Origin of the sequence: Lentzea roselyniae, assembly GCF_039537795.1 — a bacterium.
Lineage (GTDB): Bacteria > Actinomycetota > Actinomycetes > Mycobacteriales > Pseudonocardiaceae > Lentzea > Lentzea atacamensis.
On the sequence record NZ_BAABBE010000006.1, the window covers coordinates 1 to 54153 of the forward strand.

Here is a 54153-nt window from a genome sequence, read left to right on the forward strand (position 1 = left end):
GACCAGCACGTACAGTGCGGTAAGGAGGGTGTTCAGGTCTTTCGTCACACATTGATCTTGAACACCCTCCTCCCATGCCCCGGCACCGGGCCGACTTCACCCGAACTTCACGGAATCAGTCATCTAGAGCGTGCCGAGTAGTTCCTCGACCTCGGCGGCGATGCGTTCCAGTGCCTGGTCGTTGTCGTGAGCGGCGATCACCCGGTCGATCCAGTCCGCGATCAACGGCATCTGCTCCGGCTTGAGGCCGCGCGTGGTGATCCCTGCCGTGCCGAGCCGGATGCCCGACGGGTCGAAGGGCTTGCGCGGGTCGAACGGCACCGCGTTGTAGTTCAGCTCGATGTTCGCGCGGTCCAGCGCCTGCGCCGCGGGCTTGCCGGCGATCGCCTTCGACGTGAGGTCGATCAGGATCAGGTGGTTGTCCGTGCCGCCGGACACCAGGTCGAAACCGCGCTCCAGCAACGCGTCCGCCAGCGCTTTCGCGTTCGCGACGACGGTGTGCGCGTACTCGCGGAACTCCGGCTGGGCGGCCTCGTGCAGCGCCACGGCGATCGCGGCGGTCGTGTGGTCGTGCGGACCGCCCTGCAGGCCGGGGAACACTGCCCTGTCGATCACCTTCGCGTACTCGGCGTCGCAAAGGATCATGGCGCCGCGCGGGCCGCGCAGGGTCTTGTGCGTGGTCGTGGTGATCACCTGGGCGTGGCCTGCCGGGGACGGATGCGCGCCACCGGCCACCAGACCGGCGATGTGGGCGATGTCGGCCACCAGGACCGCGTCGATCTCCCTGGCGATCGCGGCGAAGGCCGGGAAGTCGATCGTGCGCGGGATCGCCGTGCCACCGCAGAAGATGACCTTCGGGCGTTCGGCCAGTGCCAGCGAGCGGACCTCGTCCATGTCCACCACGCCGGTGTCCTTGCGGACGTCGTACTGGACCGCGCGGAACCACTTGCCGGTGGCGGAGACGCTCCAGCCGTGGGTGAGGTGGCCGCCCATGGGGAGCGACATGCCCATCACGGTGTCGCCCGGCTGCAGGAACGCCAGGTACACGGCGAGGTTCGCCGGGGCGCCGGACAGCGGCTGCACGTTGGCGTGGTCCACGCCGAACAGGGCGCGGGCGCGGTCGATCGCCAGCTGCTCGACCTGGTCGATGATCTGCTGGCCCTCGTAGTACCGCTTGCCGGGGTAGCCCTCGGAGTACTTGTTCGTCAGCACCGAGCCTGTTGCTTCAAGCACGGCAGCCGAGACGTCGTTCTCGGACGCGATCATGCGCAGCTTGCGGGACTGCCGCGTGGCTTCTGCCTGGATCAGGGCGGCGATTTCGGGATCAACGTTAGAGAGCACGGCGCATCTCCGTGCCGGGCACCCAGGCGTTCGGTGCGCTCGGCCGTCGCTTCCCGGTGGTCAGTTCCACCCTCGGCACGCCAGTCGCTTCGACGTGCCGAGCTTAGTCCAGGGTGAACGGGTCGTACTTGATCCGGTCGAGCGGTGTTCCGGCGACCAGCATGCGGGACACGGTCGACCTGATCATGGCCGGGCTGCCGCAGACCAGGACGTCGCGGTCCTCCCACGCGCCGTAGCGGGTGACCACGTCGGCAAGGGTGCCCTGCTCGACACCGCGGAGGCCGGGGTCCGACTCGAGCACCGGCACGACCGTGAGCCACGGGTTCGTGGTCGCGATGCGCTGCAGGTTGTCGAGGTCGTAGAGGTCCTCGCGGGTGCGGCCGCCGTAGAACAGGTGGACGCGGGGGTTGTCGCCCCACTGCGCCATCTCGTCGATGATCGCGTGCATCGGCGCCACGCCCGTGCCGCCGGCGACCATGAGGATGTCCGACCCGGCCGTGCGGTCGACCTGCAGACGTCCCATGGGCGGTCCGATGCGCCACGTGTCACCGGCTTGGGTGTGACCGACCACCGAGCGTGACACCCAGCCGCCGTCGACGGACCGGATGTGGAACTCGATGACGCCGTCCTCGCGCGGTGCGTTCGCCGGCGAGTAGTACCGCCACAGGCGCTTGCGCTGCGGCGTCTCCACGCTGACGTACTGACCGGCGCGGTAGTTGACCGGGTGGTCTGGTTGCAGCCGGACGACGGCCAGGTCCCACGAGACGCGCTGGTGCTCCAGCACCGTGGCGTGCCAGTAGGCGGGGCCGTTGTCGGCGTCGGCGGCCTCCTGCATGGCCCGCGCCATCAACGTGTAGGCCTCTGCCCACGCCATCTCGACCTTCGGCGTCCACGCAGCGCCCGCGAACTTCTTCACCGCGGACAGCAGCGCCGTGCCGACAGCCTCGTAGTGGACGTTGATGACACCGAACTTGCGGTGGTCACGGCCCAGCTGGCGGAGGAAGGGGATGAGGTCGTCCGGGCGGTCGACCATCTGCACCACGTGCACGAGGGCGCGCAGCAGACGGCTCCGCTGCACCTCCATGTTCGCGGGGAACATCTCGCGTGTGGCAGGCGAGAGCGAGAAGAGCATGCCGTAGAAGAACTTCGCCACTTCTTCGGCGTGCGGCTCCACCACCGCGAAGCTCTCCCGGATCATCCGCACCATCGCGGTGACGCCGGGCGGGGGTTCTCGGTGGGGCGGGGTAGGGATGGGGCTCAGCACAGCGTTCGCAGTCATGGTCCGCGCGCAGTCTCCACGTTCTCATTGGCGCCAGCAAGGCGCGGTAGTCCTCGTCAAGCATCCGTCCCCCGACAGGGTGGACAGTAACCCCTGATTGGTGGGTTTGGTTCCTTGATGCCACCTTCGAGCGAAGTGTGATTACCGTACGCAACTAGTTGTTACCGCAACAGTGTGAATCTGGGCATCCGTCTGTACCGGCTTGCTCGCTTGCGTGCAACGGTGTGGCACGTGTCCCCGCCTGAGTTGACTGAAACCACCTCACCCGACCGTGTTGAGCTACCCGGCTCCCGTGGAGAGCACTTCCTCCAATGTGCCCTGGAGACCTCGGACCGCGCCACACGCTTCTACTCGGACCAGGTCCTGGACCACCTCAACCCCGCGATGGCCGAGTTCGTCGGCCGGATGGAGATGGCCTTCATCTCGACCGCTGATGCCGACGGGGAGTGCGACTCCACCCTGCGGGCCGGGCCGGCGGGGTTCATCCAGGTGATCGACTCCCGGACGGTCGCGTACCCCGAGTACCGCGGCAACGGCGTGATGGCGTCCCTGGGCAACATCATGGAGAACCCGCACGTCGGGATGCTGATGGTGGACTTCACCGACGACCTGATCGGGCTGCACGTGAACGGCCGCGCCCGGATCGCGCCGCGCGAGGAGATCCCCACCGAGGACAAGAAGGTGGAGCGGTGGGTGGTGGTCGAGGTGCAGGAGGCCTACATCCACTGCCGCAAGCACATCCCGCGGATGATCCCGGTCGACCGGGTGCGTGACTGGGGCACCGACGACGTGAAGCGCAAGGGCGGCGACTACTTCGGGGTCAAGGCGGGCAAGACCGCGGAGTGACCCGCTGATCTGGTCACATGGCGGCATGCCCTGTGTCTTCTGCTCGATCATGTCCGGCGACCTGTCCGCCCGGTGGGTGGCGCGGGCGCCGGACGCCGTCGCGTTCCTGCCGTTCCCCACCCGCGCTCTAGCTCCCGGTCACACGCTGGTGGTGCCGCGTGAGCACTCGGTGGGGGTGCACGACGCGACTCCGGCGGCCTTCACGGCGGCCGGCTGATGGTCCAGCGTGTGGCGCGGGCGATGAAGGCCGCGCTCGGTGCGTCCGGGGTGTGCGTGCTCGACGCGAGTGGGCCCGGTTCCGGACAGAGCGTCGCTCACCTGCACTTTCACGTCGTGCCGCACTGGGAGGACGACGAGTACTTCGCCTGGCCGGAGCCCTCGGGAAGGCAGCTCGAAGGTGATCTGGCCCGGGCGTTGCGTGACGCAGTAGACGGCCGAACTAGTTGTTCTAGCTAACTATCTCCAGATATAGTTGCGTAGCATCAACTAATTACTGGAGGTGTGCTTGAACCGGCCCTCGTCGCATCGGGAGATCCTCGAAGCCCTGTCCGGCATCTGGGTGGCGCTGCTCGTCGCGATCCTCAGCTCCACCATCGTCTCGAACGCTCTCCCGACGATCCTGGCCGAGCTCAAGGGCACCCAGACCCAGTACACCTGGGTCATCACGTCGATGCTGCTCGCCTCCACGGCCAGTACACCGCTGTGGGGCAAGCTCTCGGACCTCTTCGACAAGAAGATGCTGCTGCAGACGAGCATCGTGCTGTTCGTCGTCGGCTCGGTCCTGTCGGGGCTGAGCCAGAACATGGAGCAGCTCATCGCGTTCCGGGTCGTCCAGGGCCTGGGCATGGGTGGCGTGCAGGCGCTCGGCCAGGTCGTGGTCGGTGCGTTGCTGAGCCCGCGGGAACGCGGCCGCTACAGCGGCTACACCGGCATGGTGATCTCCGCGGGCACGGTCGGCGGGCCGCTCGTCGGCGGGTTCCTCGTCGACTGGCCCGGCTGGCGCTGGTGCTTCTTCGTCTGCGTGCCGCTGGCGCTCGTGGCGCTGGCCGTGCTGCACAAGACGCTGCACCTGCCCGGCGAGAGGCGGCACGTCAAGATCGACTACCTGGGAGCCACGCTGATCACCGGTGGCGTGAGCCTGGTGCTGATGTGGGTGTCCTTCGCCGGCAAGGACTTCGCCTGGCTGAGCAGGGAGAGCGCGCTCTTCGCAGGTGGTGCCCTGCTCGCCCTCGTCACCGCCTACTTCGTCGAGCGCCGGGCGAGCTCCCCGGTCATCCCGTTGCACCTGTTCAGGAACCGGACGGTGGTGCTGGCGATGCTCGGTGGCATCGCGGTCGGTACTGCGATGTTCGGCGCATCGGTGTTCATGGGGCAGTACTTCCAGATCGCGCGCGGGTTCTCGCCCACGAAGGCAGGGCTGCTCACGGTGCCGTTGGTTCTCGGCCTGAGCATCTCGTCCACTGTCAGCGGGCAGCTCATCGCCAGGAGCGGCAAGTGGAAGGGTTACCTGGTCTGGGGCGCGTTCTCGCTGGTCATCGGGCTGGCGTTGCTGGGCACGATCGACCACACCACGAACCTGACCCTGATGAGCGCGTACCTGCTGCTCGTCGGCGTCGGGGTGGGGCTGACCATGCAGAACCTGGTCCTGGCCGTCCAGAACGGTGTGGGCATGGCCGACCTGGGCGCCGCGAGTTCGACCGCCACCTTCCTGCGGTCGCTGGGAGGGACGGCCGGCGTCTCGGTGCTGGGCGCGGTCCTCGCCGCCCACGTGAGCACCAAGACACTCGACCGCGGCTCCCTCTCCCCAGTCGTGCGGGACTCCTACGGCGATGCGATGGGTGAGCTGTTCCTGATCGCCGCCGGTCTCGCGGTCTTCACGGTGATCGCGGTTCTGCTGATCAAGGAGCAACCGCTGCGTGACTCGGTGGATGTCACCCCAACGGGTTCTGGTGCACAGACGGTCGCCACTGAACCTGATTCACCTGTGGATACTGAACAGCGGATTGTGGATAACTCGACCTCCGCTGTGGACAAGCTGTTGGTGCTTTCGAGTGACGTCGATCAGGAGGTCGCGGCGCGTTCGGCTGCGCTGCGTTCCACACAGAACTCGTTGCCCTCGGGGTCGTGCATGGTGACCCAGCCGGTGCCGTCCGGCTTGCGGTGATCCTCGTAGATCGTCGCGCCGATGCCGAGCAGGCGTTCGACCTCCTCGTCGCGGGTGCCGTCCGTCGGTTGCAGGCAGATGTGGACGCGGTTCTTGACCGTCTTGGGCTCGGGCACCTCGATGAAGAGGTACTGGATGCCGCTCGGCAGCGTGACCAGGCACTCCGGGTCGCCGGGGTTGTCGTCGGGATGGATCGGCAGACCGAGCACCCGGCTCCACCACGAGGCCTGCTCGTAGGCGTTCCTGGCGTCGACGGTGACGTTGTGGATGGTTGAGGTCATGGTGCTGATCTTCGCTCAACGGGCTCGGATCGCCGTGCGTTTTCGGGACGACCGTCACGTTCTCGTAGTTGAGCGGAACAGACTCAACTTTTCTGACGTTGTGCGGGATGATGGTCCATGCTGGAGGCTGACCACGAGGTGGAGGAATGGACGCTTTCAACCCGACGACGAAGACTCAGCAGGCTGTTTCCGCAGCTGTGCAGGCAGCCACCCTCAACGGCAACCCGGACGTGGGGTCGGCGCACCTGCTCGGCGCCCTGCTGGCGCAGACGGACGGGTTGACCGCGCCGTTGCTCTCAGCGGTGGGCGCCGACCCGACGCTGGTGCGCAAGGAGCTCGAGCAGCTCTCCCGCTCGCTGCCCAGCGCCTCCGGCTCGACCGTCTCCGCGCCGCAGTTCTCGCGCGACGCCGTGCGGGTGCTCGGCAAGGCGCAGGAGCTCGCCACCGAGATGGGCGACGAGTACGTGTCCACCGAGCACCTGCTCGTCGGGCTGGCGCAGCACGGCGGCCAGGTCGCCGACCTGCTCCGCCGGCACGGTGCCACGCCGGACGCGTTGAAGGACGCGTTCGAGAAGGTGCGCGGGTCTGCCCGCGTCACCTCGCCCGACCCCGAGGGCACGTACAAGGCGCTCGAGAAGTACGGCGTCGACCTGACCGAACGCGCCCGCAAGGGCGAGCTCGACCCGGTGATCGGCCGTGACGCCGAGATCCGCCGGGTCGTCCAGGTGCTGTCGCGGCGCACCAAGAACAACCCCGTGCTGATCGGCGAGCCCGGCGTCGGCAAGACGGCGATCGTCGAGGGCCTGGCGCAGCGAGTGGTGGCCGGTGACGTGCCGGAGTCGCTGCGCGGCAAGCGCGTCGTGGCGCTCGACCTCGGCTCGATGGTCGCGGGCGCCAAGTACCGCGGTGAGTTCGAGGAGCGGCTCAAGGCCGTCCTGAAGGAGATCACCGACTCGGCCGGCCAGGTCATCACGTTCATCGACGAGCTGCACACGATCGTCGGCGCCGGCGCGACCGGCGAGTCCGCCATGGACGCAGGCAACATGATCAAGCCGATGCTGGCCCGCGGCGAACTGCGCATGGTCGGTGCCACGACCCTGGACGAGTACCGCGAGCACATCGAGAAGGACGCCGCCCTGGAACGCCGCTTCCAGCAGGTGCTGGTCGGCGAGCCGTCGGTGGAGGACACGGTCGGCATCCTGCGCGGCCTCAAGGAGCGGTACGAGGTGCACCACGGCGTGCGCATCACCGACGCCGCCCTCGTCGCCGCGGCCACGTTGTCGGACCGCTACATCACCGCGCGCTTCCTGCCGGACAAGGCGATCGACCTCGTCGACGAGGCCGCGTCCCGGCTCCGCATGGAGATCGACTCGCGCCCCGTCGAGATCGACACGGTGGAGCGTGCCGTCCGCCGTCTCGAGATCGAGGAGATGGCGCTGTCCAAGGAGTCGGACGTGGCCTCGCTGGAACGGCTCTCCGCCCTGCGCGCCGAGCTGGCGGAGAAGCGCGAGGAGCTGTCCGTGCTGACCGCGAGGTGGCAGAACGAGAAGGGCTCGATCGACAAGGTCCGGACGCTGAAGGAACAGCTGGAGTCGTTGCGCGGCGAGTCCGAACGCGCCGAGCGCGACGGCGACCTGGGTCGTGCGGCCGAGCTCCGGTACGGCCGGATTCCCGCGCTGGAGAAGGAACTCGAGGCGGCCTCCGAAGCGTCCACTCAGGACGCCGCGATGCTCAAGGAGGAAGTCGGCCCGGACGACGTCGCCGACGTCGTGTCGGCGTGGACCGGCATTCCGGCCGGTCGCCTGCTGGAGGGCGAGACCGCCAAGCTGCTGCGGATGGAGGACGAGCTCAGCCGCCGCGTCGTCGGCCAGGCCGAGGCCGTGCGGGTCGTCTCGGACGCCGTGCGCCGCACCCGTGCCGGCGTCGCCGACCCGGACCGCCCGACGGGTTCGTTCCTGTTCCTCGGCCCCACCGGCGTCGGCAAGACCGAGCTGGCGAAGGCGTTGGCCGCGTTCCTGTTCGACGACGAGCGGGCGATGATCCGCATCGACATGAGCGAGTACTCCGAGAAGCACTCGGTGGCCCGCCTGGTCGGAGCGCCTCCCGGCTACATCGGCTACGACCAGGGCGGCCAGCTGACCGAGTCGGTGCGCCGCCGCCCGTACTCCGTGGTGCTGCTGGACGAGGTCGAGAAGGCGCACCCGGACGTGTTCGACGTGCTGCTGCAAGTGCTGGACGACGGCCGCCTGACCGACGGCCAGGGCCGGACCGTGGACTTCCGCAACACGATCCTGGTGCTGACCTCGAACCTGGGGTCCACCGCGATCGCCAACCCGTCGCTGACGGAGGTGGAGCGCCGCGACGCCGTCATGGCGGTGGTGCAGCGGCACTTCAAGCCGGAGTTCCTGAACCGGCTCGACGACGTCGTGGTGTTCCACGCGCTGGCGACCGAGGAGCTGACGTCCATTGTGGACATCCAGATCGCCAGGCTGGCGGACCGGCTCGCTGCCCGGCGGTTGAGCCTGGACGTCACGGCCTCCGCTCGCGACTGGCTGGCGTTGAACGGCTTCGACCCGGTGTACGGGGCCCGGCCGCTGCGGCGGCTGGTGCAGTCGGCGATCGGTGACCAGCTGGCGAAGGAGTTGCTGGCCGGTGAGGTGCGGGACGGCGACACGGTCAGGGTCGACGTGCTGGACGACAACACCGGCCTGATTGTGGGCCGCGAAGTCTGAGGGATACATCAAGCTGGATTGATGTATTGTCCTGGGTGTGTCCAGCGACGCACCCAGGACGTTGCCGCTGTTCCTGCGGCTGATGACGGACCCGCTGCGCTGGCGGCTGGCGTGTGAGCTGGCCGCCGGTGACCGCCGGGTGCGCGAGCTGGTGTCCGCGGTGGGAGAACCGCAGAACCTGGTCTCCTACCACCTCAAACAGCTGCGCGACGCGGGTCTCGTGACGGCCAGGCGCAGCAACTTCGACGGCCGCGACACCTACTACCACCTCGACCTGGCGCGGTGTGCCGAAGCGTGGGCGGACACGGGCACGGCCCTGCATCCGGCCATCGCGGCGGGCACGCCAACGCCGAGCGCGACGAAGGTGCTGTTCGTCTGCACGGGAAACAGCGGCCGCTCGCCCATGGCCGAGGCCCTGCTGCGGCACCGGTCCGGGAACCGCGTCGAGGTGGCGAGCGCCGGCAGCCACCCGAAGGCCCTGCATCCCGACGCCGTCAGGGCCGTTGCGGAGTACGGCGCCGCCCTGGCGCACGAACCCACTCACCTGGACGTCGTGCGTCGTGGCCGGTTCGACCTCGTGATCAGCCTGTGCGACCGGGTTCGCGAGGTTCTGCCGAGCTTTCCCGGCCGTCCGCGGCTGATCCACTGGAGCCTCGCCGACCCCGCGGCCGAAGGCGGGTTCGACGCCTTCCGGCGCACCGCCGCCGAGCTCGACGGCCGGATCCGATTCCTGCCAGTCCCTCTGGAGGTCTGACATGACCACCGATCTCGTGAGCGTGCGTTACCTCGTCGACGACGTGGACGCTTCGCTCGCCTTCTACACCGAGAACCTCGGGTTCGAGGTGCGAACGAACTTCGCCCCGGCGTTCGCCGACGTCGTCCGCGGCAACCTGCGCCTGCTGCTCAGCGGCCCCGCCAGTTCGGCGGGACGGGAGATGCCGGACGGCACCAAGCCCGGCCCCGGTGGCTGGAACCGCATCCACCTGATCGTCCCGGACATCGACGCCGAGGTGGCGAGGCTGCGGGAGCGGGGGATCCGGTTCCGCAGCGACGTCGTGAAGGGGCCGGGAGGACAGCAGATCGTCCTCGACGACCCGTCCGGCAACCCCGTGGAGCTGTTCCAACCGGCCTGAATCGGCGGACGAGGTGCGCGACGCGCGGAAGTGATCTTCGTTCCTCGGGCCCGACCCACTACGCTTCAGCTGTGGGCATACCGGCGTGGGTCTGGTTCACCGTCGCCGCGGTGGCGGGCGTGGCGGGGTTTGCCCTGCTCGCGACCGACCGGGCGCAACGAACCGCGCGTAATCGTGAACGGCGCCGTTGGGCTGCACTGCGCGGCTGGCAGTTCGAGGAAACAGACCACGTGCTGCCGACTCGCTGGGAGGCGGGCGCCATCGCGTACTACGGCACCGGGCTTGCCCGTGACGTGGTCGCGGGCTCGACCTTCACCGCCGACGGCAGGCGCCAGGTCTACGTGCTCGACCACGAGACCGGCGGCAAGGTCAACTCGGTGCTGGTCGGCGTGCGCTGCCGCAGGGTGTTGTCGGTGGTGATCGAACTCTGGCTGTCGACGGTCCCGTTCCAGCGCGACAACGACAAGATGCCGATGCCGGACCTCCTCGGCCCGGTCGGCTCGCGCTACGCCTTCGTCACCGACGTCCCGGCCGCCCGCAAGATCATCACGCCTGACCTGATCGACGCCGCCGAGGAGATCGGTGGCGACGTCACCGTGGTCTGGCTGGAGAACGACTGGGTGCTGGCCGCGGCGCCGCCGAACTCGTCGCCCGCGCGCCTGGAGCGTCTGCTGCGCGACATCGGCGAGCTAGCGGACGTGATCGACCCGTTCGACCCGGACCCCTCGGAGCGCGAAGAGCCGGTGGCGGAGGACGACGAGGGTGGCGAGGTCTACCGCCCCTCGTTCGGCCGCAAGCAGCCGTAACTCTGGGTGAGCCGGTAGTCGGCCTACCGTGCGTCATTGATCACTAACCAGCGGTATCCCGCGCCGTAACCAAAGTGGTGTGAGCTACGTCACACTTCACTCTGTGTAAAACATCGGAAGCCGATTCAGATACTCCGTGTGTAAGGCGTCGTGTCCCCGAACCCCCCGGAGGGAATCACGATGTACGGAGGAAAGGTAGTTCCGCCCGCAGCTGTGGCGGGTACAGCGTCCGTGGTGACGCTTGCCAACACGGGTGCATCGGTCGGTTGGATGCTGTTCGGCGGAGTCGCTCTGGTCGTTTCGGGCCTCGCACTGCGTCTGTTCGTTCTTCGTCGTCCGGCGAAGAACGGAGCGTGATCATCGGCGCGCTTCCGACCCCGGCCCAGCTCCGACTACCGTGCGATGGCATGCCAACCGCACTGGTGACCGGATCGACCGTCGGGATCGGGGCCGCCTTCGCCCGCAGGCTCGCGGCAGAGGGGTACGACCTCGTACTGGTCGCGCGCACCGCGTCCGCCCTCGAGGAGCTCGCCCAGCAACTGCACGAGCGGCACGGTGTGCACGTCGACGTGCTGCCCGCGGACCTCAGCGACCACGGCGAGCGTGCCAAGGTCGAGGCCCGGCTGGCCGAGTCGCCCGTCGACCTGCTCGTCAACAACGCGGGCTTCGCCAACACCGGCGAGTTCTTCGCCGCCGACGTCGAGAAGCTGCAGGCTCAGCTGGACGTCAACGTCGCCACGGTGCTGCGGCTCTGCAGGGCCGCGATCCCCGGCATGATGGCGCGCGGCAAGGGCGACGTGATCAACGTGTCCAGCGTGGCCAGCTTCCTGCCCGGCCGCGGCACGAGCTACAGCGCCGACAAGGCGTGGGTGACGTCGTTCTCCGAGGGCATGTCCCTCGCGGTCGGACACTCCGGCGTGCGGATCATGGCGCTGTGCCCCGGTTTCGTGAAGACCGAGTTCCACCAGCGCGCCAAGATCGACATGTCCAAGACGCCGGACTGGCTCTACGTCGACGCCGACCGGCTGGTCCACGAGGCGCTGCGCGACCTGCGCCGTGGCAAGGTGCTGTCGATCCCCGGCGCCCAGTACAAGGCGATCGTGAGCGTCACGAAGGTGCTGCCGCGGGCCTTGGTGCGCAGGATGGCGTCCCGCTTCGCCGGCGGCCGCGGCCGCACGTGAGCGGAACCGTCCAGGTGGATCGAGCGTCGGAGTCCTCGTGAGTGAACAGTTCCGTGTCGTGCCGGACGAGCTGCGCGGGTACAGCGAGCTGCTGGACCGCAACGCCCAGCACTTCCTGACCATCAAGGATCACGCGATTTCCAAGGGCGGCGACACCAGCGGGTTCACCGGCCTGCTGACGTTGCTGCACCCCGTCGTGACGGGCGTCGCGAACCTCTACGGGGAGACGTTGGACTTCGCGAACAAGATGATGGTCAAGGACTCCGCCGCGCTCAAGAAGACCGCTGAAACCTACGAGAAGGCCGACCAGTACGGCGTCAAGCTGGTGCAGCAGGCCGGAGGTGGCCGATGACCGCGTACGCGGACGTCCAGGACCCGTCGGTCGCGCTCAACGCGGCCGCCGAGAACCGTCCCGGCCGGCAGACCACCAAGGAACTGATCGAAGCCGCCGGCTGGAAGCTGCAGGGCGTCAACTGGATCTACGAGAAGGTCACCGGCGAGAACCTGATCGAGGCGCTGATCAACCCGTTGGTCGGCGACTTCGAGAAGATCGACGCCAACGCCAACGCGTGGGACCAGGTCGCCAAGGCGCTGGACGCCGTGCGGCACAACGTCGGCGACGGCGTCGGTCAGCTCAACCCGCACTGGAACGGTGACGCCGCGCAGGCGTTCGAGCGCCGCATGGACACCATGTGGGTCATCGCGATCGAGGCGGACTCCCAGGTCGCCCGGATCATCGGCAACAAGTTCCAGTCCATGGCGAACGCGTGCCGTTCGGCCACGAAGGTCGCCCTGTTCCTGCTCGACAAGCTCTGCACGATGCTGCTCGAGGCCGCGATGACCGCGGTGATCCCGGTCGTCGGCTGGGGCCGCGCGGTGTGGATGGTCTACGACGCGATCCAGATCGTCGACGCGATCCGCAAGATCATCCAGTCGATCATGACGCTGATCGAGGGCGTCAAGGGCATGGTCGACGGCATCGTCGCGATGGGCACGGCGCTGATGAAGCTCAAGGACGTCAAGGACGTCAACGACTTCCTCGACGTGGTCGACGGCGTGCAGGACGGCAAGCAGAAGTACGACAACGGCGTGTCCGCGGCGAAGTCCGGTGCGATCGGCGTCGGCCTCGGCGCCTACAGTCTCGGCAAGGCCGGTTCCGCGGCCTCGGGCCGGTACGGCTCCGGCACCGGCGGCTCCGGCTCGGGTGGTGGCTCCGGTGCCCCCGCTCCCGCCCCGGCTCCGAGCAGTGGTGGTCAGCAGTGACGTTTCCGTACGACCAGGCGCGGCTGCAGGCGTTGTTCTCCGAGGTGGACTCCCGGATCGACGACCTCGGGAAGGTCGCGACGGCCGCCTCGCAGGTGCAGCGCCGTTCGCGAGGGCTCTCCGAGCAGGACTTCGCCGAGATCGAGCGGTTCGCGAAGTCGCCGGGCGCGCCGAAGGAGCTCAAGGACCTCCAGCGGCGCGTCGAGGCCGGCGAGATGTCGTGGGCCGATGTCGCCGCGGGCCGCGCGTTGGACGACGAGGGTGTGCAGAAGGCACTAGCCGTCGGCGTTCCGGACCTCCAACGCGCCTACCGCGCGATCGAAGAGGGCCAGGACATCGACGACATCATCGCCTCGGGCACCCCGACGCCTCAGCGGCCGCGCCGTGATGACGACGACGAGGACGACGGTCCGAGCCAGTTCCGCGAGGACGCCTGGTAGCTAGTGCTGTGACCGCCGACCTTCACCGCGTCTTCCGGCGCTCAGCAGGGCACCTCGCGGCACCGGCCCCCGCCCCCCCATATGCCCGATATGAGGGGCGGGGGCCGGCACCGCGATGCACCCGTCTGACCGTCGAAATACGGGGCAAAGGCCGACGGTCACAGCACTAGGCAGACCAGTCCACACCGCCACTGCTGACGTGGCTGGTCCCGGTTCCCCGGACGACGTCGAAGGCGACCGCGCAGGCGGTCGCCAGTGAGCGCAGCGGCTCGGCCACACCGGGGTTGATCCGCACGACGTCCCGGCGGACGCGCCTGCCGTTGCGCTTGGCGCGCCCGCCGGTCTCGATGCGAGCGATGTCACCGAAGAAGCAGATCTGCTGACCGTTCGCGTCGTGCAACGACTGCTTCCACGCGCTGTGCGTCTTGATCGTCCCGATCAACTGCCCCTGCGGCGTGCTGACGCTCACGTGGGGCCGCCGCCCGAACCGCTTGCCGATGTGCATGATCGGCTGGCCGTGCGGCGCCACGACGTCGAGGTCGAACGTCGTCCAGCCGGAGAACCCCGTGTACCGCAGCGGCCGCTGCAGCCCGGGTCCGCCGCGCTCCCTGACGACCGCGATCGGCGTGTCGCGCTCGTCGAACACGTCCACCCGGTACTGCGGCCGGAACAACAGGCTCATCGCGGTCCACGGCTGTTCGACGAAGAGGGTGCTCACGGTGATGCAGGGTATGCGGCACCGAACGCCCGCGTGTGCGAAGCTAGCGACCTGTGCGAACTGAAACGGTCTTGGACGCGAACGCGAAGTCGGAACTCGCTCGTCTGGTGAGCGAATTGGCCGTGGTGCACGGCAAGGTGACCCTCTCCAGCGGCAAGGAAGCCGACTACTACGTCGACCTGCGGCGCGCGACGCTGCACCACGCGGCGGCGCCGTTGATCGGCAAGCTGCTGCGGCAGCTCACCAGCGACTGGGACTTCGTCGCTGTGGGTGGTCTCACGCTCGGTGCCGACCCCGTCGCCTACGCGATGATGCACTCCGCCGCGGCGGCCGGTGACGTGCTCGACGCCTTCGTCGTGCGCAAGGCCAGCAAGGCTCACGGAATGCAGCGGCAGATCGAAGGCATCGACGTGCGCGGCCAGCGCGTGCTCGCCGTCGAGGACACCTCCACCACCGGTGGTTCGGTCCTCACGGCCGTCACGGCGCTGCGCGAGCACGGTGCCGAGGTGGTCGGTGTCGCCACGGTCGTCGACCGCGGCACGGGTGCCAAGGAGGCCATCGAGGCGGAGGGGCTGCAGTACCGGTACCTGCTGGATCTGAACGATCTCGGGCTCGCCTGACGTTCACTCGTTTTATCGAGAGCGATTCGAGCTACCCCGTCCTAGTCTGGAGGACGGGGTGGTGCGAATGGCCAGGGTGCTCGTCGAAGCGGTCGTGGTTCTGCACTTCGCCTTTCTGGCGTTCATCGCGCTGGGAGGGTTCCTCGCGTGGCGCTGGCGGGGTGTCATCTACGCGCATCTGGTCGCCGGTGTGTGGGCGATCCTCAGCGTGACGATCGACCTCACCTGCCCGCTGACCGTGCTGGAGAACGACCTCCGCGGGCTCGCGGGCATGCCGTTGCTGGAGACCGGGTTCATCGACCACTACATCGACGGCGTCTGGTACCCGCAGAGCGCGACGACGCTCGTGCAGCTGGTTCTCGGGGCGATCGTCCTGGTCTCGTGGGCCGGCTTCTATGCTGGCGGCCGTGCTGCTCGAAGGCTTTCACGCTGTTAAGCACGCGTTGCGCTTCGGCGCCGACGTGCACCCGTTGATCACGACGGACCTCAGCGCCGCGATCAGCCTCGCCGAGACGCACGCGCCCGATCTGGTCGGGCGGTTCCAGGACGCGACCGAGATCGACAAGGCCGGGTTCGTCCTCCGCGCGGGCCGCCTCCATCCGACCGGGGTGGCGGGGTTCGCCGAGAGGCCGGACCTGCCGTTCGACCGCGACGCCCCGGTCGTCCTGCTCGACAACCCGCGCAATCTCGGCAACTTCGGCGCCACCATCCGGGTGGCGGCGGGCCTCGACGCGGGCGGCGTGATCTCCACCGGTGACGTGGATCCGTGGCACCCCAACGTTCTACGGGGTTCGGCGGGCCTGCACTTCGCCCTGCCGGTCGCCAAGGCCGAGAGCCTCGACTTCGCCGGTGAGCTCATCGCGTTCGACGCCGACGGCGATCTCCTGACCGGTCCGATCCCCGACAACGCCGTGCTGGCGTTCGGTTCGGAGCGCCACGGCCTCTCGCAGGAGGTCCGTGCGAAGGCCACGAGGATCGTCCGGCTGCCGATGCGCGAGAAGGTCAGCAGTTACAACCTGACAACTTCTGTGGCGATGGGCCTCTACCACTGGGTGGTTCACCGCGCTTCTTGACCGGTCAAGCGCTCACGATGACGCAGTGGTGATCGCGAAACTGCTGGCGGCGCGCGCGGGCGTCGCGGAGCGCGCGGTGTACTCCAGGCACCTGCGGCGGGTCTGGGGTGTGCCGGGCACGCTGCTCGGTGCGCGGGTGTGGCCCCCGTTGCTGCGGGACAAGCTCCACACGAGCTTCAACTACTGGTGGCAGGCCCACCTGCTCGACTGCATGGTGGACGGCTACGAGCGCTCGCCCAGCGAGCTGCGGAAGACGGCCATCACCAAGGTCGTGCGGGGCATTCGGGTGCGCAACGTCCTCGGCTGGACCAACGACTTCTACGACGACATCGCGTGGCTCGGCCTCGCCCTGCAGCGCGCCGAGAAGATCGTCGGCGTCGCGAAGCCCAAGGCGCTGGCCGCCATCGCGGAACAGTTGCGGGACGGCTGGACCGACCACGCCGGCGGCGGCATCTGGTGGAAGCGCAAGGACGACTTCAAGAACGTGCCCGCCAACGGTCCCGCCGCGATCTTCCTGGCTCGCCGGGGCGACCGCACCGACCTCGTCCGTGCGCGCTCCATCGTGGACTGGGTCGAGGACAACCTGGTCGACGAGAGCAGCGGACTCGCGTGGGACGGCCTGCACGTCCACCCGAACGGCGAGATCCGGGAGTACGAGAAGAACATCTACACGTACTGCCAAGGGGTTCTGATCGGTGCGTGCGTCGAGCTGGCCGAGCACGGCCAGCAGGAGAAGTGGCTCGAAAAGGCCGCCCGCACGATCACCGCGGTGCACGACGATCTGGCCGTCAAGGGCGTGATCAAGGGACAGGGCGGCGGTGACGGCGGTCTGTTCGCCGGCATCCTCACCCGCTACCTCGCGCAGGCCGCGCTGACGATCCCCGAGCTCGACCCGGACCGCCAGGAAACCGCGGACCTGGCCAGGGAACTCGTGATCCAGTCGGCGGAAGCGGCGTGGCTCAACCGCGTGACGGCGGTGAGCGGCCCCCTGTTCGGTCCGGAGTGGACGGTCCCAGCGGACCAGCGGGAGGGCCGCGACCTGTCCGTTCAGCTCGGCGGCTGGATGTGCCTGGAGGCCGCGGCGCTGCTGGAGCGGCACGGCCTGAACGTCGCTACCCCTTGAGGTAGCTCAGCAGCGTCTTGGCGTCCTCGCGGAACTGCTCCGGCGAGTCGTCGATCACGAACTCCAGCAACGCGTTGCGGTCGATGCCGTCGCGCGCGAGCTCGGTCAGCACCGGCTTCCACAGGTCGCGGCGCGCCGCGAGCGGCAACCGGTCCTGGTACCCGCCGGGGCCCCACGAGAAGACGTGTGCGGTCACCGGTTCCAGCGTCCGCACCTCGTGCACGGCGGAGAACACGTCCTGGCCACCGCTCGGCTGCCAGTACGGCACCACGCCGTCGACCTCGTCCAGCAGCTGGACCGCGGACTCCAGCGTGTCCGTCAGCGTGTTCCGGTGGTACTCCAACGCGATCCGCGTTCCCATCGCGTCCGCGTGCTCGACGGCGTGCTGCAGCGCCTCGATCACCGGCCCGCGGTCGGGGCACTCCGCTGATCCGGACGTGCCCGCCCAGACCCGCACGAGCGGTGCGTCCAGCTCGGCCGCGGTCTCCAGGATCGCCGCCAGCTCACCGCGGTCGGACACGCCGGCCCGGTAGTACGACCCGTACGCGGCCACCTTGAGCCCGGTGTCGAGCGCCCGCCGTGCCGCCGCGAAGTCGCCGGGCGGCACGTGCACGTCGCCGCCCCACTCCACGGCCTGCAGCCCGCACTCCAGTGCCAGCTCACCGATCTCCTCGACCGACAGCTGCCGGAACGTCACCGAGACGAGGCCGGGGATCAGCATCCGCAGGACTGCCTGTGCATGAGCGAGGGCGCCAGCCGGATCGTCTCCGGCGGCCTGGCCGGGTCGGCGATCCTGTTCAGCAGCAGCTTCACGGCGGTCCTGCCGATCTCCTCGACCGGCTGGGCCAGCGTGGTGAGCGGCGGTTCGATCAACGTCGCCCACTCGACCTCGTCGTAGGCGACGACGGCGAGATCCGTGCCGAGCTTCAGGCCGCGGGCGCGTGCCTCGTGCAGCATGCCGATCGTGACGAGGTGGTCAGCCGCCACGACCGCGGTCGCCGGGTCGTCCTGGTCGAGCAGCGGCGCGAGCCAGCCGCTCTGCGACACCAGCGCCTCGTCCCACTTCAGGCCCGCACGGCCGAGACCGAGCCGGTAACCCAGGATGCGTTCCTCGGTCGTCGCCACGCCCGTCTTGCCGCAGACGATGCCGATCCGCCGGTGTCCCAGTTCCGCGAGGTGCTTCACCAGACCAGACGTGGCCTGGACGTTCTCCGGCCCGACCTGGTCGATGTCCTTGGAGACGGTCAGCCGGTCGACGAGCACCGTCGGGATGCCCAGCCGTTTGAGTTCCGGCAGCACGAGGCTGCCGCCGCCCGCCGAGGGGGTCAGCAGCAGGCCGTCGACCCGTCGTGAGCGCAGCATTCTGACCGCGGTCTGCTCGGATTCGGGGGTGTCCCGCGTGTCGATCAGCACGAGCGTGTAGCCGTTGCGGGTCGCTTCCGACTCGATGGCGGCGATCAGCTCGGCGAAGTACGGGTGGGAGACCAGCGACACCGCGAGGCCCAGGGACTTCGTGCCGCCCATGACCAGCGATCTCGCGATGGCGTCACCCGTGTACCCGGTCTCGTCGATAGCCTTCTGGACGCGCTCTCGCGTGTCACCTGCGACCGGCCTGGTCTCGTTGATCACGTGTGACACCGTGGTGATGGAGACCCCCGCGAGAGCCGCGACATCCCGCATGGTGACCATGGCCGGGACCTTACCCGTTTGGAGGAAGCCCAGATGGCAGCCGTGCTGTGTGTCGGGCTCGCAACTCTCGACGTGACTCAACGGGTGGACGCCTTCCCGGCTCCGGGCGAGAAGGTCCGCTCGCTCCACGCCGCGCTGTCTCCCGGCGGTCCGGCCGCCAACGCGGCGCGTGCGGTCGCGGCACTCGGCGGGAAGTCGTCACTGCTCACCGCGTTGGGTGCCGACGCACTGGGTGAATTTGTCCGTGCGTCCTTGGACCCGGTCCAAGTGACCGCGGTACCGGCCACGACGCCCGTGAGCATGGTTGTCGTCAGAGACGCAGATGGGGAGCGCACCGTCGTTTCCCGCAACGCCTCGGTGCCGGTCACCGCGCCGGATTTGTCCGGCCTGCTCGCCGCCGCGGACGTGGTGCTCTTGGACGGACACCATGACGGCCTGGCGATCCCCGTGGCCCAGCAGGCGAAAGCGATGGGATTGCCTGTGGTGCTCGACGCCGGGAGCTGGAAACCTGTCCTCGATCACCTGTTGCCGCTGGTGGACGTGGCCGCCTGCAGTTCGGGTTTCGAGCGGTCCGAGGCCGAGTTGCACTCGTACGGGGTGCCGCTGGTCATTCGCACCCACGGTGCGAAGCCGGTGACCTGGTCGCGGAACGGCTCGTCCGGAGAGGTGCCCGTGCCGGCGGCGGAGGTGAAGGACACGAACGGTGCCGGTGACGTCTGGCACGGCGCGTACGCCTACGCGCTGGCGTCGGGTGGGGACCCGGTCGCCGCCATCGGCTTCGCGTCGGAGGCGGCAGCTGTTCGGGTCGGTGCGGTCGAGGACTGGGTTGAGAGGCTGGCACGGTGGCAGGACAGCAGGTCAGGTTCGAGGAGCTGCTAGAGAGGGCCCGAGCGCTCACCGATCTCGGCGAGCGCAAGATCCTCGGGATCGGCGGGGCACCCGGTTCGGGCAAGTCGACACTCGCGCGCAGGATCGTCGAGGCGCTCGACGGTCAGGCGGTGCTCGTCGAGATGGACGGCTTCCACCTCGCGCAGAGCGAGCTGGAACGGCTGCGGCTGGTCGAGCGCAAGGGTGCGCCGGACACGTTCGACATCCCCGGTTACGTCGACCTGCTCGGCCGGATCAAGGCGTGCGGGCCGGACATGATCTACGCGCCGGAGTTCCGCCGCGAGATCGAGGAGCCGATCGCCTGCGCGGTGCCGGTGCACCCGGACGTCCCGCTCGTCGTGACCGAGGGCAACTACCTGCTGCTCAACTACGACAAGTGGAAGCGCGTCCGGATCATCCTGGACGAGGCGTGGTTCCTGTTCATCGACGAGGACGTGCGCGTGCAGCGGCTGATCGACCGCCACCTGCGGTACGGGCGCACCCTGTCGGAGGCGGAGGAACGCGTGCTGCACGGCACGGATCACGTCAACGCGCTGATGGTGAACTCGTCGAAGGGATCAGCGGATCTGCTGATCACCGAAGTGCTTTAAGCGCAGACGATGGTGTAACACCCCAGTGCGTCGTTGTTCGAGACGTTCTTGCCGCCGTCCGTCACGGTGCCTGCTGTCGCCCACATTCCGAATTGACCGTTGTTCTCACTCGTGTTCTTGCGAACGGTGATGTCGAGTGGAACGGGAACGTCGATGCGCAGGCCGTCCCCGACGTTTTCGGCGAAGGTGTTGCGTTCGATCACCAACGGGCCGGTGAGCGTTTCCTTTGGATCGACGAACAGGCCGGCCGAGCGCATCTTCTCGAACCTGTTGCCGCGGACGACGCCGTTGACCGGCCGGTGGACGCCGACCCAGTTGCCACCGCTGAACGTGTTGCGCAGCAGTTCGAGCCGGCCGGTCGCGATCACCTCGAACCCGTCGAGCTCGCTGTCGCGGATGGTCAGCCGCTCGGACCCGCCGATCGAGAAGGCGTTCAGCCTGGTGTTGACGACGTCGGCCTCGACGGCGCCGACGAAGTTGACCAGGTTCGGCTGCCCCTGGTCACCCTGGATGACGAGGGTCTTCGCACCGATCTGGTTCATCGAGAACTTGCTGCGCAGCAGGTGGCATCGTGCGCCGCAGTTGAACCGCCACATGTCGAGCTTGCTGCGCACGAACGTGACCGACGTCGTGCCGTTCCACAGATAGGTCGCGTTCGGGCTCGGCTGGCCGATGGCCATGTCGACGAACCTGGTGTTGGTCGCGTTGTCCGCGACGATGTTGCTGGGGATGGTGCCGTTGCGGATCGTGGTGCCGTCGACGTCGGTCATGCTGATCGCGGGAGTGCCGCTCAGCGTGTGTCCGTTGAGGTTGATTTTCACCCCGTTGGCACCAACGATCAAAGCGGGTCCATTGCCGCAGCCCCAATCGCCCATGAGTGTGAAGTTCGTGGTGAGAACTTGACCGCATTGTGGCATCGCTTCTGCCTGGGCGGGTGTTACTGCGCCGAACAGTGCAATTAAAGCGGCAAATGCGCTCAGCAATCGCATGACAGGACTCCCCTTCCCGTTTTGGGAAAGGATGACATTTCTCGTGCGATTTGTCGTTACGTCGTTCAGCGGGCGTGCGGGTGGCTGAGGTGTTCCAGGTCCTCGCTGGTCTCGTCGATGGGCTTGTGCATCTCCTGCCGGTAGCGCCAGATGCCCCAGCCGGTGCCGATGACGAAGAACGCGACGCTGATGATCAGCGCTGCCGTCTCCAGCCACGGAACCTTCTGCAGGATGCCCGCGCCGTAGTAGCCCGCCAGGACCAGCGTCGGCACCCACGCGATGGCACCGATGGTCGTGGCCAGCATGAACTTGCGCGCGTCCATGCGGGCCGCGCCGGCGATCATGGGCGCCAGCGTGCGGACCCACGGCAGCCAGCGGGCGAGCACGACGGCCCAGAACCCGCGGCGGTCGAGGAAGTCGCCGGCCTTCTCGAGGTTCTTCCGGTTCAGCACCTTGCCGCCCTTGCGCGCGAGCACGCGCGTGCCGGTGTGCCTGCCGATGTAGTACCCGAGCTGGTTGCCGACGACGGCCACGACCAGAGCCGCACCCGAAAGACCCCACGCCGACAGCTCGTTGCCGTGTTGCGCCAGCACCACGCCGGCGGCGAACAGCAACGAGTCACCGGGGAGGAACAACCCGAAGATGAAAGCGCACTCGAAGAAGATGAAGCTCAGCACGATGAGCCACACGGCCACCGGACCTGCGGTCTCCAGCGAGGCGAAAGCATGCGCCACGGTGACCCAGCCTACGTCGTGCTGCGCCGCCGGCACGGCGACATCGGTCTGACAGGACGACGAAATGTGGGTTGAGCACACCCGGTCACCACGTGAACCCCCTTCGGTCGAGATCCCTTCGAGTGAACCAGCCGAATCGGACTAGCGTGTGGGACATGGAGACCTTGCTCGCAGAACTCCGTTCCGCACTGGGTGACTCGGGCGTGCTGACCGACGCCGATGTCACCGCGAGCTACCAGCGAGACATGATGCCGTTGGCACCGCACGGCAGCCCGTTGGCGGTGGTGTTCCCGCTGAACACCGAGCAGGTCCAGGCGGTGGTGCGGGCTTGCGCGCGCCACCGTGTCCCCATTGTCCCTCGCGGCGCGGGCAGCGGCCTCTCCGGTGCCGCGAACGCCGTCGACGGCTGCGTCGTCCTAGTCACCACCAAGATGGACGCCATCGTCGAGATCGACGCCGACAACCGCCTCGCCGTCGTCGAGCCGGGTGTGATCAACCTCGACCTGCGCGGAGCCGTCGAGAAGCACGGCCTGTTCTACCCGCCGGACCCGAGCAGCTACGACTGGTGCACGATCGGCGGCAACCTCTCCACCAACGCCGGCGGCCTGTGCTGCGTGAAGTACGGCGTGACCACCGACTCGGTGCTGGGCCTGGAGGTCGTCCTGGCCGACGGCGAGGTGCTCAGGACCGGCCGCCGCACCGTCAAGGGCGTCGCGGGCTACGACCTCACCAAGCTCTTCATCGGCTCGGAGGGCACCCTGGGCGTGATCACCAGGGCCACTCTCGCGTTGAAGCCCCTCCCGCAGGCTCCCGCGACGCTGGTGGCCGCGTTCAGCAGCACCGCCACCGCGGGTGCCGCGGTCAGCCGGATCGTCCGCGAGGGCCTGGTGCCGTCGCTGATGGAGATCATGGACCGCACCTCGATCGAGGCCGTCGAGCAGTACCTGAAGACGGAGCTCGGCGCCGGTCCCGGCTGCGCGGCGCTGCTGATCTGCCAGTCCGACGCGGGCGGCGAGCAGGCCCGCCACGAACTGCAGCAGATCGAGACCATCTGCGCGGAGGCCGACCTCGTCTACGCCACGCACGACGTCAACGAGGGCCGCGACCTGCTGACCGCCCGCCGGGCCGTGCTGACCGCGTTGGAGGTCTACGGCTCCTGGCTGACCGACGACGTGTGCGTCCCGCGCACCCGCATCGCCGAGCTCATCCAGGGCTGCGAGGACGTCTCGAAGGAGGTCGACCTCAAGATCGCCGTCGTCGGCCACGCGGGCGACGGCAACATGCACCCGACGATCGTCTACGACCCCACCGACGCCGACCAGTTCGCCCGCGCCCAGAAGGCGTTCGACGACATCCTCGCGATCGGGCTCGCGCTGGGCGGGACGGTCACCGGCGAGCACGGCATCGGCAAGATCAAGCGTGAGTGGCTGGCGAAGGAGATCGGCCCGGTCGGCCTCCGGGTCCACCGCGACATCAAACGTGCGCTGGACCCGGAGAACCAGTTCAACCCCGGTTCGATGTTCAGTCTCTGAGGTCAGCAGCACCTCGCCTGAACAGCGCCAATCGGCTCCTGAGCTGCCTTTTCGACGTCCGCGAGCATCCGCTGCCGTTCCGCCGGTCCGAGGACCCTGCCTCTGGTCAGCACGGTGTGGATCCGTTGCGTGTTGCGGATGTCCTTGAGCGGGTTTCCGTCCAGCACGACGAGGTTCGCCTCACCGCCGGGCACGAGCCGCGTGCCACGGGTACCTGCCCTCAGGGCGGCTTCTGGCGACAGACCGGCCTGCACCAGCAGCTCCAGCTCGTCGTGCACCGAGAAGCCGGAGAACACGTACGGGTTGCCGGCGTCCGTGCCGACCAGCACGTCCACGCCGTGGTCGTGCATCTCCGCGACCTGTTCCATGCGGCGCTTGAGGAACTCGGCCTGCTGCCTGGTCTCCTGCTCGGTCACGGGGGCCCAGTTCTTCAGGCCGTCGCGCCAGTAGTCCCGGTAGGACACCGGCATGTACTTCAACCGCGGATCGTTCGCGAACTTGTCAGCCGGGCTCGAGAGCACGCGCATCGCGACCATCGTCGGGCACAGCGCGGAACTGTTGCGGCGCAGCAGTTTCGCGAGTCGCACCGCCTTGCTCCGGCTGTGCGACGAGGCCGCCTCACGTTCGAGCTCCAGCACCTGTTTGAACCAGGCGAACGAGTTCGCCGGGTCGAGCGGCAGGTTCGCGATCCGTTGGCGCAGTTCGTCTTCCCGCGTGCTCGTCGCGAGGGACAGGCCGTACATGTGCTCGAACGTGCGCTGCCCGAGGTCGCTCGCGTCGCCCAGCGCCACGTGGTTCGAGCAGTGCCCGGCGAACGTGAGGTCGTGCCGCGCGCACTCGTCCGCGATGGCCGCGAGCGTCGCCCGGTCCAGGTACGAGTACACCTTCACGAAGTCGGCGCCCTGGGCCTTGGCGTCGAGCACGGCCTGCCGTCCCTCGTCCGGCGTGCTGACGACCAGCGCGAAGGGCAGCGTGGAGTGCGGGCCGTCGATGATCGTGCTGGCGACGACGAGCCGTGGTCCGAGGACCTCGCCGCGCTCGATCCGTTCGCGCAGCTCGTAGATCGGTGCCACGCCCCACATCTCACGGATGCCGGTCACACCGTTGACCAGGCACAGCGGCAACGTGATCCGCTCCAGGTACGCGCCGTGCACGTGCATGTCCCACAGGCCGGGGATGACGAACTTGCCGGGCAGGTCCAGCACGGTGGCGCCGCGCGGCAACGGCAGGTCGTGCGTGCCGATCGCGAGAATCCTGTTGTCCGCCAGCACGATCGTGGTGTTGGAGCGAACGCGTGAGGAGTCGACGAGCGTGACGCCGCGCAGTGCGGTGACGCCGCCGGTGACATCGACCGAGGCGCCGGCCCTGCCCGGTGCGAACAGGCCCGTGCCCGCCGCCGCACCGAGCCCGGCCAGCCACCCCAGCACTTCACGTCGAGTCGTGTCAGTCATGCTGTTCAACCAACACCTTGACGTTGCGTCAGACTCAAATCCTTTCCAGCACCTCACTCGCGCTGGACGCCCAGAGCGGACTCGTGCTGAGCTCGACGAGCTCCGGCATCAGCGCCGCGCGGTGCTCGGGTTCCAGCTTCTCGGCGACGTACTTCAGCGCCGCCGCCACCTGCCACGCGTCCCGGCTGGTCAGTGCCCGGCGCAGCAGTGCGATGCGGTCTTCTGCCTGCTGGTGCATGGCTCAGCGCGACATCGCCTTCAGCAACGAGTACTGGGCGTCGTCGTGCCCGAGCTCCCACATGAACGTGCCGAGCAGGCCGCGGGACCGGGCGAAGTCCGCGCGGATGCCGATCGACCTCGGGTTCTCGTAGGAGACGAACTTCTTCTCGGCCGCGTTGTAGAGCCACGGCGACTGCGCGACCGGGTGCCAGTACTCCCGCCAGCCCGGCGTGTTCTTGAGGCGCAACGCCTCCTCGTACCCGTCGACCCAGAACGCGCTGTCGTACGCCTGGTAAAGGCCGTGCTGCGGGCCTTCGGACTTCACGTTGAAGCCCCGGCCGTAGAACGGGGTGCCCAGCACCATCTTGCGCGGGGAGACACCGTGCCGCTGGTAGTAGTTGATGGCGCCGGCAACGTTGTTCCACTTGCGGTCGGCCGGCGGCATCGGGTCGTTGGCGACCTCGCGGAACGGCGCGTTGAACGTGGCCACGGGCGAGAAACCGGTACCCATGTCGTAGGTCATGACGTTGATGAAGTCCATGATCTGCGACAGCTCGCGGAGCTCGAACGACTTCGCCGGGTCGTACGGGCCGTCGGTCTGCAGACGGCCGGTGGGCAGCGCGGCGGTGACGAGCTTCTTCCCCAGCGCCCTGCGGAAGTCGCGCGTCAGCAGCGTCATGTTGCGCCTGTCCTCAGGCCGGTCCCTGATCTCGGTCGGGCCGCCGTAGACCGGGAACTCCCAGTCGATGTCGATGCCGTCGAACGTGCTGTCCGTGAAGAACAGGTCCACACAGGACTGCACGAGCGTCTTCCTCGACTCTGCGGTCAGCGCCGCGTCGGAGAAACCGCCCGCACCCCAGCCGCCCAGCGAGATCAGCGCCTTCAAGGACTGCTTGCGCTTCTTGAGGTCGCGGATGTCCGCGAAGTCCTTGGCCGCGGTCGCCGCCGGCATCACGCACTTGCCGTTCTCGATGAGCGCGAACGCGTAGAACAGGTGCGTGATCGGGGTGTTGGCCGGGATCGACGAGATCGGCTTGCTGGCGCTGTACCAGTTGCCGTAGTAGGCACCGACGATCTTGCGCGGCGCGGCCTCCGCCGCGACGACGCCAACTGAGACGGAAAGTGCGGCCAGTGCGGCCGCCAATCCCTTGCGGAACAACGACATCAGTGGCCTCCAATGGTCCAGACCACAGCAACCTAGGGGCGATATCCGACCTGGTGCAACACTTTGAGGAGGTAAGTTTCCAGTTCCTCCTCCGTGTTGTGCTCCGGACGGGTGAGGGCGCGGTAGAAAAGCGCACCTCCGACCATGTCCACGACGAGCGAGAGGTCGGTGCCGGGCGGGAAACCGGGACGGATGACGTCGTAGAGCACGGTCCGGCGCGGCGCGATGAACAGCTCCCAGTACCGCCGCATCAGCTCGAAGTTGTCCGCGGACGCCCCCACGATCCGGCGCAGCAGCTGAACCGACTGCGGGGTCGACATCAGTGCCGCCCACCCCTTCAGCGTCTCCTCCGGCGGTGCGACGGCCATCCGTCCGGGATCGAGCGCCGCGACGGTGCGCGGCAGCTCGATCACGCTGAACAGGAGTTCCTCCTTGGTGGCGAACCGGCGGTAGACCGTCGCGCGGGTCACGCCCGCGCGCTTGGCCACCTGCTCGATCGACGTGCCGTCGAGGCCGCGTTCCAGGAACAGCTCGAAGGCCGCGGTCAGGATCGCGTTGTCCGCCTCGGGGTCGCGGGGACGCCCAGCACTTCGTTCAGCCACGCGGCAAGCCTTTCGGGGTTCGTCGGGCCGCGCCACGCCAGGTGTCCGTCCGGACGTACCAGCAGCGTGTCGCCGGCGCGTTCATGGTGCACGACGTCGCCGAGCCGCTCCCGTGCCACCTCCAGGCACGTCGGCGGTCCCGCGAGCACCCACCTCCCGGTCCGCGCGAACAGCGGCACCCGCTCGCCACCGCGCCGCCCGGTCGCGAGCGACCCCGAGTACTTCAGTCCGAGCTGCGAGGTCGCGCGGATCATCTGCCGCTGCACGACCGGAAGGTTCAGCAACGGCCACATCAGATCCCGGGTCGTCCGCGCCAGCACGCCCGGCCCCATCGCGATCCGGGTCGCCGGCGTGGTCGCGGCCAGCACGCGGGCGGCGACCGGGCGACGTTCGGCCTCGTAGGTGTCCAGCAACGTGGGAGCCGCCTTGCCCTGCACGACCAGTGCGAGCTTCCAAGCGACGTTCTCCGCGTCGCCGAGGCCGGTGTTCATGCCCTGACCGCCCAGCGGGCTGTGGATGTGCGCGGCGTCGCCCGCCAGCAGGATGTCGCCGCGCCGATAGGTGGCGGCCTGCCTCCGGTGGATCCGGAACGTCGACTCCCACTCGACCGCGCCGATCGGACCCGGCGTCCACCTCCCGCCGTCCGGTGACATCACCCGCCAGATGCCGCCGGGCAACGGGAACAGGGTCGTCATCGACGGTCCGTCGACGAACAGGTGGATCGACTCGCGGTCGAGGTCCCAGTCCGCGTGGACGTCGCGCAGGAGGAAGTTCTCCATCACCGGCTCGCCCTCGAACGCGATCCCCGCCATCTTCCGCACCGCCGAGTGCGCGCCGTCGCAGCCGACGAGCCAGTCCCACCCCTCGACGGCCGAGACCGGCGTGTTCCACTCGATCTCCACGCCCAGCGCGGACAGCCGGTCGCGCAGCCGTTCCTCGACCCACGCCTGCGAGACGATCAGCTGACCGGCGTCGCGCAGGAAGCTCATGTCCAGCGCCACCGCGCCGTTGATCCGCAGCGACCGCAGTCGCACCGCCTTCTCCGGCAGGTCGCCCAGTGCACCCAGCCGGGCCAGCACCTCCGCTCCCCGTGGCTGCAACCCCAGTGCCCTCGACGTCGTGGCGGGCCCGGAAGCCGCGTCCACGATCCGCACGTCCACCCCGAACTGCCTGAGCCCGCACGCCAGCGCCATGCCGGTCGGGCCCGCCCCTGCAACAGTGACCATACGAATACAGTACAGCCCTGTATTCAAATTGCGCCGGCAAAAAGCCCGCCTGCGCGAACAGGCGGGCTCAGTCGCTGGTCAGCGCTCGACGCGCGGGATGATCTGCGTCGAGTCGTCCTGGTGGAGCTGGGCGTCCATGATCTGCGTGATGTCGTCGGCCTCTTCCTGCACGAGCGACTTCTTCTCCCTGCGCGCCTTGATCACCTCGATGATGATCGGCACGATCGACAGGAAGACGATGGCGAGCAGGGTGACCTCGAGGTTCTCCTTGATGAGGGAGATCTGGCCGAGGTAGTAGCCGAGCACGGTCAGGCCGGCCGCCCACGCCACGCCGCCGATCGCGGAGTACGTGAAGTACTTCTTGGGGTCCATCCGCCCGACACCGGCCATGGCCGTGATGAACGTGCGGACGATCGGCACGAACCGCGCGAGGACGATGGCGCGCGGGCCGTACTTGTCGAAGAACTCCTGCGTCTTGTCGACGTACTCCTTCTTGAAGATCTTCGACTCCGGCTTGTTGAACAACGCCGGACCGGCTTTGTGGCCGATGTAGTAGCCGACGACGTTGCCCACGAAGGCGCACACCGTCAGCAGGATGCAGACAACCCAGAGCGGGGTCGAGATGTGCCCTGCCGCAACGAAGAGACCCGCCGTGAACAGCAGCGAGTCGCCCGGCAGGAAGAACCCGACGAGCAGCCCGCACTCGGCGAAGACGATCAAGCACAGCCCGACGAGCATCCACGGGCCGAGCATCGTCAGCAGTTTTTCGGGATCCAGCCAGTCAGGGCCCAATGCAATCGTCACGGGCACAACGGTACAGGTCAGCTCAGCGTGATCACTGCGGCCACCGTGCCTGCTGCCAGGCCCAACAGCAGCGCGAGGCCCAGCACCAGCCACACCGGCATCGGCGCGGGGCGTTCCTCAGGAACCGGTACAGGTACGGCAAATCCGGCGTTCGTGCTGGTCGCCTGCGCTCGCAACGCGTCGGTCACCAACCGCTCCGGATCGTCCGCCATCCACCTAGTCCTTGACCCACTCGCCCTTGACCATCACGTCCCTCGGCTTCAATTCTGCATCCAGCACGACGAGGTCCGCCGCACATCCGGGCTGGAGCTTTCCGGTGTCGACGCCGAGCAGCTCCGCGCCACGGGTCGCGGTGGCGTACGCAGCCTCCACGAGCGACAGTCCACAGGAGTTGACGGCGTTGCGGAACGCCATGTCCATCGTCAGCGTGCTGCCGGCCAGCGCGGCACCGCCCGCCAGCGTCGGCACGCCGTCGACCACGCGGACTTCGAGCCCGCCGACGTCGTACACGCCGTCGCCCACACCGGCGGCCGCGATGGCGTCGGTGATGAGGACCGTGCGCTTGAGGCCGGCGTGACGCGCGGCCAGGCGGACCGCCGTCGGGTGCAGGTGCACGAGGTCGCAGATGAGCTCGACGGTGACGCGGTCGTCGTCCAGCAGCGCGCCGATCGGGCCGGGCTCGCGGTGGTGCAGCGGGCGCATGCCGTTGAACAGGTGCGTCGCCACGGTGGCGCCGGCGTCGACGGCGGGGCGGACCTGCGCCTCGGTCGCGTCGGTGTGGCCGATGGCGGCGAGGACGCCCGCGTCCACGAGCTGCCGCACGGCGCTGACGGCACCCTCCAGCTCAGGCGCGATGGTGATCATCCGGACGGTGCCCTTGCCCGCGTCGAGCAGCTTCGTCACCGCGGTCTGCTCCGGCGGGCACAGGATCGCCGGGTCGTGCGCGCCGCAGCGGGCGGCGGACAGGAACGGGCCCTCGAGGTGGATGCCCGCGACGACACCCTCCTGCACCAGCTCGGCCAGTGCGGACACCTGGTCGGCCAGCTCCGGGACCGGGCGCGAGACGAGCGACGCGAGCAACGTCGTGGTGCCGTGCCTGCGGTGCGCGGCCGCCGCCTTGCGGACCTTCTGCGGGTCCTTGCTGGTGAACGCGTCACCGCCGCCGCCGTGGCAGTGGATGTCGACGAAGCCGGGCACGATCGTGCCGCCACCGACGTCGGTCGTCGGGCCGTCGGGCGGCGCGCCCTCGCCCACCGCGACGATCCGGCCGTCTCCGACGCTGACCCACCCGTTCTCGAGCACCCTGTCCGGCGTGACGACCCGACCATTGGTCAGGGTCACGTCGACAGGTCCACCCCACGTGCTCATGACGCCTCCAGCATGTCGATGGCCAGCAGCGCCGCGCCGAGGAAGCCCGCCTCGTCGCCGAGCGCCGCGAGCCGCAGCTCCGGTCGGCGCTGGAAGGCGATCAGCCCGTCCAGCCTGTCCCGCAACGGCTCCACCAGCAGGTCTCCTGCCAGAGCGAGCCCGCCACCGAGCACGACGGCCTCCGGGCCGAGCAGCGTCGCCAACACCAGGATCCCCCTGGCGAGCGCGTCGACGGCCTCGTGCCACACGGCGACTGCGTCCTGCTCCCCGTCCTTCACCCTGCGTGCGACCTCGGCGGCGCCGTTGACGGGGGTGCCGGTACGTGCGGTGTACCGGCGGGCGATCGCCGCGGAGGACGCCACTGTCTCCACGCAGCCGATCTGGCCACACGCGCAGGGCACGCCGTGGCCGACGTTCACATGTCCGATCTCACCCGCGTAGCCGTCGCCGCTGAAGATCTTCCCGTCGAGCAGCAGCGCGCCGGCGATACCGGTGCCGATGGGCAGGACCACCGCGTTGCGCAGCCCCTTCGCGGCACCCATCCGGCACTCGGCGAGCCCGGCGGCGCGGACGTCGTGGCCGAACGTGACGGGAACGCCCAGCCGTTCCGTGAGGACTGTGCTGAACGGGAACTGGCTCCACGGCAGGTTGGTCGTGTACACGCCGACGCCGTTGGCCTCGTCCACGATGCCCGGCGCCACGATCCCGACGGCGTCGATCTCGTGCTCGGAGGCCTGCCTGAGCTCGTCGACGAGCTCGGCGATCACGGCGAGGAGGGGCTCCAACTCGGCCGGAGTCGCCCGGCGGGCGTGCTTCTGCGCCGCCACCACCTCCGAGGTACCGGTGACCAGCGCCGCCTTGGTTTCGGTGCCACCGATGTCGACGGCGACCACGTGTCTGCGTGCCACGAGGACTGATCCTGCGGCATCAAAGCCCTATTGGTCTATACCAAGTACCGGATTGGGGGCGTGTTCCTACGCACCGGAACCGCTCTCACCGGGCAAAACGCCCGTGATCAACCGGCCATGATCTTCTGGAGTGCGTCCAGGGCCCTGGACGCCGTCGACTTCACGGTGCCCTTCGAGATGCCGGTCGCCTCGGCGATCTCGGCCTCGGACAGGTCGCCGTAGTAGCGCAGCACGAGGACCTCGCGCTGGCGCGGCGGCAGCTGCTGCAGGGCCTTGACCACGGCCTGGTGCTCGGCGGTCAGCATCGCGAGCGACTCGGCCGACCGCGCGTTCGCCACGTGCGGCGGGGTGTAGTCGCGCGCGGTCTTGCGCCGGCGCAGCACGCTGCGCGAGCCGTTGACCACGGCCGTGCGGAGGTAGCCCACGGCTGCCTGTGCGTCGCGCAGGCCCTTCCAGTTGCGGTGCAGGCCCGTGAAGGCCTCCTGCACCACGTCCTCTGCCGTCGCGGGCTCGTCGACCAGCAGCAGCGCGAGCCGGATGAGGCGCATGCGGTGCTGCTTGTACAGGTCTTCGAGCGTGAGAGGCCCTGTGGGAGGTCCTGCGACGCCGTCCTGGATCCGCAGGTTGGTCAGGGTGTCCTGCACGGTGCGCGGGGTTTCGTCGCCAACCACAAGGTAGGACGGTACCGGTCACCGTCGCTACGGTGGTCGCATGGCCCGCTTTGCAGTCGAATTGGTGTTCGGTCCGGATCGCGAGAAGCGTCTCGCGGTGCGCCCGGCACACCGCGAGTACATCGCCTCCCTCGCCGAGAAGGGCGTGGTCCTCGCCGCCGGTCCGTACGCGGACGACACCGGCGCGTTGATCATCTACGACGCTCCGGACGAGACGACGTTGAAGGAGATCATCTCCGCGGACCCGTACACCCCGGCGAACGTGATCACCAAGTGGGAGATCCGCGTCTGGAACGCCCTGCTCGGTTCCTGGCTCACCGACTAGCGGCTCGACCGCCCGGCCCGACCAGGCCCGATGTGTCGCTCGCGGCCATCTGCCGGTCGGCGTCGGCCACCTCTTCGACCGCCTGGCGGTCCACGACCATCGGTGTGAACGCGCGGAAGTACTTCAGCGCGCCCACCCAGCCGGGGACGTGGACCGCCTTCGCCCGCTTCTCGACACCCCTGACGACGGCCTTGCCGACGTTGCGGACGGGGTACTTCTTGCCGGCCAGGCCGGGCATGCCCTGGCGGAGCTTGCCGAACACCGGGTGCTCGTCGGCGCTGTTCACCATGTCCGTGGAGATCCACGAGAAGTACGCGGTGCCGACGTCGACGCCGAGGTGCCTGACCTCCGCGCGCAGGCTGTCCGCGAACGCCTCGCAGCCGGCCTTCGCCGCCGAGTAGGCCGCGTTGCCGGGGATGTGCACGATGGCGGCCAGTGACGACACGACGAGGCAGTAGCCACGGCTCTTGATCAGATGCGGCAGCGCCGTGCGGACCGTGCGCCACACACCGAGCAGATTGACCTCGACGACCCGTTCGAACGCCTTCGGGTCCATGGAGCGCACGAACCCGGTGGCTGCGATGCCCGCGTTGGCGATGACGACGTCGATGCCGCCGAAGTGCTCGGCGATCTCGTTCGTGACGCGTTCGAGCACGTCCCAGTCGGTGACATCGGCTTCCCAAGCCTTGCCGCCGGTCTGCCGCGCGACCTCTTCGAGCTGGGCCTTCTCGAGCCCGACGAGCGCGAGACGTGCCCCGCGCGCGGCCAGTTGCCTCGCCACCTCGGCGCCGATTCCCCTGGCCGCGCCGGTGATCAGTACCACCTTGCCCGTGACGTCCATGCCGCCACGGTAACTCAACCTACTCCCAGTAAGCTACTGGCAAGTTAAATTGCGCTGAGGCGGTCGACGTCCGCCTGGGTGAGCTCGAGATCGAGGACCGGCGTCAGGTCGTTGAGCTGCTCCAACGTCCGGGCCGACGCGATCGGCGCGGCCACCGTGGGCTGCTGGGCGAGCCACGCGAGAGCCACGGCGGCGACCGTCGTCTCGTGCGTCTCGGCCAGTTCGTCGAGCACCTCGAGCACCTGCAGGCCGTGCTCGTCGAGGTACTTCGAGGCGGCGGTCGCCCGCGCGCTCCGGACCTCGACACCCGGCCGGTACTTGCCGGTCAGGAAGCCCTTGGCGAGCGACCAGTACGGCACGGTGGCCAGGTTGTTCTTCGCGACGACGTCCTGCAGGCCGCCCTCGAACCGGTCGCGGCTGACCAGGTTGTACTCGGGCTGCAGCGCCACGAACTTCGCGAAGCCCTCGCGTTCCTGGATCTCGAGCGCCTTCGCCAGCCGTTCGGCGCTGAAGTTGGACGCCGCGATGTAGCGGACCTTGCCGTCCTTCACGAGCTGGTCGTAGGCGGCCAGCGTCTCCTCGAGCGGCGTGTTCTGGTCGTCGAGGTGGTTGTAGTAGAGGTCGATGTGGTCGATGCCGAGCCGCTTCAGCGACCGCTCGGCGCTGGTCCGGATCGTGTCGCGCTTCTGGTTGTTGAACCCGGCGAGCATGCCGACCTTCGTCGCCACCACGATCTGGTCGCGGTCGCGCTTGGCCAGCCACCTGCCGATGACCGTCTCCGACTCACCGCCTGAGTTGCCCTCCGCCCAGGCCGAGTACACGTCGGCGGTGTCGAGGAAGTTCCCGCCCGCCGCGGTGTAGGCGTCGAGCACGGCGAACGACTGGTCCTCGTCGGCGGTCCAGCCGAAGACGTTGCCACCCAGGCAGAGCCGGGAGACGTTCAGATCTGTGGTGCTCAAGATCGGCATATCGCGAACCTAGTCCGCGTTGTCAACGCACATGACGACTCTTGGGAAGTTCGGTGTCTGGGGTTCGCGGTTCCAGTGGGCGGACCGGATCGACGAGGTGGCCGAGCTGGAGTCGCTCGGCTTCGGCACGTTCTGGCTCGGCAGCTCGCCCGAGTCGGACCTGGCACTGCCGGAGCGGCTGCTCGGTGTCACGAAGTCGATGACGATCGCCACCGGCATCATCAACGTGTGGCAGACGGAGCCGGAGGACGTCTCCCGCTCCTTCCACCGGATCGGCAGCGACCGGCTGGTGCTCGGCGTCGGTGTCGGCCACAAGCAGATCGACCAGGCCTACGAGAAGCCCTACCCCAAGCTGGTGTCGTACCTGGACCGGCTGGACGTGCCGGCCGACCGGCTGCTGCTGGCGGCACTCGGCCCGAAGGTGCTGAAGCTCGCGGCCGACCGGACCGCCGGTGCCCACCCGTACCTGGTCCCGGTGGAGCACACCGCCGAGGCCAGGGAGGTGCTCGGCGGCAAGATCCTCGCGCCGGAGGTCACCGTCGTCGTGGAGGAGGACCCGGAAGCTGCGCGAGCGATCGCACGTGAGCAACTGGGGTACTACTTCACGCTGACGAACTACACGAACAACTGGATGAGGTGGGGATTCTCCGCCGACGAGGTCGCCGCTCCCGGCTCTGACCGGCTGATTGACGCGCTGGTCGCGTGGGGTAGCCCCGATCAGGTGGCTGCGAAGCTGCGGGCGCACCTGGACGCGGGAGCCGACCACGTGGCCATCCAGTCGCTGAACGGCAGGTACGCCGAGTTGGCCGCCGCGCTGGCCCCGTGACACGTGCTCGTAGGATGCGGTCGACACGGCGTTCAGGGCACCTGAGGAGGACGACCGATGCCCATCGCAACCCCCGAGGTCTACGCGGAGATGCTGGACCGGGCCAAGGCGAACGAGTTCGCCTATCCCGCGATCAACGTCACCTCGTCGGAGACTCTCAACGCGGCTCTGCGCGGATTCGCCGAGGCCGAAAGCGACGGCATCATCCAGATCTCGACCGGTGGTGCCGAGTTCGCCTCGGGCACCAAGGTCAAGGACATGGTGACCGGCGCTGTGGCGCTCGCCGAGTTCGCGCACGTCGTCGCGGCGAAGTACCCGGTGAACATCGCGCTGCACACCGACCACTGCCCGAAGGACAAGCTCGACGGGTACGTGCGTCCGCTGATCGCGATCAGCCAGGAGCGGGTGGACAAGGGCGGCAACCCGCTCTTCCAGTCGCACATGTGGGACGGCTCGGCCGTGCCTCTGGAGGAGAACCTCCAGATCGCGAGCGAGCTGCTCGACCTCTCCGCCAAGGCGAAGATCGTCCTCGAGATCGAGGTCGGCGTCGTGGGCGGCGAGGAGGACGGCGTCGACAACGAGATCAACGACAAGCTCTACACGACGCCAGAGGACTACCTGAAGACCGTCGACGCGCTCGGCGCCGGTGAGAAGGGCCGCTACCTGCTCGCCGCGACGTTCGGCAACGTGCACGGCGTGTACAAGCCGGGCAACGTCAAGCTGCGTCCGGAGATCCTCAAGCAGGGCCAGGACGTGGCGGCCGAGAAGCTGGGCCTCCCGGCCGGCTCGAAGCCGTTCGACCTCGTCTTCCACGGCGGCTCCGGCTCGCTGCTGGAGGAGATCCACGAGGCCGTGTCGTACGGCGTCATCAAGATGAACATCGACACGGACACGCAGTACGCCTTCACCCGCCCGATCGCGGCGCACATGTTCCAGAACTACGACGGTGTGCTGAAGATCGACGGCGAGGTCGGCAACAAGAAGACCTACGACCCGCGCAGCTACCTCAAGGCCGCTGAGCAGGCCATGGCCGCACGCATCGCCCAGGCGTGCGAGCACCTCAAGTCGTCGGGCCGCATGATCGCGGGCTGACCACTGCACGTGAGAAGGGCCCCGGCGCTTGCCGGGGCCCTTCTCGTTCAGCTGGGTTTCAGTCGTGAGGCGATCATCTGCGTCTCCGGCCGGCGGATCGCCATGTCCCCTGCCGTCCACAGCACGGCCAGCAGCACGGCGGTGACCGCGGCCGACGAGAACGAGATCGGCGGCCCCCACAGGTACTCCTGCTGGAACCAGATGCCGACGTACCCGACCGTCGTGACGGCCGCCGACCCCAGCACGGCCGCAGCCGGCGTGGGCATCCTGACGACGTGCGCCGCGTCGATCGCGAGCCCGACGAGGACCAGGAACAGCGGCACGGCCGACTTCGGGAAGTCGATGCCCGCGAGCATCGGCCAGATCAGGCACCGGTACGCGACATAACCACCCGCGACGGCCGTGGCCGCCCACGGCTTGCCGATCGTGCGCCGTGCGATCACCAGCACGATGGCCGCCGCCACGAGCCCCCACACCGGGTAGACCCAGTCCGCGATCGGCAGCGCGAAGTTCACGACGGCCTCGCGCCCGATCGGAACCCCGAGCTGGTCGGCGGCGAACTGCAGCAGAATCGGCTCGGCCTCGGGCCTACCGTTGTCGTAGGCCTGCAGCGCGCGCACGCCGTACTCCTGGTGCTGGTTGGGGAACCAGACGTTCTCCAGGAAGAAGAACCACAGCGCGACCAGGCCGAACGTCCTCGCGTTCCCCGCGGGGAAGTACTTCATCCACCCGCGGAGCGCGCCGGCCAGCATGACGGCCGTGCCCAGGTAGAGCAGCGCGTGCGACCCGGACCAGCTCGTGATGTCGAGTCCGTTGATGCGGTGGTTGATTACGTCGATCGGCAGGGCGACGAGGAAGATCCCGCAGCCGACCTGCATCAGCCTGACGGTGAGCTTGTCGGCCCCGTACCCGGTGAACGTGTGGAACAACGTCAGCCCGACCACGATCACCGTGCCCACGGTGTTGATCAGGTGCGGCGGCGCCAGGTCGTCGCGCAACCACTTGAAGTGCCACGAGACGTCCCACGACGACCCGATCAGCTTGAGGAGCAGACCTAGGAGCCACAGCTGGTAGAGCTGCTTCGTGAGCGTCGCCGGTGTCTCTCTGCCGGGCTCGCCCCGCTCCCAGTACTGGTCCCGGAACTGCCTTACCCCCTGAATCATCCGAACATCATGAGCTGCCGGTTGGTGTGCTGGAAGCGAAACGCACCCTGGTTTTACCCTGATGTTTCCATTTCGTATGCACGTTCGGGTGAACGGCATTGATCTGTTCGGCCCAGCGCGCAACCATGCGGCCATGAGCAAGAAGATCATCGCTGGAGTGCTCGTCACCGCTCTGCTGCTGGCCGTTGTGGCCGCGGTCATGAGGGTCTTCATCTCGTAAAGTCGGTTCGTGCGGCACGATGGGCCGCATGGTTGAGAACCTCCTCGGGCCAGAGCCGACTCGTCTTCCCGACCGTCCTGAGGCGCAGGCCGCTGCTGACGGTGGCACGGATCCCGGCAAGATCGTGCGGGCCTACCCGGACTTCTCGGAGGCTTGGGCGCTGCTGGCTGAACGGGCGTTGCACGCTGGAGACCCGGTGGCCGCCTATGCGTATGCGCGGACCGGGTACCACCGCGGGCTGGATCAGTTGCGGCGGGCCGGGTGGAAGGGCTTTGGGCCGGTTCCGTGGGACCACCGGCCCAATCAGGGATTCTTGCGGGCGCTCGGGGCGTTGGCTCGGGCTGCTCGGGAGATCGGGGAGGACGAGGAGTGGGAGCGGTGCTCTCAGTTCTTGGCCGACTCCGATCCCAAGGCGCCGGCTGCGCTCGGGCTGGCCTGATCTGAATCGGGTGCGTCGGCAGGTTGTCCGGCCTGCCGACACCAACTCAACACGTTCGGCCCCTTTCGACGTTTGCGTCAAGCGGAGCAGTCTCGCTGTGACGGACCAGAGGGGTGGACATGCCGGGCTTCTACACGGACCCGCAGGGACGGGTCAGGCCGATTCGGGGGAAGGGCACCAGCTACGTCGTGGCCGGTGCGTTGGCGTTGGGTGTTGTCGGGTCGTCGGGAGGCGTTGCCTCGATCGGCGGCGGTGCCGGCGGGGCGGCTCCGGCCGGCGGTGGCACGTCGTCCACGCAGTTGCGCGCCCGCAAGTCGGACGGCCAGAAGGCGGCGCGGAAGGGCGATGCGAACGCGGCCTGGCAGCGCATGGGGCTGCGCCAGCTGCGCCGGACCGCTCGGCAGCAGGCGGAGTGCCTGGCCGTGTCCTTCGGCGAGGTTCGCGAGTTCTTCACGCGCACCCGCTGCACCTCCTTGGAACGCGTCCTGTTCGCGGTGACGGACGGCGCGGGCAACGTGGCCGCGGTTTCCGTTGTCTGGGTGGAATTGCCGAGTGATGGCGATGCCCGGAAGTTCCACACGTTGATGGACCGCCACGGCAGCGGCGACATCCGTCCACTCGGGTCGGCTGTGCTGGGCCTGGCCGACATCCAGTTCACCGGTTTGCGCTACGGCAGCGACCGCGACGGCAAGAGGGTCACCGCAGCGGAGGCGGAGAACGCCACGGGCAACGGCTTCGACCACGAGACGCTGGACGCGATCGCCGAGGTGGCCGCGTACCTCCCGCCGGTGTGAGGCTGCTCGCCCGCGAGATCGAAACCGCTCACCCGCAGGTTGTGCCTGGTGGTCGTTGGACGAAGACTGGCGGCTGCAGGTCGAACTAGCGGTGGAGTGCGTGTGGGTGCGGTCAAGGAAGCTGTCGGGCGTGCGCTGACGCGGTGGCGCAGGGCCGCGTTGGTGATCGTCCAAACTGCTCTGTCCGCCGGCCTTGCCTGGGTCGTGGCGACGCTTGTCGTCGGGCACCAGCACCCGTTCTTCGCGCCGATCGCCGCGGTTGTGTGTCTCGGGGTTTCGCTGGGACAACGGCTGCGGCGCGTCAGCGAGCTCGTGGTCGGCGTGTCGGTTGGCGTCGGAGTGGGTGACGCGCTGATCAGCTTTATCGGCAGCGGGCCGTGGCAGATCGCGCTCGTGGTCGGGCTTGCCATGTCGGCGGCGGTGTTGCTGGACGGTGGGTCGGTCATCGCGTTGCAGGCGGGGAGCAGCGCGGTTCTCGTGGCGACGTTGCTGCCGCCCAGCGCGGGTGGTGGGTTCGACCGGATGATCGACGCGTTGACCGGTGGGCTGGTGGGGCTTGCTGTGGCGGCGCTTCTTCCTGCGAACCCCGTCACGGTGGCGCAGCGGCAGCTCAAGGCGCTCACCAACACCCTCAGCAGTGCGCTGCGGAACCTCGCCGAGGCCCTTGCGGAGAAGGACGCGGTCAAGGCGGCCGGGGTGCTCGCGGAGTTGCGGACCAGTCAGAGCACAATCGACGACTACAAGGCTGCGCTGCAGACCGGGAGTGAGATCGCGAGGATCGCGCCGATTCGATGGCGGTCCAAGGATGAGCTCACCAGGTATCAGACGGCGGCCGGGCCCGTGGACTACGCGATCAGGAACACGCGGGTGCTGGCGCGGCGGGCCATGGCCGCGCTCAAGGCCTCCGAGCAGATTCCGGACGGGGTGCCGGATGTGCTGAAGGACTACGCGGACGCCGTTGACTGCCTCAAGGCCGAACTGGAGAAGGGTAAGACTCCCAAGCAGACGCGGGAGGCCGTGCGGAACGCCGCGCGGCATCTGACCGCGCGGCGTCTCGGCGGGGACGGGTTCTCGTCCAAGGTCGTGCTGGCGCAGATCCGGAGTGTCGCGGTGGATCTGTTGCAGTCGACCGGGCTCAGCCGGAGTGAGGCCATGGAGGCGTTGCCGCCGCTCAGCCCTCCGGCCGATGCAGGAGGCCGTGCAGAAGCGAGTGGACCTGCTCGTGATCGCGAGGATCAGCCAGGACGCACGAAGCGCCCGTGATGGCGTACCACTCCTCCGCGCCCTCGTAGCGGACCAGTGCGCGCAGCTTTCCGTCGTCGGAGAGTTCCGTGCACAGTTCCAGGTCGCCGGTGATGACGCCGACCTCGTCGGTCATCACGCCACCAGGGGCCGCTGCGAAAAGCGAGGAGAGTGTGGTCATCCGTTGCAGGTTCCCAGCATCGTCGTCAACGCGTCCTTCTCGCTTTGCTGCACGGTCAGGTCGTAGTAGTCCTTGGTACGTACCCACATCTTGGCGTACGTGCACCTGTAGGACTGCAGAGGCGGCTGCCAGGTCGACGGGTCCTGGTCGCCTTTGGCCTGGTTGACGTTGTCCGTCACCGCGATCAGCTGCGGGCGGGTCGTGTCGTTGGCGAAGGACTGACGCCTGGACTGGGTCCAGGACGAGGCGCCGGAGCGCCAGGCCTCTGCCAGGGCCACGATGTGGTCGATGTCCACGTCGGAGGCCGCCGTCCAGGTCGCGCCGTCGTAGGGCGAGAACCAGCGGCCCGAGGTGGCGGCGCAGCTGGTGTCGGTCACGACGTTCGTGCCGTCGCGCTTGAGGACGTACTCACGGGTGTTGCAGGTTCCCTCCTTGGCGATCCAGTGAGGGAACTTGTCGCGTGAATAGCCCGTCATCGAGCCTTCCGCGCGGACGGTCAGAGCCGCCAGGTGCGTGCGGGCCTCCGTGAGGGTGGGGATGTTGTCCGGGGTCGCAAGTGCAGGGGAAACAGAACCAAAGGTGAGTGCCAGTGCGGCAACTGGGACACCAATGATTCGGTTAACTTTTGACATTGTCCCGACCTTCCTTGTTGGAAGTGATCGGGAACCACCCTTAGTCACATTGCGGAATTAGGCAATGCCTTTGGGTGACACTCAAGTGAACTACAGACGCACGGCTAGACGCCACGGACCAGGCGCAGGTCCTCGGTGTGGCGGTACCAGGTCCACTTGTCGACCGGGCGCGGATGCTTGTGACCGTCCAAAACGGCGGTTGTGGGCAGGCAGCCGAGCTGGAACGCGCGTGGGCGGCTTTCCCGGACGCGAGAGCCGAGGAGGCGTTTGTTGACAATTCGCACCACCAGGCCCAAGCCGCCCTCGGTGTCCGGTGTGCACTCGATGCGTGAGGCCTGGCCGCGCAGCACGTTGTCGGCGTCGCTGTAACCAACGCCACGAACCGGTGACAAGACGCCGAGGCCCATCAGCACGCCGCCTACGTCGTCGCGCACGAACGGGACGGGATCTACGTCACCGTTCAGGGCGATGTCGAGTGCGCGGGCGGGGTCCGTCGAGAGGCCCCACAGCGCGGCGACGTGCGAATCGCCCGCGGGGACGTAACCGAGCGCTACCGAGCCGAGCTTCTCCTTGCGCAGCAACCGCAACGCCACGGCGGCGAGGTCGGCGTCCGTGCCCACGACGATGAGCCGTTCCGCGTCCAGGTGTTGATCTACGTGGTCCTTGCCGGGACGGGCGGGAACGGCCTGCACCCCGTCACGTTGAGTGATCATTGGCAACTGCGTGTTTCCGCAGGCCAACACGATTCCGCGCACGGTCATCTCCTGGTCTACGCTCGCTTACCGGCATTCGCTCGAACCAGTCCAAGCGCTTGGAGTTTCACATGCCGGCCGTCGTGCTGATCGGTGCCCAGTGGGGCGATGAGGGCAAGGGCAAGGCCACCGACATCCTCGGTGAGCGTGTCCAGTGGATCGTCCGCTACCAGGGTGGCAACAACGCGGGTCACACCGTGGTCCTCCCGGATGGTCAGAAGTTCGCCCTGCACCTCATCCCGTCCGGCATCCTCACGCCCGGTGTGAAGAACGTCATCGGCAACGGTGTCGTCGTCGACCCCGGCGTCCTGCTCGAGGAGCTCGCGGGCCTGGAGGAGAAGGGCGTCGACACCAGCGGCCTGCTGATCTCGTCGGACGCGCACTTGATCATGCCGTACCACGTGGCCATCGACAAGGTGACCGAGCGCTACCTGGGCAAAGCGAAGATCGGCACCACCGGCCGCGGCATCGGCCCCGCCTACCAGGACAAACTGGCTCGCGTCGGCGTGCGCGTGCAGGACCTGCTGGACGAGAAGATCCTCCGGCAGAAGGTCGAGGCCGCGCTCGACTTCAAGAACCAGGTGCTGGTCAAGGTCTACAACCGCAAGGCGCTCGACCCCGACCAGGTCGTCGACCAGGTGCTGGAGCGCGGTCAGCACTTCGTGCACCGCATCGCGGACACCCGCCTGCTGCTCAACCAGGCGCTGGACCGCGACGAGATCGTGGTGCTGGAGGGCTCGCAGGGCACGCTGCTCGACGTCGACCACGGCACCTACCCGTTCGTCACGTCGTCCAACCCGACCTCGGGTGGCGCGACGGTGGGCTCCGGCGTCGGGCCGACCCGCATCAGCACCGTGATCGGCATCCTGAAGGCCTACACGACCCGCGTGGGCTCCGGTCCGTTCCCGACCGAGCTGCACGACGACATGGGCGAGTACCTGCGCAAGCAGGGCGGTGAGTTCGGTGTCACCACCGGGCGTTCGCGCCGCACCGGCTGGTTCGACGCCGTGATCGCCCGCTACGCCTCGCGCGTCAACGGCATCACCGACTACTTCCTCACCAAGCTCGACGTGTTGTCCGGCCTGGAGAAGGTGCCGGTCTGCGTCGCGTACGAAGTGGACGGTCGCCGTGTCGACGAGATGCCGATGACGCAGACCGACGTGCACCACGCCGTGCCGGTCTACGAGGAGCTGCCCGGCTGGTTCGAGGACATCTCCCACTGCCGCGAGTTCGGCCAGCTGCCGGCCAACGCCAAGGCGTACGTCGAGTACCTGGAGAGCATCATCGGCGCCCGCGTGTCGGCGATCGGCGTCGGCCCCGGCCGCGACCAGACGATCGTCCGCCACGACGTTCTCGGCTGATACCGACTACCTCGAAGTACGACGCTTTTTCGCGATTTGGGCGTCATTGACGAAGGGCCGCGGCTCGCCTGTAATTCAGCGCCGTGGCCCTTTCTCTTGTTCGAAAACCGATGCTACCGGTGCGGTGGATCAGCCCGGTCACACTGGTTCTGCTGTGGCAACTGGCCAGTTCAACCGGTGTGCTCTCGCCCGAGAAACTGGCATCGCCGCTGACGGTTGCACAGTCCGCCGCCGAGCTCGTCGCGGACGGCCAATTGGTCGACGCATTTCTCGTTTCGCTGGGCCGCGTTTTCTTCGGATTTCTCATCGGCGGCACGGTCGGTGTTGCACTCGGGCTGGTTTCCGGTCTTTCCCGGTGGGGCGAGACATTGCTGGATCCACCGGTCCAGATGCTGCGGACGCTCCCGCACCTCGGCCTGATCCCGCTGTTCATCCTGTGGTTCGGCATCGGCGAGGAACCCGAGCTCGCGCTGGTCGCGGCCGGGGTGGCGTTCCCGCTCTACCTCAACCTGCACGCCGGCATCCGGCAGACCGATCCGGGCCTCGTCGAGGCCGCGAAAGTCCTGGGCTACCGCCGGATCGAACGGGTCGTGCACGTCGTGCTGCCGTCCGCCGGGTCAGACCGAGCAGCGCGTAGACCACGAGGCCGACGACCACGACGTCGGTGCGGAGGAACTCACGGGCGTCGTTGATCAGGAAGCCGAGACCGGCGTCGGCGTTGATCTGCTCGCCGACGATCAGCGACAGCCACGCGGTGCCGAGCGCGATCCGCAGTCCCACCAGGGTTTGCGGCACCAGCCGCACTCGTTCCAGGGCGAGCACTACCGGGTGCAGGACGCGACTGTGCTGGCCGCACGCGATCCGGTGCCGCCGATCTACTTCGGTGGTTCGTCCGACGCTGCCCTGCCGGTGGCGGCTCGGAACGCCGACGTGTACCTGACCTGGGGCGAACCGCCGCAGGACGTGGCGGTGAAGATCGCGCGGGTGCGGGAGCTGACGGACCGGCCGATCCGGTTCCGGCATCCGCCTGCACACGATCAGCCGCGACTCGTCGGCGGAAGCGTGGGCGGCGGCGTCACGACTGCTCGACGCGCTGGATCCGGCCGCGGTGGCGAAGGCGCAGGAGCAGCTGCGGGAATCGGAATCCGTTGGCCAGCAACGGATGCTGGCGTTGCACGGCGGCGACCTCGGCCGTGGCGTGCGCGGCCTGGAGATCTACCCGAACCTGTGGGCGGGGCGTCGGGCTCGTTCGAGGCGGCGCGGGCACTGCTCTCGTCGGCTCCCACGCGGAGGTCGCCGACCTCATCGAGGAGTACCACTCCATCGGGATCAGCGAGTTCGTCCTCTCCGGCTATCCCCACCTGGAAGAGGCCTACTGGTTCGGCGAGGGCGTGCGGCCCCTGCTGAAGCAACGCGGGTTGCTCGACGGGGACCGCACGCTCACGCTTGCTAGCGCTTGACCTTGGCCTCAACGGCCGTGTCGGGGTTGTCCGCGAACACGCCGTCGATGCCGGTCTTGAAGAACACGTCGTACTCCTCGAAGGCCCGGCCGTACGCGGCCGGGTCGGTCGAGGACCTGAAGTCGGCGGGCAGGAACGAGTTCTCGTTGCGGAACGTCCACGAGTGGACGACCAGGCCGACCTTGTGCGCGTCCTGCACGACGTTCGTCGGCGCATTGAGGAAGCCGGCGGCGTCGCGCGGGATGATCAGGTCCTTGTGCAGGCCGACACCGTCCGCGTAACCGCGGATCTCGCGCAGACCCGCCGGGGTGACCAGGTCGGCGTAGGTGCGCTTGTCACCGGCCACGATGAAGTCGTACGGCGCGCCGGAAGCGTTGACCAGCTGCACGAGCGGCACCCGTAGAGACTTGTTCAGCTCCTTGAGGTTCGCGACCTCGAACGACTGCACGTAGACCTTGGCGCTGCGGCGGTTCAGGCCGTTGCGGTTGAGCACGTCGACGAGCTTCGGCTCCAGCGCGAGACCGATCGACTGGAAGTACGTCGGGTGCTTGGTCTCCGGGTAGATTCCGATCTCGCGGTGCAGCTCGCGGGACAGGCGCTTGGTGAGGTCGATGACCTCCTGCAGCGTCGGCACCTCGAAGCGGCCGTCGTAGAGCGTGTTGCGCGGGCGGATCGCCGGGATGCGTTCCTTGGCGCGCAACGTCTTCAGCTCGGCGAGCGTGAAGTCCTCGGTGAACCAGCCGGTGACCGGCGTGCCGTCGATGACCTTGGTCTTCTTGCGGTCGGCGAACTGCGGCTTGGCCGAGACGTCGGTGGTGCCGCCGATCTCGTTCTCGTGCCTGGCGACCAGCTTGCCGTCCTTGGTGGGCACCAGGTCCGGCTCGATGTAGTCGGCGCCCGTGCGGGCGGCGAGCTCGTATGCCGCGAGCGTGTGCTCCGGCCGGTACGCCGACGCGCCGCGGTGCCCGATCACGATCGGGCCCTTGTCGTCGTGTGCCGACGCGGAGGGCAGGGACGCCACCACCGCACCCGCGAAAACGAGGACTGCGGCGGCTAGACCTCTCCGGTACATCGTTCGACCTCCCAGTTCGTGTTGAGAGCGCACCCAAGCATCGCAACACGAAATGCAGGTGAACGGTTACTCACGGGAAAGTGCGGCTTCCTCCAAGTCCAGTTCGCGCAGCACCCGGAACAGAACCTCGTCGTCGATCTCGCCGGCGTCGCGCGCCTTGATGAACTCGTCACGTTCCGCGCTCAGCATCACCCTGCGCAGTCGTCGATACGCGGCGGCTGGACTCTCCTCCTCCTGGCGGCCGAGCCGTTCCCAGGCGGCGTTGCCCCGGTGCTCGGCGAGCGCCCGCAGCTGGTCACGCACGTGGTCGGGGACGTCCTCGATCTCCTGGTCGAGCCGGTCGACCGCCGCCTGCGCCGCGCGGTGCTGGATCTGCGCCTCTGCCAGCGCGTCCTTGCGCGCGTCGTCGCCCTCGAAGCCGATCTTGTTGATCATCCAGGGCAGCGTCGTGCCCTGCAGCAGCAGGGTGGAGACCGTGACGACGAAGGCGCAGAAGACGATGATCTCCCTGCCTGGGACGTCCTGCGGGATCGCGGCCGCCGCGGCGAGCGTCACCACCCCGCGCATGCCCGCCCACGCGATCACCGTGACCTGGCCCAGATGCGGCCAGCGCTCGCGTTCTCGCAAGCGTTTGGACAGGTACAACGGCACGTACGAGGCGGGGTACATCCAGACGAACCGCGCGAGGATCGTCGCCAGCAGCACCGCCCCGGCACCGAGCAGCAGCGTCACGTCGAGGTCGACGTCGCTGATGATCGCCGACACCTGCAGGCCGATGAGCGCGAAGACGAACGACTCCAGCAGCACGTCCACCGACCGCCACACCGCCGCGTCCTGCAGCCGGGTCGTGTAGGTGCCGCGCGGCGAGTGGTGGCCGACGTAAAGGCCCGCGACGACGACCGCGAGCACACCGGAGACGTGCGCGGCCTCCTCGGCGAGCAGGTAGGCGCCGAACGGCACGAGCAGACCGAGCGCGCTCTCCAGCACACCCTCGCAGAGCCGTTTGCGCAGGAACCTGACCAGCACGCCCACCAGCAGGCCGATCGCGATGCCGCCCGCCGTGACGAGCAGGAACATCCCGACGCTCTCGGCGGGGTGCATGGCCGCTCCCGCCGCGGCCGCCACCGCGACCTTGAACGCGGTCAGCGCCGTGGCGTCGTTGATGAGGCTCTCGCCGACCAGCAGTGTCATCGCCCGGCGTTGCAGGCCGAGCTTGCGCCCGATCGCGACGGCCGCGACGGCGTCAGGCGGGGCGACCACCGCGCCGAGGACCAGCGCGGCGGCGAACGGCAGTTCGGGGAAGACGAGCTTCGCCGTGACACCGACGACGAACGTCGTGAACAGCACCAGCCCGACCGCGAGCAGGCCGATCGGCCGCAGGTTCGCGCGGATGTTCAGGTACGAGCTGTCCAGCGCGGCGCTGTAGAGCAGCGGCGGCAGGACCAGCACCAGGATCAGGTGCGGGTCCAGCTCGAACTCCGGCACGCCGGGGATGAACGAGACCACGAGCCCGACCGCGACCAGCACCAGTGGTGCCGACCAGTTCAGCCGGCGGGCGATGGACGTCACGACCAGGGCCCCGAGCAACAGCAGCAGAAGTTCAGGCCCGTGCATGTCGCTCATTCTGCGTAAAGATGGACCCCATGACCTGTTCGCACGTGGGAGCGCTGCCCGCTTCGGTGGCGCCGGAGTCGGCCGAGGGCTGTGTCGACTGCCTTGCTGAGGGTGAGCGCAACTGGGCTCACCTGCGGATGTGCCTTTCCTGCGGGCACGTGGCGTGCTGCGACTCGAGCCCGGGCAAGCACGCGACCGCGCACTACAAGTCGTCCCAGCATCCGGTCATGCGCTCGTTCGAGCCGGGCGAGGACTGGCGCTGGTGCTATGTGGACAGTGCGGTCGTCTGAGGACTTTGCAATCCCTTTGGATTGATCGTCTAACGCTGTGATCGGCCCCACAGTACGGTTCGAGCGTGGCCAACCCCGACCTCGCCCGCATCGTCGCGGAGCACGACGAGGAGATGCCGTCGCGGTCGCTCTCACCACGGTGGGAGCGGGCGCTGTGGATCGCCGGCCTGCTGATCGCACTGCTGGTGCTCAAGCAGGTGTTCTTCCCGTTCGCCAAGGGAAGCCAGTACTACCTGATCATCTTCCTGGCGGTGACGCTGCCGCTCGTGTTCCTGTCGTACGGCCGCGGGCACTCACCCAAGGTCGTCGACTGGGTACTGGCCGCGCTGGCGTTCGTCGCCGGCTCGTACCCGCTGTTCGGGGGCTTTGACGAGTTCCTGAACCGGCAGGGGCAGCTCACGCCGCTCGACGTGGCAGCGGGCGCGGTGTTGCTCGTGTTGATCCTGGAGGCGTGCCGACGCACGACCGGGTGGGTGCTGCCCGTGGTGTGCGTGGCGTTCATCGCCTACGCCTACTACGGCGGGTTCCTGCCGCCGTCGTGGTCGATCTCGCACTCCGGCGTCGACTTCGCGCAGATCATCAACGGGTTCTTCAACGACGCCAGCGGGTTCTACGGGACACCGCTGGACGTCGCGGCGACCTACATCGTGCTGTTCACGATCTACGGCGCTGTCCTGAACGCGTCCGGCGCCGGGAAGTTCTTCGTCGACATCAGCTTCGCGGCCTTCCGGAAGTCGCGGACGGCCCCCGGCCGCACTGCGGCGACCGCCGGCTTCCTGCTGGGCACGGTCTCCGGGTCGGGCACGGCGACGACCGTGTCGCTGGGCGCGGTGACGTGGCCGATGCTGCAGAAGGCCGGGTATCCCAAGGAGAACGCGGGCGGTCTGCTCGCGGCGTCGGGCATCGGCGCGATCCTGTCGCCGCCCACGCTGGGAGCCGCCGCGTTCATCATCGCCGAGTACCTGCAGGTGTCGTACCTGTCGGTGCTGATCTGGGCGATCATCCCGACGCTGCTCTACTACCTGGGCATCGCGCTGGCCGTGGAGGCCGACGCCCGGCGGTTCGGGGCGAAGCCGGTCGACGTGGACGCGCCGCGGTTCTGGGACGTGCTGAAGCTCGGCTGGTACCACTTCCTGTCGCTCGGGATCATCGTCGTCTTCCTCGCGCTGGACATCCCCGTCTACCGCGCGGTCGTGTACGCGACGGGGGTGGCGGCGCTGTTCGCGTTGATCAACCACCGGCGCGACTGGTTCCGGCTGGTGACCGACGCGCTCTCGACCGGGGTGCGCTCGGCGTTGCCGGTGATCGCGGTGTGCGCGGCTGCGGGCGTGATCACGTCGACGATCACGAAGACCGGGCTGGGGCAAGCGCTTGCGGGGTCGCTGGTGGACCTGGCTTCGGCGCTGAGCTCGTCCGAGACCGTGATCCTGATGCTGACGGCGGTGTTCGCGGCCGTCGCGGTGTCGGTGCTCGGCCTGGCCGTGCCGGTGACGGCGTCGTTCATCATCTCGTGGGTCGTCATCGGCCCGGCGTTGATCACGCTGGGCGTCGAGCCGGCCGAGACCGCGATGTTCATCTTCTACTACGCGGTGTTGTCCGAGGTCACGCCGCCAACGGCGCTCGCCGCCGTGGCTGCTGCCGCGCTGACCGGCGGCGATGTCATGAAGACGATGTGGCAGACGTGGAAGTACACGCTCCCGGCGTTCCTTGTGCCGCTGGCGTTCGTGCTGACCGACTCCGGCGCCGGGCTGCTGTTGCGCGGGCCGTTGCTGGACTCGGTGTGGACGTTCGGCGCGTCCGCCCTGGGAGTGGCTGCCCTGGCCGTTCTCACGGGCGGCTGGCTGTTCGGTCCCGCGCGCTGGCCGGAGCGCGTGCTGTGCGTGCCGGCGGCGTTGTTCCTGCTCTATCTGCAGCCGTTGACGATCGCCATCGGGGCCGGGTTCCTCGTGGTGGCCGTGGCGGTCCACCTGGTTACTCGTGGGAGGGTTCGTGATGCTGCGTAAGTACGCGATCGGTGCGATCGCTTTGGCGCTCGTGGTTTCCGGGTGTGGCGGCAAGCGCACGCCCACGACGCCGGACGCGTCGGGTGGCAACGCGTCGTGCGAGGCGTCCGACGGCCGGATCACCATCGCGACCGGCAACTCCGGTGGCGTGTACTTCGTGGTCGGCGGTGGCCTCGCGAAGCTGATCTCCGACAACTCGAAGCTGAAGGCGTCCTCCGCGGAGACCGGCGCCTCCGTGCAGAACATCCAGCAGCTCGTCGGCGGCACGTACGACATCGCGTTCTCGCTCGCCGACACTGCGGCGGACGCGGTGAACGGCACCGGCGCGTTCAACGGCAAGAAGGAGAAGATCGCGGCGCTGTCGCGGATCTACCCGAACTACACGCAGGTGCTCGTCCGCGCCGACTCCGGCATCAACTCCGTCGCGGACATGAAGGGCAAGCGGATCTCGACCGGGTCGCCGAAGTCCGGCACCGAGGTGATCGCCGGACGGCTCCTGAAGTCGGCAGGGCTGAACATCGACTCCGACGTCGCCGCCCAGCGCCTCGACCTGACCAAGACCGCGGACGGGATGAAGGACGGCAGCATCGACGGCCTGATCTGGTCGGGCGGTCTGCCGACGCCGCAGATCACGGACATCACGACGTCGTTGAAGGACCGGGTGAAGTTCATCGACATCACTCCGCTGCTGCCGGAGATGAAGAAGATCAGCCCCGTCTACGACACCGGGACGATCCCGGCTGCGACGTACGGGACCTCGGAAGTTCCGACGATCGTCGTACCGAACCTGCTCCTCGTTCGCGAGGACTTCGCGGCCAACAACGCGTGCGCGGTGACCAAGCTGATCTTCGACAAGAAGGCTGACCTGGAGAAGGTGCACCCGGCCGTGAAGGACATCGACAAGGCCAAGGCCGGCGCCTCCGACCCCGTCCCGCTGCACCCTGGGGCGAAGCAGGCACTCGGCTGAACTACGCTGGAGCATCGTGCGCGTCCTGGTCATCGGGTCTGGAGCCCGTGAGCATGCCCTTGTCCTCGCGTTGTCGCGCGATCCGCAACTGACTGCCTTGGCGTGCGCGCCGGGCAACGCAGGCATCGCGGGACACGCCGAGATCTACGGCGTGGACGTCGCAGATGCTTCGGCGGTCGCCACCCTCGCGAAGGAGTGGAAGGCCGACCTCGTCGTCGTCGGCCCCGAACAACCGCTGGTCGTCGGGGCCGCTGACGCGGTCAGGGCCCTCGGCATCCCGTGCTTCGGCCCGTCCAAGGCCGCAGCTCGGATCGAGGGCTCCAAGGCGTTCGCGAAGGACGTCATGAACGCGGCGGGTGTGCCGACCGCGCACAGCGAGGTCGTCGACAACCCGGCCCGCCTGGACGCCGCGCTCGGGCGGTTCGGCCCCACGTGGGTCGTGAAGGACGACGGCCTGGCCGCGGGCAAGGGCGTCGTCGTGACGTCGGACCTGGCGGCCGCGCGGGCGCACGCGATGACGTTGCTCGACGGCGGGCACCCGGTGCTGCTGGAGTCCTTCCTGGACGGTCCGGAGGTGTCGCTGTTCTGCGTCACCGACGGTGTTTCCGTCGTGCCGTTGATCCCGGCGCAGGACTTCAAGCGCGTGGGTGACGGAGACCACGGCCCGAACACCGGTGGCATGGGCGCTTACGCTCCGCTGCCGTGGGCGCCTGAAGGTCTCGTCGAGGAGATCGTTTCGCGGTGCGTGCAGCCCGTGGTCGACGAGCTGCGGGCGCGCGAGACGCCGTTCGTCGGTCTGCTCTACGCGGGTCTGGCGCTGACGTCGTCCGGCGTGCAGGTGATCGAGTTCAACTGCCGCTTCGGTGACCCGGAGACCCAGTCGGTCCTCGCCCTGCTGAAGTCGCCGATCTCCTCCCTGTTCCTCGCGGCGTCGACCGGTGCGCTGGCCGAGCTGCCCCCGCTGGAGTGGGAGAACGGCTACGCCGTGACCGTGGTCGTCGCCGCGGAGGGCTACCCCGGCCGGCCGCGCACGGGTGACGTGATCACCGGCTCCGAGTCCGAGGGCGTGCTGCACGCCGGTACGCGTCGTCGTGAGGACGGCGCCGTGGTCTCCGCCGGCGGCCGCGTGCTGTCCGTCGTGGGCACCGGCAAGTCGCTGTCGAAGGCACGCGAGCGCGCCTACAAGAAGATCGCGGACATCCACCTCACCGGCTCGCACCACCGTTCGGACATCGCGTTGAAGGCGGTCGACGGCAAGATCACGGTGTCGTGAGCCTGCTCGGGTGCGTGCTCGGCGGGGCCGTGGGCGACGGCCTCGGCGCGCCGATCGAGTTCTCCTCGATCGACGTGATCCGCCGTCAGTACGGCCCTTCCGGTGTCGTCGACCTTCCTGTCCTGGAGATCACCGACGACACCCAGATGCTGCTGTTCACCTTGGAGGGTCTGCTGCTCGCGCGGCAGCACGGCATCGACCCCGTGCTGTCCGTGCGCGCGGCGTACGGCCGCTGGCTCCACACCCAGGGCGGCCCGGTCGTGGCGTCCGACGGCTGGTTGATGGCGGACCAGCGTCTGCATTCACGTAGGGCGCCGGGCCACACGTGCATCACCGCCTTGCAGCACAACGAGAAGAACAACTCGAAGGGCTGCGGCGGCGTGATGCGCGCCGCCCCCGTCGCCGTGTGGTCCCGCGACGTGCGCGAGGTGTTCACGTTGGCGGCGGAGACGGCGCGCCTGACCCACCACCACCCGAGCGGCTACCTGTCGGCAGGCGTGCTGGCGGTGATGGTGCAGGCCCTGCTGGGCGGCACGGACCTGCCGTCGGCGGTGGCAGTCGCACGCGCCGAACTGGTCCGCTGGGACGGTCACGAGGAACAGACCTCGTTGCTGGACAAGGTGATGGGCCTCGGCCCGCTCACGCCAGAAGAGATCGAATCCGAACTGGGCGGGGCTGGGTCGGCGAAGAGGCCCTGGCCATCGGCCTGCACGCCGCCCTGGTGGCCCCCGACTTCCCCACCGCCGTACGCGTCGCCGTCAACCACTCGGGTGACAGCGACTCGACGGGCTCCATCTGCGGCAACATCCTGGGGGCCCGTGACGGCGTGGCCGTCATCCCCGAGTCGTGGCTCGCCGTGCTCGAGCTGCGAGACGTTGCCGAGCGCCTGGCTCTCAGCTGGTGACGGGAATCCACAACTCGGCCTTGGCCGTGTCCCCGTCGATCTGCGTGTGCAACATCGACGGCCCTTCAACACTCTGGTAGCTGTTGGACGGGAACCACTGCGTGTAGACGTCCCGCCACATGTGCTGAATGGTCTCGGGGTACGGCCCTTCCGCCTTGAACACGGCCCACGTGTTCTTCGGCACGGTGATGGTCTCCATGGCCTCCGGCGCCTCCTTGCTGGTCACCACGCCGTGGAAGTAGTCGAGGCGGTCGCCCTCCTCGTTGCCTTCCTGGTTGCCGGTGAGCGCCACGAGGCCTTCGGGCTCGCCGTCGCTGAGCTGTTTCAGCCGTTCCAGCGTCGGCATCCCGATGCCCTTGATGAACTCCACGATCGCGGGGTTCATCCCGAGGTGCACCAACGGCACCCGCGTCCCCCGGCCAACGACCTGGAACGCGTCCTTCTCGACGATCCGGTACTCCATGCTCGTACTCCCTTCGACAATCAGCTTGAACGTGAGAATCTGCTGCGACTGCAACGGTTTCTTGCCGCCCCGAGCCTCCTGCGGCCCGACCCCGTGCATGGCCTTGAACGCCCTGGCGAAGGCCTCGTTGGACCCGTAGCCCCACCGGATGGCGATGTCCAGCAACGAGTCGTGTCCACTGAGGACCTCGTTGGCCGCCTTCGTGAGCCTCCTGCGCCGGATGTACTCGCTCAGCGGAATCCCGGCGAGCGCGCTGAACATCCTTCTGAGGTGGTACTCACTCGTACCGGCGATCCGCGCGAGGTGCCTCACGTCGACCTCGTCGTCGAGGTTCTGCTCGATGTGGGCCATGGCCTGGTTGAGTCGCTCCAACACGTTCCCAACGCTATTGGGGCTCGAGGGTTCGCACCCGACTTCCTGTGCCCTGTTCGGTCGGTTTCCGGTCGTTCATCGGTATCCGTGCAGCGCGGATGTGCTGAACTACCTGACATGGGCACGCACGCACTTCGCCTGACCTCGCTCCTGGCCACCGTCGTGACCCTCGCGGCCTGCACCACACCGCCGGAGCCGCCGATGGCCTCGCCGGGCCCGAAGCTGGACGCGGAGGCGATCGCCTACGACAACCTCGACTTCAACCGCTCGCGGCCGGAGGTCTTCGACAACACGTGCGAGACCCTGCCGTCAGACCTCCAGTCGCTGCTCGGCCTCGGGAAGAAGCCGAACACCGGTGCCGGTGGCGGCTGCCACGTGCAGGAGGACTGGGGCCGTCTCTCCATCGGGCTGTTCAGCCCCGGCGCCGCGCGGAAGTCGAAGGCCCAGCACTTCGTCGACGTCTGGAACGGGGATCGCGGCGCCGGCCGCTACTTCCACCGGTCGATCCTGCTCGACCGCTACTACGCGACCACCGTGATCACCGGCGAGGTGAACGAGTACTGCACCGTCACGGTCGACACCGGTTCCGAGCGCCCGTTCGAGGTAGAGGCCGCGATGAACTTCGACGAGGCCGTGGCGCTGCGGGCCCAGGACGTCGACCAGCCGATCGACCGGGCCCTGCGCGACTTCTGTCCCAAAGCGACGGAGGCGGCGGAGAAGGTGCTGCCGCTGATCGACGAGAACGGCGGCAGCCGGGCGGGCTGAGCGGAGCCGCTCAGCCCGCGTCACGCCGGCTGAGCACGACCAGCGAGACGCCCAGCAGCGTCAGCCACACGACCAGCGACGAGATGGTCTGCACCCACCCCGTACCGCCGCCCGCCAGGTGCCAGGCCGCTTCGAGCGGGTAGATCAGCCCGAAGACCTCGGGCAGCAGCATGCGGGCGAGTGCCAGCAGCGGCACCACGATGAAGAACACCGTCAGCGAGCCGCCCGTGTTGGGAATGAGCAGCGAGACGATCAACGCCGTGAGCAGCACCAGCGCGGTCGACAGCATGGTCACGCC

At 68.3% G+C, this 54153-nt stretch carries 60 protein-coding genes, 2 pseudogenes and 1 riboswitch (1 of these 63 only partly in view); of the genes and pseudogenes, 34 read left to right on the forward strand and 28 right to left on the reverse strand.

Features of this window, described 5'->3' with window-relative positions; all coding sequences use genetic code 11:
• Window positions 1-123: 123 nt before the first annotated feature.
• Both ABFX45_RS11855 and ABFX45_RS11860 read right to left on the reverse strand, forming a co-directional pair.
• Window positions 124-1341: a serine hydroxymethyltransferase gene (locus ABFX45_RS11855; protein ID WP_109629610.1), complete on the reverse strand. Its 1218-nt coding sequence runs from the start codon at window positions 1339-1341 to the stop codon at window positions 124-126.
• Between the two features lie 13 nt (window positions 1342-1354).
• Window positions 1355-1439: riboswitch (ZMP/ZTP riboswitch) on the reverse strand.
• A gap of 5 nt (window positions 1440-1444) precedes the next feature.
• Window positions 1445-2548 (reverse strand): FAD-binding oxidoreductase, encoded by a 1104-nt coding sequence (locus tag ABFX45_RS11860; RefSeq protein WP_109629607.1) that lies wholly within the window; start codon window positions 2546-2548, stop codon window positions 1445-1447.
• A 294-nt stretch (window positions 2549-2842) separates the two neighbouring features.
• Between ABFX45_RS11860 and ABFX45_RS11865 the strand changes: the two genes are divergently transcribed.
• From ABFX45_RS11865 to ABFX45_RS11875, 4 genes are read left to right on the forward strand one after another with little or no spacing between them, the layout of a single operon-like run.
• Window positions 2843-3466, forward strand: a complete 624-nt coding sequence (locus ABFX45_RS11865) for a pyridoxamine 5'-phosphate oxidase family protein (RefSeq protein WP_233439114.1) — start codon at window positions 2843-2845, stop codon at window positions 3464-3466.
• A 25-nt stretch (window positions 3467-3491) separates the two neighbouring features.
• Complete coding sequence (locus tag ABFX45_RS11870) at window positions 3492-3683, forward strand: HIT family protein (protein ID WP_346129650.1); 192 nt, start codon at window positions 3492-3494, stop codon at window positions 3681-3683.
• On the forward strand, window positions 3683-3922 hold the full coding sequence (locus tag ABFX45_RS46415; RefSeq protein WP_428834120.1) for an HIT family protein: 240 nt from the start codon (window positions 3683-3685) through the stop codon (window positions 3920-3922). The genes ABFX45_RS11870 and ABFX45_RS46415 overlap by 1 nt, the downstream gene beginning before the upstream one ends.
• A 49-nt stretch (window positions 3923-3971) precedes the next feature.
• Complete coding sequence (locus ABFX45_RS11875) at window positions 3972-5630, forward strand: MDR family MFS transporter (RefSeq protein WP_233439113.1); 1659 nt, start codon at window positions 3972-3974, stop codon at window positions 5628-5630.
• On the opposite strand, the gene ABFX45_RS11880 is transcribed toward ABFX45_RS11875, so the two are convergent.
• Window positions 5528-5911, reverse strand: coding sequence for a VOC family protein (locus ABFX45_RS11880; protein WP_346129652.1), 384 nt, complete (start codon window positions 5909-5911; stop codon window positions 5528-5530). The genes ABFX45_RS11875 and ABFX45_RS11880 overlap by 103 nt on opposite strands.
• Window positions 5912-6057: 146 nt before the next feature.
• Between ABFX45_RS11880 and clpB the strand changes: the two genes are divergently transcribed.
• The 8 genes from clpB (at window position 6058) to ABFX45_RS11920 (ending at window position 13466) form a co-directional block, all read left to right on the forward strand.
• Window positions 6058-8643, forward strand: coding sequence for an ATP-dependent chaperone ClpB (clpB, locus tag ABFX45_RS11885; protein ID WP_346129654.1), 2586 nt, complete (start codon window positions 6058-6060; stop codon window positions 8641-8643).
• Between the two features lie 82 nt (window positions 8644-8725).
• Window positions 8726-9397, forward strand: coding sequence for an arsenate reductase/protein-tyrosine-phosphatase family protein (locus ABFX45_RS11890; RefSeq protein WP_109632916.1), 672 nt, complete (start codon window positions 8726-8728; stop codon window positions 9395-9397).
• A gap of 1 nt (window position 9398) precedes the next feature.
• Entirely contained in the window at window positions 9399-9776 is a 378-nt protein-coding gene (locus ABFX45_RS11895) for a VOC family protein (RefSeq protein ID WP_109629591.1), read from the forward strand.
• A gap of 71 nt (window positions 9777-9847) precedes the next feature.
• Window positions 9848-10582, forward strand: coding sequence for a type III secretion system chaperone family protein (locus ABFX45_RS11900; RefSeq protein WP_109629588.1), 735 nt, complete (start codon window positions 9848-9850; stop codon window positions 10580-10582).
• Window positions 10583-10989: 407 nt separating this feature from the next.
• Window positions 10990-11763 (forward strand): SDR family NAD(P)-dependent oxidoreductase, encoded by a 774-nt coding sequence (locus tag ABFX45_RS11905; RefSeq protein ID WP_109629581.1) that lies wholly within the window; start codon window positions 10990-10992, stop codon window positions 11761-11763.
• Window positions 11764-11800: 37 nt separating this feature from the next.
• Window positions 11801-12115 carry a hypothetical protein gene (locus ABFX45_RS11910; RefSeq protein ID WP_109629578.1) on the forward strand — a complete coding sequence of 105 codons (315 nt, stop codon included), beginning with the start codon at window positions 11801-11803 and terminating at the stop codon, window positions 12113-12115.
• Window positions 12112-13026 carry a WXG100 family type VII secretion target gene (locus tag ABFX45_RS11915; RefSeq protein ID WP_109629575.1) on the forward strand — a complete coding sequence of 305 codons (915 nt, stop codon included), beginning with the start codon at window positions 12112-12114 and terminating at the stop codon, window positions 13024-13026. Before ABFX45_RS11910 ends, ABFX45_RS11915 begins: the two co-directional genes overlap by 4 nt.
• Entirely contained in the window at window positions 13023-13466 is a 444-nt protein-coding gene (locus ABFX45_RS11920) for a hypothetical protein (RefSeq protein ID WP_346129658.1), read from the forward strand. The genes ABFX45_RS11915 and ABFX45_RS11920 overlap by 4 nt, the downstream gene beginning before the upstream one ends.
• A 166-nt stretch (window positions 13467-13632) precedes the next feature.
• Here ABFX45_RS11920 and ABFX45_RS11925 read toward each other — a convergent pair whose 3' ends face one another.
• Window positions 13633-14184 carry a hypothetical protein gene (locus ABFX45_RS11925; protein ID WP_346129660.1) on the reverse strand — a complete coding sequence of 184 codons (552 nt, stop codon included), beginning with the start codon at window positions 14182-14184 and terminating at the stop codon, window positions 13633-13635.
• Window positions 14185-14255: 71 nt separating this feature from the next.
• On the opposite strand from ABFX45_RS11925, the gene pyrE reads away from it, so the two are divergent.
• The 4 genes from pyrE (at window position 14256) to ABFX45_RS11945 (ending at window position 17000) form a co-directional block, all read left to right on the forward strand.
• Window positions 14256-14804, forward strand: coding sequence for an orotate phosphoribosyltransferase (pyrE, locus tag ABFX45_RS11930; RefSeq protein WP_411711372.1), 549 nt, complete (start codon window positions 14256-14258; stop codon window positions 14802-14804).
• A 67-nt stretch (window positions 14805-14871) separates the two neighbouring features.
• Window positions 14872-15240 carry a DUF2784 domain-containing protein gene (locus tag ABFX45_RS11935; protein WP_109629565.1) on the forward strand — a complete coding sequence of 123 codons (369 nt, stop codon included), beginning with the start codon at window positions 14872-14874 and terminating at the stop codon, window positions 15238-15240.
• A complete protein-coding gene (locus ABFX45_RS11940; RefSeq protein ID WP_346129663.1) occupies window positions 15212-15877 on the forward strand; it encodes a TrmH family RNA methyltransferase in 666 nt (221 codons plus the stop codon). The genes ABFX45_RS11935 and ABFX45_RS11940 overlap by 29 nt, the downstream gene beginning before the upstream one ends.
• 25 nt (window positions 15878-15902) lie before the next feature.
• Window positions 15903-17000 (forward strand): glycoside hydrolase family 76 protein, encoded by a 1098-nt coding sequence (locus ABFX45_RS11945; RefSeq protein ID WP_346129665.1) that lies wholly within the window; start codon window positions 15903-15905, stop codon window positions 16998-17000.
• Here the strand turns inward: ABFX45_RS11945 and ABFX45_RS11950 are convergent.
• Window positions 16990-17721, reverse strand: a complete 732-nt coding sequence (locus ABFX45_RS11950; protein WP_109629556.1) for a sugar phosphate isomerase/epimerase family protein — start codon at window positions 17719-17721, stop codon at window positions 16990-16992. The two genes, ABFX45_RS11945 and ABFX45_RS11950, sit on opposite strands and share 11 nt — an antisense overlap.
• Window positions 17715-18689: a LacI family DNA-binding transcriptional regulator gene (locus ABFX45_RS11955; RefSeq protein ID WP_109629553.1), complete on the reverse strand. Its 975-nt coding sequence runs from the start codon at window positions 18687-18689 to the stop codon at window positions 17715-17717. The genes ABFX45_RS11950 and ABFX45_RS11955 overlap by 7 nt, the downstream gene beginning before the upstream one ends.
• A gap of 33 nt (window positions 18690-18722) precedes the next feature.
• Between ABFX45_RS11955 and ABFX45_RS11960 the strand changes: the two genes are divergently transcribed.
• A complete protein-coding gene (locus ABFX45_RS11960) occupies window positions 18723-19568 on the forward strand; it encodes a PfkB family carbohydrate kinase (RefSeq protein ID WP_346129668.1) in 846 nt (281 codons plus the stop codon).
• Complete coding sequence (locus ABFX45_RS11965) at window positions 19532-20167, forward strand: nucleoside/nucleotide kinase family protein (protein ID WP_109629547.1); 636 nt, start codon at window positions 19532-19534, stop codon at window positions 20165-20167. The genes ABFX45_RS11960 and ABFX45_RS11965 overlap by 37 nt, the downstream gene beginning before the upstream one ends.
• Here ABFX45_RS11965 and ABFX45_RS11970 read toward each other — a convergent pair.
• Complete coding sequence (locus ABFX45_RS11970) at window positions 20164-21156, reverse strand: right-handed parallel beta-helix repeat-containing protein (protein ID WP_346129670.1); 993 nt, start codon at window positions 21154-21156, stop codon at window positions 20164-20166. The two genes, ABFX45_RS11965 and ABFX45_RS11970, sit on opposite strands and share 4 nt — an antisense overlap.
• Before the next feature lie 65 nt (window positions 21157-21221).
• Window positions 21222-21890 (reverse strand): DedA family protein, encoded by a 669-nt coding sequence (locus ABFX45_RS11975; RefSeq protein ID WP_233439111.1) that lies wholly within the window; start codon window positions 21888-21890, stop codon window positions 21222-21224.
• Between the two features lie 155 nt (window positions 21891-22045).
• On the opposite strand from ABFX45_RS11975, the gene ABFX45_RS11980 reads away from it, so the two are divergent.
• Window positions 22046-23422 carry an FAD-binding oxidoreductase gene (locus ABFX45_RS11980; protein ID WP_346129673.1) on the forward strand — a complete coding sequence of 459 codons (1377 nt, stop codon included), beginning with the start codon at window positions 22046-22048 and terminating at the stop codon, window positions 23420-23422.
• A 2-nt stretch (window positions 23423-23424) separates the two neighbouring features.
• Here ABFX45_RS11980 and ABFX45_RS11985 read toward each other — a convergent pair whose 3' ends face one another.
• The 10 genes from ABFX45_RS11985 to ABFX45_RS12030 form a co-directional block, all read right to left on the reverse strand.
• Window positions 23425-24873, reverse strand: coding sequence for an amidohydrolase family protein (locus ABFX45_RS11985; RefSeq protein ID WP_346129675.1), 1449 nt, complete (start codon window positions 24871-24873; stop codon window positions 23425-23427).
• A 34-nt stretch (window positions 24874-24907) separates the two neighbouring features.
• Window positions 24908-25111, reverse strand: a complete 204-nt coding sequence (locus tag ABFX45_RS11990) for a hypothetical protein (protein WP_109629530.1) — start codon at window positions 25109-25111, stop codon at window positions 24908-24910.
• 3 nt (window positions 25112-25114) lie between these two features.
• Entirely contained in the window at window positions 25115-26257 is a 1143-nt protein-coding gene (locus tag ABFX45_RS11995; protein WP_346129677.1) for a glycoside hydrolase family 18 protein, read from the reverse strand.
• Between the two features lie 32 nt (window positions 26258-26289).
• Entirely contained in the window at window positions 26290-26859 is a 570-nt protein-coding gene (locus tag ABFX45_RS12000; RefSeq protein WP_346129679.1) for a TetR/AcrR family transcriptional regulator, read from the reverse strand.
• Complete coding sequence (locus ABFX45_RS12005) at window positions 26802-28085, reverse strand: FAD-dependent monooxygenase (RefSeq protein ID WP_346129681.1); 1284 nt, start codon at window positions 28083-28085, stop codon at window positions 26802-26804. The genes ABFX45_RS12000 and ABFX45_RS12005 overlap by 58 nt, the downstream gene beginning before the upstream one ends.
• Window positions 28086-28163: 78 nt before the next feature.
• Complete coding sequence (locus ABFX45_RS12010) at window positions 28164-28838, reverse strand: DedA family protein (RefSeq protein WP_109632912.1); 675 nt, start codon at window positions 28836-28838, stop codon at window positions 28164-28166.
• A gap of 68 nt (window positions 28839-28906) precedes the next feature.
• A complete protein-coding gene (locus ABFX45_RS12015) occupies window positions 28907-29101 on the reverse strand; it encodes a hypothetical protein (protein WP_109629520.1) in 195 nt (64 codons plus the stop codon).
• A gap of 4 nt (window positions 29102-29105) precedes the next feature.
• Entirely contained in the window at window positions 29106-30257 is a 1152-nt protein-coding gene (gene nagA / locus ABFX45_RS12020; RefSeq protein WP_346129683.1) for an N-acetylglucosamine-6-phosphate deacetylase, read from the reverse strand.
• Entirely contained in the window at window positions 30254-31165 is a 912-nt protein-coding gene (locus tag ABFX45_RS12025) for an ROK family protein (RefSeq protein WP_233439110.1), read from the reverse strand. Before ABFX45_RS12025 ends, nagA begins: the two co-directional genes overlap by 4 nt.
• Window positions 31166-31272: 107 nt before the next feature.
• Window positions 31273-31836, reverse strand: coding sequence for a SigE family RNA polymerase sigma factor (locus tag ABFX45_RS12030; RefSeq protein WP_109629511.1), 564 nt, complete (start codon window positions 31834-31836; stop codon window positions 31273-31275).
• Window positions 31837-31876: 40 nt separating this feature from the next.
• Here ABFX45_RS12030 and ABFX45_RS12035 point away from each other — a divergent pair, with 40 nt between their 5' ends.
• On the forward strand, window positions 31877-32161 hold the full coding sequence (locus ABFX45_RS12035; RefSeq protein WP_109629507.1) for a YciI family protein: 285 nt from the start codon (window positions 31877-31879) through the stop codon (window positions 32159-32161).
• Here the strand turns inward: ABFX45_RS12035 and ABFX45_RS12040 are convergent.
• On the reverse strand, window positions 32151-33002 hold the full coding sequence (locus tag ABFX45_RS12040; RefSeq protein ID WP_109629502.1) for an SDR family oxidoreductase: 852 nt from the start codon (window positions 33000-33002) through the stop codon (window positions 32151-32153). The genes ABFX45_RS12035 and ABFX45_RS12040 overlap by 11 nt on opposite strands.
• A 44-nt stretch (window positions 33003-33046) precedes the next feature.
• Window positions 33047-33970, reverse strand: a complete 924-nt coding sequence (locus ABFX45_RS12045) for an aldo/keto reductase (RefSeq protein ID WP_346129687.1) — start codon at window positions 33968-33970, stop codon at window positions 33047-33049.
• Window positions 33971-34001: 31 nt separating this feature from the next.
• Here ABFX45_RS12045 and ABFX45_RS12050 point away from each other — a divergent pair, with 31 nt between their 5' ends.
• Together ABFX45_RS12050 and fbaA are read left to right on the forward strand one after the other, a co-directional pair.
• Window positions 34002-34796, forward strand: coding sequence for an LLM class F420-dependent oxidoreductase (locus tag ABFX45_RS12050; protein WP_109629494.1), 795 nt, complete (start codon window positions 34002-34004; stop codon window positions 34794-34796).
• A gap of 57 nt (window positions 34797-34853) precedes the next feature.
• A complete protein-coding gene (gene fbaA / locus ABFX45_RS12055) occupies window positions 34854-35888 on the forward strand; it encodes a class II fructose-bisphosphate aldolase (protein WP_109629491.1) in 1035 nt (344 codons plus the stop codon).
• 47 nt (window positions 35889-35935) lie between these two features.
• On the opposite strand, the gene ABFX45_RS12060 is transcribed toward fbaA, so the two are convergent.
• Both ABFX45_RS12060 and ABFX45_RS12065 read right to left on the reverse strand, forming a co-directional pair.
• Complete coding sequence (locus tag ABFX45_RS12060) at window positions 35936-37051, reverse strand: hypothetical protein (protein ID WP_346129690.1); 1116 nt, start codon at window positions 37049-37051, stop codon at window positions 35936-35938.
• A 7-nt stretch (window positions 37052-37058) separates the two neighbouring features.
• Window positions 37059-37301: a hypothetical protein gene (locus ABFX45_RS12065; protein ID WP_170154691.1), complete on the reverse strand. Its 243-nt coding sequence runs from the start codon at window positions 37299-37301 to the stop codon at window positions 37059-37061.
• On the opposite strand from ABFX45_RS12065, the gene ABFX45_RS12070 reads away from it, so the two are divergent.
• The 3 genes from ABFX45_RS12070 to ABFX45_RS12080 all read left to right on the forward strand — a co-directional run bounded on the left by ABFX45_RS12070 (window position 37300) and on the right by ABFX45_RS12080 (window position 39767).
• Entirely contained in the window at window positions 37300-37710 is a 411-nt protein-coding gene (locus ABFX45_RS12070; protein WP_170154690.1) for a DUF3151 domain-containing protein, read from the forward strand. The two genes, ABFX45_RS12065 and ABFX45_RS12070, sit on opposite strands and share 2 nt — an antisense overlap.
• A gap of 119 nt (window positions 37711-37829) precedes the next feature.
• The gene (locus tag ABFX45_RS12075) at window positions 37830-38504 is read left to right on the forward strand and encodes a hypothetical protein (protein ID WP_346129693.1); all 675 of its coding nucleotides are present in this window, start codon (window positions 37830-37832) and stop codon (window positions 38502-38504) included.
• A 102-nt stretch (window positions 38505-38606) separates the two neighbouring features.
• Window positions 38607-39767 (forward strand): FUSC family protein, encoded by a 1161-nt coding sequence (locus ABFX45_RS12080; RefSeq protein ID WP_109632910.1) that lies wholly within the window; start codon window positions 38607-38609, stop codon window positions 39765-39767.
• 156 nt (window positions 39768-39923) lie between these two features.
• Here ABFX45_RS12080 and ABFX45_RS12085 read toward each other — a convergent pair whose 3' ends face one another.
• Window positions 39924-40559, reverse strand: a complete 636-nt coding sequence (locus ABFX45_RS12085; protein ID WP_346129696.1) for an HNH endonuclease family protein — start codon at window positions 40557-40559, stop codon at window positions 39924-39926.
• Window positions 40560-40663: 104 nt separating this feature from the next.
• Window positions 40664-41272, reverse strand: a complete 609-nt coding sequence (locus ABFX45_RS12090) for a hypothetical protein (protein ID WP_346129698.1) — start codon at window positions 41270-41272, stop codon at window positions 40664-40666.
• Between the two features lie 110 nt (window positions 41273-41382).
• Here ABFX45_RS12090 and ABFX45_RS12095 point away from each other — a divergent pair, with 110 nt between their 5' ends.
• The 3 genes and pseudogenes from ABFX45_RS12095 to ABFX45_RS12110 all read left to right on the forward strand — a co-directional run.
• Entirely contained in the window at window positions 41383-42672 is a 1290-nt protein-coding gene (locus ABFX45_RS12095; RefSeq protein WP_109629472.1) for an adenylosuccinate synthase, read from the forward strand.
• A 110-nt stretch (window positions 42673-42782) separates the two neighbouring features.
• Window positions 42783-43364: an ABC transporter permease gene (locus tag ABFX45_RS12100; protein WP_346129700.1), complete on the forward strand. Its 582-nt coding sequence runs from the start codon at window positions 42783-42785 to the stop codon at window positions 43362-43364.
• A gap of 103 nt (window positions 43365-43467) precedes the next feature.
• Window positions 43468-44132, forward strand: a pseudogene (locus ABFX45_RS12110) (LLM class flavin-dependent oxidoreductase); the annotation flags it as partial.
• Here the strand turns inward: ABFX45_RS12110 and ABFX45_RS12115 are convergent.
• Window positions 44122-45204 carry a glycerophosphodiester phosphodiesterase gene (locus ABFX45_RS12115; protein ID WP_346129702.1) on the reverse strand — a complete coding sequence of 361 codons (1083 nt, stop codon included), beginning with the start codon at window positions 45202-45204 and terminating at the stop codon, window positions 44122-44124. The pseudogene ABFX45_RS12110 and the gene ABFX45_RS12115 overlap by 11 nt on opposite strands.
• Window positions 45205-45270: 66 nt before the next feature.
• The gene (locus ABFX45_RS12120) at window positions 45271-46827 is read right to left on the reverse strand and encodes a Na+/H+ antiporter (protein WP_346129703.1); all 1557 of its coding nucleotides are present in this window, start codon (window positions 46825-46827) and stop codon (window positions 45271-45273) included.
• A gap of 20 nt (window positions 46828-46847) precedes the next feature.
• On the opposite strand from ABFX45_RS12120, the gene ABFX45_RS12125 reads away from it, so the two are divergent.
• The 5 genes and pseudogenes from ABFX45_RS12125 (at window position 46848) to ABFX45_RS12145 (ending at window position 52255) form a co-directional block, all read left to right on the forward strand.
• The gene (locus ABFX45_RS12125) at window positions 46848-47108 is read left to right on the forward strand and encodes a UBP-type zinc finger domain-containing protein (protein WP_109629464.1); all 261 of its coding nucleotides are present in this window, start codon (window positions 46848-46850) and stop codon (window positions 47106-47108) included.
• A 113-nt stretch (window positions 47109-47221) separates the two neighbouring features.
• Window positions 47222-49111 (forward strand): TRAP transporter permease, encoded by a 1890-nt coding sequence (locus ABFX45_RS12130; RefSeq protein ID WP_346130126.1) that lies wholly within the window; start codon window positions 47222-47224, stop codon window positions 49109-49111.
• On the forward strand, window positions 49101-50078 hold the full coding sequence (locus tag ABFX45_RS12135; protein ID WP_112227019.1) for a TAXI family TRAP transporter solute-binding subunit: 978 nt from the start codon (window positions 49101-49103) through the stop codon (window positions 50076-50078). Before ABFX45_RS12130 ends, ABFX45_RS12135 begins: the two co-directional genes overlap by 11 nt.
• A 16-nt stretch (window positions 50079-50094) precedes the next feature.
• Window positions 50095-51351 carry a phosphoribosylamine--glycine ligase gene (gene purD / locus ABFX45_RS12140; protein ID WP_346129705.1) on the forward strand — a complete coding sequence of 419 codons (1257 nt, stop codon included), beginning with the start codon at window positions 50095-50097 and terminating at the stop codon, window positions 51349-51351.
• A 29-nt stretch (window positions 51352-51380) separates the two neighbouring features.
• Window positions 51381-52255 (forward strand): annotated as a pseudogene (locus ABFX45_RS12145) (ADP-ribosylglycohydrolase family protein).
• Here the strand turns inward: ABFX45_RS12145 and ABFX45_RS12150 are convergent.
• On the reverse strand, window positions 52245-53093 hold the full coding sequence (locus ABFX45_RS12150; protein WP_346129707.1) for an AraC family transcriptional regulator: 849 nt from the start codon (window positions 53091-53093) through the stop codon (window positions 52245-52247). The pseudogene ABFX45_RS12145 and the gene ABFX45_RS12150 overlap by 11 nt on opposite strands.
• 114 nt (window positions 53094-53207) lie before the next feature.
• On the opposite strand from ABFX45_RS12150, the gene ABFX45_RS12155 reads away from it, so the two are divergent.
• Complete coding sequence (locus ABFX45_RS12155) at window positions 53208-53855, forward strand: DUF3558 domain-containing protein (RefSeq protein WP_346129709.1); 648 nt, start codon at window positions 53208-53210, stop codon at window positions 53853-53855.
• Window positions 53856-53865: 10 nt separating this feature from the next.
• Here the strand turns inward: ABFX45_RS12155 and ABFX45_RS12160 are convergent, their stop codons facing one another.
• Window positions 53866-54153, reverse strand: the 3' portion of a protein-coding gene (locus ABFX45_RS12160; RefSeq protein WP_109629448.1) for a hypothetical protein. 516 nt of this gene lie beyond the right edge of the window; the window shows 288 of its 804 coding nt (coding positions 517-804); its start codon lies off the right edge, out of view; the stop codon is at window positions 53866-53868.

Bases quoted from the DNA above. Each gene is read 5' to 3' on its own strand.
- ABFX45_RS12095 (WP_109629472.1), top strand. From the start codon at position 41,383: ATGCCGGCCGTCGTGCTGATCGGTGCCCAGTGGGGCGATGAGGGCAAG.
- ABFX45_RS11970 (WP_346129670.1), bottom strand. From the start codon at position 21,156: ATGCGATTGCTGAGCGCATTTGCCGCTTTAATTGCACTGTTCGGCGCA.
- ABFX45_RS12120 (WP_346129703.1), bottom strand. From the start codon at position 46,827: ATGAGCGACATGCACGGGCCTGAACTTCTGCTGCTGTTGCTCGGGGCC.
- ABFX45_RS11880 (WP_346129652.1), bottom strand. From the start codon at position 5,911: ATGACCTCAACCATCCACAACGTCACCGTCGACGCCAGGAACGCCTAC.
- ABFX45_RS12130 (WP_346130126.1), top strand. From the start codon at position 47,222: ATGCCGTCGCGGTCGCTCTCACCACGGTGGGAGCGGGCGCTGTGGATC.
- ABFX45_RS12035 (WP_109629507.1), top strand. From the start codon at position 31,877: ATGGCCCGCTTTGCAGTCGAATTGGTGTTCGGTCCGGATCGCGAGAAG.
- fbaA (WP_109629491.1), top strand. From the start codon at position 34,854: ATGCCCATCGCAACCCCCGAGGTCTACGCGGAGATGCTGGACCGGGCC.
- ABFX45_RS12125 (WP_109629464.1), top strand. From the start codon at position 46,848: ATGACCTGTTCGCACGTGGGAGCGCTGCCCGCTTCGGTGGCGCCGGAG.
- ABFX45_RS11990 (WP_109629530.1), bottom strand. From the start codon at position 25,111: ATGCACCAGCAGGCAGAAGACCGCATCGCACTGCTGCGCCGGGCACTG.
- ABFX45_RS12065 (WP_170154691.1), bottom strand. From the start codon at position 37,301: ATGCGGCCCATCGTGCCGCACGAACCGACTTTACGAGATGAAGACCCT.
- ABFX45_RS11935 (WP_109629565.1), top strand. From the start codon at position 14,872: ATGGCCAGGGTGCTCGTCGAAGCGGTCGTGGTTCTGCACTTCGCCTTT.
- ABFX45_RS11895 (WP_109629591.1), top strand. From the start codon at position 9,399: ATGACCACCGATCTCGTGAGCGTGCGTTACCTCGTCGACGACGTGGAC.
- clpB (WP_346129654.1), top strand. From the start codon at position 6,058: ATGGACGCTTTCAACCCGACGACGAAGACTCAGCAGGCTGTTTCCGCA.
- ABFX45_RS12070 (WP_170154690.1), top strand. From the start codon at position 37,300: ATGGTTGAGAACCTCCTCGGGCCAGAGCCGACTCGTCTTCCCGACCGT.
- ABFX45_RS46415 (WP_428834120.1), top strand. From the start codon at position 3,683: ATGGTCCAGCGTGTGGCGCGGGCGATGAAGGCCGCGCTCGGTGCGTCC.
- ABFX45_RS11980 (WP_346129673.1), top strand. From the start codon at position 22,046: ATGGAGACCTTGCTCGCAGAACTCCGTTCCGCACTGGGTGACTCGGGC.
- ABFX45_RS11960 (WP_346129668.1), top strand. From the start codon at position 18,723: ATGGCAGCCGTGCTGTGTGTCGGGCTCGCAACTCTCGACGTGACTCAA.
- ABFX45_RS11905 (WP_109629581.1), top strand. From the start codon at position 10,990: ATGCCAACCGCACTGGTGACCGGATCGACCGTCGGGATCGGGGCCGCC.
- ABFX45_RS12075 (WP_346129693.1), top strand. From the start codon at position 37,830: ATGCCGGGCTTCTACACGGACCCGCAGGGACGGGTCAGGCCGATTCGG.
- ABFX45_RS12005 (WP_346129681.1), bottom strand. From the start codon at position 28,085: ATGGTCACTGTTGCAGGGGCGGGCCCGACCGGCATGGCGCTGGCGTGC.
- ABFX45_RS12045 (WP_346129687.1), bottom strand. From the start codon at position 33,970: ATGCCGATCTTGAGCACCACAGATCTGAACGTCTCCCGGCTCTGCCTG.
- ABFX45_RS11870 (WP_346129650.1), top strand. From the start codon at position 3,492: ATGCCCTGTGTCTTCTGCTCGATCATGTCCGGCGACCTGTCCGCCCGG.
- ABFX45_RS12115 (WP_346129702.1), bottom strand. From the start codon at position 45,204: ATGTACCGGAGAGGTCTAGCCGCCGCAGTCCTCGTTTTCGCGGGTGCG.
- ABFX45_RS12050 (WP_109629494.1), top strand. From the start codon at position 34,002: ATGACGACTCTTGGGAAGTTCGGTGTCTGGGGTTCGCGGTTCCAGTGG.
- ABFX45_RS12135 (WP_112227019.1), top strand. From the start codon at position 49,101: ATGCTGCGTAAGTACGCGATCGGTGCGATCGCTTTGGCGCTCGTGGTT.
- ABFX45_RS11950 (WP_109629556.1), bottom strand. From the start codon at position 17,721: ATGCTGATCCCCGGCCTCGTCTCGGTGACGTTCCGGCAGCTGTCGGTC.
- ABFX45_RS12155 (WP_346129709.1), top strand. From the start codon at position 53,208: ATGGGCACGCACGCACTTCGCCTGACCTCGCTCCTGGCCACCGTCGTG.
- ABFX45_RS11915 (WP_109629575.1), top strand. From the start codon at position 12,112: ATGACCGCGTACGCGGACGTCCAGGACCCGTCGGTCGCGCTCAACGCG.
- ABFX45_RS12100 (WP_346129700.1), top strand. From the start codon at position 42,783: ATGCTACCGGTGCGGTGGATCAGCCCGGTCACACTGGTTCTGCTGTGG.
- ABFX45_RS11955 (WP_109629553.1), bottom strand. From the start codon at position 18,689: ATGGTCACCATGCGGGATGTCGCGGCTCTCGCGGGGGTCTCCATCACC.
- ABFX45_RS11860 (WP_109629607.1), bottom strand. From the start codon at position 2,548: ATGGTGCGGATGATCCGGGAGAGCTTCGCGGTGGTGGAGCCGCACGCC.
- nagA (WP_346129683.1), bottom strand. From the start codon at position 30,257: ATGAGCACGTGGGGTGGACCTGTCGACGTGACCCTGACCAATGGTCGG.
- ABFX45_RS12040 (WP_109629502.1), bottom strand. From the start codon at position 33,002: ATGGACGTCACGGGCAAGGTGGTACTGATCACCGGCGCGGCCAGGGGA.
- ABFX45_RS12085 (WP_346129696.1), bottom strand. From the start codon at position 40,559: ATGTCAAAAGTTAACCGAATCATTGGTGTCCCAGTTGCCGCACTGGCA.
- ABFX45_RS12015 (WP_109629520.1), bottom strand. From the start codon at position 29,101: ATGGCGGACGATCCGGAGCGGTTGGTGACCGACGCGTTGCGAGCGCAG.
- ABFX45_RS12090 (WP_346129698.1), bottom strand. From the start codon at position 41,272: ATGATCACTCAACGTGACGGGGTGCAGGCCGTTCCCGCCCGTCCCGGC.
- ABFX45_RS12060 (WP_346129690.1), bottom strand. From the start codon at position 37,051: ATGATTCAGGGGGTAAGGCAGTTCCGGGACCAGTACTGGGAGCGGGGC.
- ABFX45_RS11985 (WP_346129675.1), bottom strand. From the start codon at position 24,873: ATGACTGACACGACTCGACGTGAAGTGCTGGGGTGGCTGGCCGGGCTC.
- ABFX45_RS12010 (WP_109632912.1), bottom strand. From the start codon at position 28,838: ATGCTCGGCCCGTGGATGCTCGTCGGGCTGTGCTTGATCGTCTTCGCC.
- ABFX45_RS11995 (WP_346129677.1), bottom strand. From the start codon at position 26,257: ATGTCGTTGTTCCGCAAGGGATTGGCGGCCGCACTGGCCGCACTTTCC.
- ABFX45_RS11890 (WP_109632916.1), top strand. From the start codon at position 8,726: ATGACGGACCCGCTGCGCTGGCGGCTGGCGTGTGAGCTGGCCGCCGGT.